Here is a 56,808-nt window from a genome sequence, read left to right as displayed (position 1 = left end):
GGGCGGCGACGAGCGCGGAGAGGTTGCCGATGGTGCCGCCCTGCACGAAGACGCCGCCGGCGCCGGCGGGCAGGCCGAACTCCGCGGCGAGCCAGGTGAGCACCTCGTTCTCGGCGTGCACCGCCCCGGAGCCCTCCATCCAGCTGCCGCCGTACAGGCTCGACGCCGAGACGACGAGGTCGAAGGCCATCGCGGCCTTCGTGGGCGCGGCGGGGATGAAGGACAGGTACTGGGGGTGGTCGATCGTGATGCAGGCCGGGGCGAGCACGTGCTCGAACACCGAGAGGGCGCGCGTCGCGCCCATGCCGTGCTCGTCGATCGTGCGGCCGGCGAGTCGGCTGAGCTCGGCCTCCGTCTCGGGCTTGTCGAGCGGGGTGTCGGTCGAGAGCAGCCGGCGGCGCGAGTAGTCGAGCACGAGGTCGACGATGGCCTGGGTCTCGGCGGTGACGGCGTGCATCCGCGTGGGGTCGACGGCCTCCGTCGGGGGCGTGGGCCCGGCGTCGGTGGTGGTGCTGCTGGGGGAGTCGGCTGCGGTGCCCATGTGTGTCCTCTCGATGGCATCGGCAAGTCTGAACCGTCGCCCGACCGCGCGCAACTTCTACGCATGAATCCCGCCGCGCACGCAATCAACGCTCGCTTGGACGGCACAAACGGGCACTCCGTTGCGTGCGGGCGGCGAAGCCCGGAGGATGCCGGATGGCTCGACGGGTCAGGCCGTCCGGGTGCGCCGTCGGCGGGATGGCGCACACTGGACTGGTGACCCCGGACGCGCGACTCGACTGGCGGGCGCCCCATCCGAGCGAGCTGCATCAGACGGTGGGCTCGCTCCGCCGGGGGCCCGGCGACCCGGCGTACCTGACCGCGCCCGATCGTTCGGTCTGGCGCGCGACCCGCATGGCCGAGGGGCCGGCGACCATGCGGCTCTCGCAGCGCGGCGCCGACGAGTTCCGCTGCGAGGCGTGGGGGCCGGGAGCGGCCGCCGCGGTGGCCTCGGCACCCGAGCTGCTGGGTGCGCGCGACGACACCGCCCGCTTCGAGCCGAGGCTCCCCGAGCTCGTCGAAGCGCACCGGCGCAACCCGGGGTTCCGGGTGCCGCGCAGCGGCCGGGTGCTCGAGGCGCTCGTGCCCGCCATCCTCGAGCAGAAGGTGATCACGCTGCAGGCGCACGACTCGTGGCGGGTGCTGCTGCGTCGCTTCGGCGAGCCGGCGCCCGGTCCGACGCCGCGGCCGATGCTGGTGCCGCCGAGCGCCGAGGGGTGGCGCATGATCCCGAGCTGGGAGTGGCACCGGGCCGGGGTCGACCCGCAGCGTTCCCGGGCGATCGTGCGGGTCGCGGCGCTCGCCGAGCGCGTCGAGGAGGCGGCGGGGATGACTTCGGCCGACGCCCTCGCCCGGCTCACCGCGCTGCCGGGCGTCGGCCCGTGGACGGCGGCCGAGGTCGCCCAGCGCGCCCTCGGCGACGCCGATGCGGTCTCGGTCGGCGACTACCACCTCGCGAACTTCGTCGGCCACGCGCTCGAGGGGCGCGACATGAGCGACGAGGAGATGCTCGCCGCCCTCGCGCCGTGGGCCGGACAGCGCTACCGGGTCATCCGCCTGCTCGGCCTCGCCGGGCACCGCGGGCGGCCGCGGCGCGGACCGCGGATGCCCTTCGTCGACCACCGCGCCCGCTGAGCGCGGAACCCAGCCCGGTCAGCCCGCCTGTCCGGCGCTGCGCTCCTCGTCGGCCTGCCACTCGACGAGCGGCTGCAGCAGCTCCATGAGCTGCAGCGCGCGCGAGCTCGGCGTGTACCGGATCGTCACGGGCGTCGTGGCGCGGACGTGCCGTTCGAGCAGTCCGTCGGCCTCGAGCTCGCGCAGGCGGGCGGCGAGCACCCGGTCGGAGATGCCGGCGACGGTGTCGCGGTACTCCGAGAAGCGGCGGGCACCGCGCACCCCGGCGAGCAGGATGGCCGCGTTCCACTTGCGCCCGGCGAACTCGATCGCGCTCGTGAAGCGGCGGCAGGCCTCGTCGTCGATGTGGCCGAGTTCGTGCAGCCGGGCCGAGCGACGGGCGTCGAGCTCGTCGGCCTGCGCCTCGGGGTTCGGGGAATACGCCATGGGCCGCGCTCCGTTCCACTCGGTGAAGGCACTTCCTTCGAGTAAGTAGCTTACCCGCCGCATGCGCGGCCCGCGGCATCCCGAGCATGATGGACGCGACCGCCCCGGAACGGAGCATGGAATGCACTACGGACGCCCACTGCAGTTCGGCACCTTCGTCACGCCCGTGAACGACCCGCCCCAGCGCGCGGTGCAGCTCGCGGAGCTCAGCGAGCAGCTCGGTTACGACCTGGTGACCTTCCAGGACCACCCGTACCAGCCCGCGTTCCACGACACGTGGACGCTGCTGAGCTGGGCGGCCGCACGCACGAGCCGCATCCACCTCGCCGGCAACGTGCTGAACCTGCCGCTGCAGCGCGAGCCCGCCGTGCTCGCCCGCGCCGCCGCGAGCCTCGACCTGCTGAGCGACGGGCGCTTCGAGCTCGGCCTGGGCGCCGGCGGCTTCTGGGACGCGATCGAGGCCATCGGCGGGCGCCGGCTCACGCCGGGCCAGGCGGTCGACGCGCTCGACGAGGCGATCCGCATCATCCGCGGCACCTGGGACGTCTCCGATCGCGGACGCTTCGCCGTCGAGGGCGACTACTACCGGGTCGACGGCGCGAAGCGCGGACCCGCCCCGGCGCACGACATCCCGATCTGGATCGGTGCGCTGAAGCCCCGCATGCTCCGCCTCATCGGCCGCGCCGGCGACGGCTGGCTGCCCTCGCTCGCCTACCTGCAACCGGGCGACTACGCCGACTCCGCCGCGCGCATCGACGAGGCGGCGACGAAGGCGGGCCGCAACCCCGCCGAGATCCGCCGCCTGCTCAACGTCGCCGGTCGCTTCACCGCCGGCCGCGGCGGCGACGTCCGCAGCCGCGGCGGCATGGTCGAGGGCGCGCCGGCCGACTGGGTCGAGCAGCTGCTGCCCTACGTCGTCGAAGACGGCGCCGACACCTTCATCCTCGCCGGCGACGACCCGGCGAGCATGCAGCGCTTCATCGAGGAGGTCGCGCCCGCGCTGCGGGAGGCGGTCGAGCAGGAGCTCGGCGCGGATGCCTCGGCCGGCGCCGTCCGCAGCACCGCCGCGCTCGCGAAGCGACGCCCCGGCATCGACTACGACGGGCTGCCCGCCTCGCTCGCCGCCACCGCCATCGAGCCCGGCGACGCGAAATTCTCCCGGGTGCGTTCGACGTACCTCCGTGGCGGCGACCCGGGCCTCGTGCTCCAGCCCGCGACGCGCGAGGAGGTCGTCGAGGCGGTCGCCGTCGCTCGTGCCCATCGCGACGTGCCGCTTAGCGTCCGCAGCGCCGGGCACGGCATCAGCGGGCGCTCGACGAACGACGGCGGCCTCGTCATCGACCTCTCCCGGATGCGTCGCATCGAGGTGCTGGACGAGGCATCCCGGCTCGTCCGCATCGAACCGGGGGCGCGCTGGGTCGACGTCGCGGCCGCCCTCGAGCCGCACGGCTGGGCGCTCAGCTCCGGCGACTCCGGCGGCGTCGGCGTCGGCGGGCTCGCGACGGCCGGCGGCATCGGCTGGCTGGTGCGCGAGCACGGCCTGACGATCGACCACCTCCGCGCGGCGGAGCTCGTGCTCCCCGACGGGCGCACCGTGCGCGTGAGCGCCGAGGAGCACCCCGAGCTGTTCTGGGCGGTCCGCGGCGCCGGCGCGAACGTCGGCATCGTGACCGCCTTCGAGTTCGAGGCCGACGAGGTCGGCGTGCTCGCGTTCGGCCAGCTCACCTTCGACGCGAGCGACACCGCCGCGTTCCTGCTCGCCTGGAGCGACTGGGTGGTCGACGCCCCGCGCGACCTCACGAGCTTCCTCATCGTGCAGCCCGGCAGCGCCAGCCGGCCACCGCTCGCGCACGTGCTCGTGGTGGTCGACTCCGACGACGCCGACACCGTGCTCGAGCGGCTGAACCCGCTCGCCGACGCGGCGCAGCTCGTCGCACAGGACGTGCGCTTCACGACGTACCGCGGCATCGTGTCGAACGCGAGCGACGCGAGCCACAGCGCCGAGGGGGAGCCGCTGTCGCGCACCGGGCTGATCGGCCGGTTCACGCCGGAGTTCGCCCGGGATGCGACGCGCTTCCTCGAGAGCGGCGCGAGCTACTTCTTCCAGGTGCGCGCGGCCGGCGGCGCCGTGCACGACGTGCCCGCCGACGCCACCGCGTACGCGCACCGCGACGCGGAGTTCTCGGTCGTCGCCTTCGGCACGCCGAACCGTCGTACGAGCGAGCGCTGGGACGAGCTGCTCGAGCCGCACATGAGCGGCGCGTACCTGAGCTTCGAGTCCGAGCTCGGGCCGGAGCGCCTGGCCGCCGCCTTCCCGCCCGCGACCCTCGAGCGGCTGCGCCGCATCAAGGCGGAGGTCGACCCGGACAACCTCTTCCGCGACAATGCGAATGTGACCCCGGCGGGCTGAGCCCGGCGCACCCTGCGCACGGGGCGGAACGGACCGCCATGGCTTGGCTCTTCCTCTCGCTCGCGATCGCCTTCGAGGTCGCCGCGACGAGCTTCATCGGCAAGACCGAGGGCTTCACGAAGCTGTGGTGGACGGTCGGCGTGCTCGCCGGCTACGGGGTGTCGTTCCTGATGCTCGCGCAGGCCGTGCGGGAGCTCGAGATCGGCATCGTCTACGCGATCTGGTCGGGCGTCGGCACGGCGGCGATCGTCGCGATCGGGGTGCTGTTCCTCGGCGAGAGCCTGACGGTGCCGAAGCTCATCGGCATCGCGCTCATCATCGCCGGGGTGATCGTGCTGAACGTCTTCGCCGGGCAGTCCGCCGCGCACGCCTGAGTGCGCCAGGGGAAGAGGGCGCTTGCGGCATCCGCTTCTCGTGATTAAACTGACTGGTCAGTACAAAGACGTGCGAACCATCCCACCGCACGAATCGAAGGAACGCACGTGCCGACCATCGCCAGGGCGAACGACCTCGCCCTCGAATCGAAGCGCGGACCCGTCTACGGCCCGCTCGACCTCCGCATCCAGGACGGCCTCACCGTGCTGCACGCGCCCTCGGGCAGCGGCCGCACCAGCCTCCTGCTCACCCTCGCCGGGCGCATGAAGCCCTCGGCCGGCACGCTCGAGACCCTCGGCCGCGAACTGCCGCGCGGCGCACGCCGCGTGCAGCGCGAGTCCGGCATCGCGGGCTTCGCGGGCATCGACGAGCTCGAGGAATCCGTCACCGTCGGCGCCGCCGTCCGCGAACGCGCCGCCTGGATCTCGCCGTGGTGGGCGTTCGTGCGCCGCCCCGACGAGGCGGCCCTGCGCGCCGTCCTCGGCCCCGTCTTCGGCGAGACGCCGCTGCCCGCCCCCGACACCGTCATTTGGGAACTCGACGAGGCGCAGACCGCACTGCTGCGCATCGCGCTCGCCATGATGAGCGAGCCGCGCCTGCTCTGCTTCGACGGTCTCGATGAGCTCGCCTCGCCGGCCGCCCGAGCGGCCGTCTGGCGCAGCCTCGACGCGATCGCCCGCACCGGCACCGCGGTCGTCGTCTCGGCCGCCGCACCCGACCCCCGCCTCTGGGCCGAGCTCGGCATCGAGCCCGCCGCCCAGTCCATCCTCCCGACGGCCGAACGGGCCGACTCGACGCCGACCGGCGCCGACGACGCCGACGACCTCGACCTCCTCCTGGAGCACGCCTGATGTTCGCCTTCCTCTCACCCGGCACCGAGCTGCGCCGCTTCCGAGCGGGCACGCTGCCGAAGATCGCCATCGCGGTCCTGCTGTTCATCCCGCTCATCTACGGGGCCCTCTACCTCTGGGCGTTCTGGGCGCCCACCGACGAGCTGAAGAACCTGCCCGTCGCCCTCGTGAACGAGGACGCCGGCGCCCGCCTCGACGGCGACCGCGTCACCGCGGGCGACGACCTCGTCGAGGAGCTCACCGACGGCGGACAGCTCGACTGGCAGGTCACGGACGCGGCGGATGCCTCGAGCGGCGTCGCCGCCGGCGACTACTACTTCGCCGTCACCATCCCGCGCGACTTCTCGGAGCGGGCCGTCTCCGTCGGCACCGACGAGCCCCGCCCCGCGAGCGTCGAGGTCGACTACAACGACGCGAACAACTTCCTCGCCTCCACCCTCGGCAAGCAGGCCATGGTGCAGCTGAAGGACGCCGTCGCCGAGCAGGTCTCCAAGCGCACCGCCGACACCCTGCTCGTCGGCATCACCGACGCGGGCGACGGCATCCGCCGGGCCGCAGACGGGGCCGATCAGCTCGCCGACGGGGTCGCCACCGCGAAGACCGGAGCCGGCGCGCTCGTCGTCGGCATCGGGGAGCTCGCCGACGGCGCCGGTCAGCTCGACGCGGGCGCCATCCGGCTCGCCGACGGCTCCGGCACGCTCGCCGACGGGCTCGCGCAGCTGCGCGACGGGGCGGGCGAACTCGCCGGCGGCGCCGCCCGGCTCGCCGACGGTTCGGCGGTGCTCGCGGGCAAGGTCGGTGACGCGGCATCCGGCTCCCAGGACCTCGCGGCGGGCGCGCACGCGCTCGCCGACGGCGCCGGGGCGCTCAGCGACGGCACCGCCGCGCTCGCCGGCGGCACCGGCACGCTCTCCGGCGGGATCGACGAGCTGCTCGCCGCGATGCAGGCGCACCCGGAGGTGCCGGCGGCCGCCTACCTCGACAGCGTGCAGCAGCTCGCCGACGGCGCGAACGAGCTGAACGGGCGGGCGCAGGCCGCGCTCCCCGGGGCGCAGGAGTACGCGGCGAAGAGCGCCGGCTTCGCCGGGAAGACCGACGAGCTGGCCGCCGCGCTCGCCGCCGGGCAGCCCGGGGCGCAGCAGCTCGCCGCGGGCGCCGCCCAGCTCCGCGACGGCACCGCCGAGCTCGCGGCGAAGTCGGGCGACGCGGCATCCGGAGCCCGAACCGTCGCCGACGGCGCCGCGACCCTCGCGGGCGGAACCGACTCGCTCGTGAACGGCACGGGCGAGCTCGCCGCCGGCGGCACGAAGCTCGCCGACGGCGCCGGAACGCTCGCCGACGGCAGCCGCACCCTCGCCGACGAGCTCGGCTCCGGGGCGGAGGCGGCGCCGCAGCTCAGCCGCGCCGGCCTCGAGGCGAAGTCCGAGGTGATGTCCGCCCCGGTCGCGCTCGACGAGCGCTGGCAGCACGAGTCCAAGAGCTTCGGCGAGGGCTTCGCGCCGTTCTTCATCGCCCTCGCCACCTTCGTCGGCGGGCTCATCACCTGGCTCATCCTGCGGGCGCTGCCGAGTCGCGCGCTCGCGGCCGGCGCCACCGGCCTCCGCGCCGTGATGACCGGGTTCCTGCCGGCCATGGCGATCGGGCTCGGCCAGGTCGTCATCATGGTGCTCGTGCTCGTCTACGGCATCGGGCTGCAGCCGCAGTACTGGCTCGGCACGGCGGCGTTCATCTACCTCGTGACGCTCGCGTTCCTCGCCCTGCAGCAGATGTTCATCGTCGTGCTCGGCAGCGCCGCGGGGCGCGTGGTGAGCCTCGTGCTGCTCATGCTGCAGCTCAGCAGCTCGGGCGGCACGTACCCGGTGGAGACGACGCCCGCGTTCTTCCAGGCGCTGCACCCGTTCATGCCCGCCACCTACGTGGTGAACGGCCTGCGCGAGCTCATCACGGGCGGGGTCGACTCTAGACTGTGGCTCGCGGTGCTCGTCATGGCCGGCATCCTCGTCGGATCGCTCGCGATCAGCGCCTGGAGCGCCGGCAAGCAGCGGGTGTGGAGCATCGGCCGGCTGCACCCCGAGCTCGTGATCTGAGCCACCGCCCGCCGCCGACCGCCCGCCGCCGACCGCCCGCCGCCGACCAGGAGATGCCCGTGGCCCGCACCACTACGACGAAGCGCCAGATCCTCGACGCCGCGCTCGAGCTGGCGGCCACGAAGGGCATCACCGGCACGACGATGGACGAGGTCGCCGAGCGCGCCGGCGTCGCCAAGGGCAGCCTCTACTACAACTTCAGCTCCAAGGACCTGCTCTTCGAGGCCCTGCTCAAGGAGCGGGTCGGCGCGCTCGCCGAGTCGCTGCGCCGGGCGAAGGGCGAGCGCCGCGGACAGGAGGCCATCGAGGCCCTGGTCGCGGAGCTGCTCGACGTGATCGCGGCGAACTCTGCGCTCGCGAAGCTGATGGCGGCGGAGATCTTCCGCACCGATCGGGCCTGGCAGGAGACGCTGTTCGCGCTGCGGCACGAGGCGCTCGCGGTGTTCGCCGAGGCGATCGCCGAGGCATCCGGACCCGCTGATGCGGGGGACGCGGATGCCTCGACGGCCGCGGCGGGCCTGCGCGCCTCGGCCGTGTTCGGCGCGGTGCTGCTGGCGGGACTCGAATGGCTCGTGTTCGAGCCCGAGCGCGACCGGGCCGAGGTCGCCGCCGCCATCCTCGCCACCCTCCGCCCCGCCTGACGGGCCCCTACCTGCCCCACGCCCCCACCTGACCCGCCCCCCGGGGGCCCCGGCCCACATCCGCGCCACCTACCCGAGCGCACCCTTGCCATGCGGTCACGATTTGCGGGTTGCGAGCCGGCGCCACCCGCAAATAGTGACGACACGGCGGTGCGGAGGCAGGCGGGGCGCCGCGCCCGCGCTACGCCGGACGCGAGGAGCGGCGGGCGATCGCGACGAGCTCGGCGGCGGCCTCGCTCGGCCGGGCGGTCGCGCGGCGCACCGCGCGCAGGCGTCGACGGAGCTCGAGCCCGTCGACGGGCACCTCGACGAGGTCGCCGCGGGCGATCCAGCCGGCGACCGCGAGCTCGCTCAGCACGGCGGGCCCCGCCCCTGCCGCGGCGCTCACCCGGACGGCGGCGTTGCTGCCGAGTTCGAGGCTGGGCGCGGCGAGCTCATGCTCGGGGATGCCGAGCCGCTCCAGCGCCGCCGCGAGCGTGGCGCGGGTGCCGGAGCCGCCCTCGCGCACGACGAGCGGGGTCGCGGCCAGCTCGGCGGGGGTGAGCAGCCGGCGGCGGGCCCACGGATGGTCGGGGGCGACGACGACCGCGAGGCGATCGTCGGCGACGGTCACGCTGCGCAGTCCGGCGGGCACGCGCGGCGTCTCGACGAAGCCGAGCTCGCACGCCCCCGAGGCGACGAGGGCGAACACCTCGGCCGAGTTCGCGACGCGCAGCTGCACCTCGAGCTCGGGCCGCGCCCGTCGCAGCCGGGCGAGCCAGGCGGGCGCGAGGTACTCGGCGACCGTAAGGCTCGCGGCCACGTCGAGGTGGGCGTCGCGGTCGGCGCGGAGGGCGGCGCTCGCCGTCATCAGCTCGCGGGCGTCGTCGAGCACGCGGCGCGCCCAGTCGGCGACGGCGGCGCCGGCCGGGGTGAGGCGCGAGCCGCGCGGATGCCTCGCCACGAGGTCGAGTCCGAGCTCGCCTTCGAGGCGGGCGATGGCGCGGCTCGCGTTCGGCTGGGCCATCCCGACCGCGCGCGCCGCGGCGCCCAGGCCGCCGTGCTCGGCCACGGCGACGAGGAGTTCGAGCACGGCCAGGTCGGGCCAGCGCTGCTGCGGCGTCGAGGGCATATCACGATGATATGACTCGATGCCGGATCGGCGGCTACTGCGAACCGTCCGCGGCGCCCAGAGTGAACTGGTGAGCAGTCCCGCACGTCCGAGCCCCGCCCCGAACCCCGTCCCGAGCACCGCCTCCCGATCCGCGCGGCCGCGCGCCCTCGCCCCCGGACTCGCCCTCGCCCTCGCGGCGGCCGGCGTCTCGCTCGCGCTCACGCTCGTGCTGCCGACCGTGAGCGCGCTCCTCGTCGCGATCGTGCTCGGCGTCGCCTGCCGCAACCTGCTGCCCCTGCCCGCCTCGCTCGACCCCGGCCTCGCGCTCGCGGCGAAGCGGCTGCTCCGGATCGGCATCGTGCTGCTCGGCCTGCAGCTCGTGCTCGGCGACATCCTCGCGCTCGGGCCGGGCATGATCGCGGTCGTCGTCGCGATCGTCGCCGTCGGCATCCTCGCGACCCTCGGGATCGGCCGGGCGTTGGGCGTCTCGCCGACGCAGCGTCTGCTCATCGCCTGCGGCTTCTCCATCTGCGGGGCGGCCGCCGTCGCCGCCGTGGACGGCGTCATCGAGACCGAGGACGAGGAGGAGGTCGTCACGGCCCTCGCCCTCGTCGTGCTGTTCGGCACACTGATGATCCCGCTGATCCCGCTGCTCGGCGCCGCGCTCGGGCTCGGCGAGTTGCGCACCGGGCTGTGGGCCGGCGGCTCGATCCACGAGGTCGCGCAGGTCGTCGCCGCCGGTTCCGCGATCGGCGGGGCGGGGCTCGCCGCGGCCGTCGTCGTGAAGCTCGCGCGGGTGCTGCTGCTCGCTCCGGTGCTCGCGGTCGTCTCCGTGCAGCGGCGCCGCGCGATGCGTCGCGAGCAGGCCGACGGCGCGGTGCCCACCGGCAGGCGCCCGCCGATCGTGCCGCTCTTCGTCGTGGGCTTCCTCGCCATGGTGCTCGTGCGCTGGACGGGCGTGCTGCCCCCGGGCGTGCTCGCCGGTGCGGGCGTCGTGCAGACGGTCCTGCTCGCCATGGCGATGTTCGCGCTCGGCACGGGCGTGCGGTTCTCGATGTTCCGCCGGGTCGGGTTCCGCCCCGTCGCGCTCGCGGGCGCCTCGACGCTCGTCGTCGCGGGCGTCGCGCTCGGCGGCGTGCTCGTCGCCGGCTGACGCTGCGAGACGGGAGGTCGGTCGAGCGCGTCCAACGAACCTGAGCGCGTCCGACGAACCTGAGCGCGTCCGACGAACCTGCGCGCGTCCGACGAAGCCTGCGCGCGGGCCGGGCCGCGCCCGGACGCACGCACGCACCGGATGGCGTGCAGCCGCATCCGGTGCGTGCGCGGGGCGCCGTGCCGGGCAGCCCCCAATGCTGCCCGGCACGCGCCCTCAGCCGGCCGTCGGCGACGGCAGGCCCGGTCCGGGAACCCCCGTGCCCGGTCCGGAACCCGGTCCGTCGTCCGTCAGGCCGCCGTCCTTCGACCCGCCGTCGGCGGAGCCGGTGCCCGAGCCGCCGTCGCGGCGCGCGGCACGGCGCTCGCGGCGCTGGGCGCGCCGGGCCATCCGCCGATCGCGTCCCCGCTCGAACAGCAGGTACAGGATCGGCACCAGCACGAGCGTCAGCAGCGTCGAGGAGATGAGCCCGCCGATGACGACGATCGCGAGCGGGCGCGAGATGAACACGCCGCCGCCGGTCAGCCCGAAGGCCATCGGCAGGAGGGCGAAGATCGTCGCGGCCGCGGTCATGAGGATCGGGCGGAGCCGCAGCCGGGTGCCGTGGCGCACCGCGTCCTCGAGCGTCGCACCGCCCTCGCGCAGCTTGTTGACCAGGTCGATCAGCACGATCGCGTTCGTCACGACGATGCCGATGAGCATCAGCAGGCCGATGAGGGCGGGCAGGCCGAGCGGCGTCCCGGTGAGGAACAGGCCGAGCAGCGCGCCGGTCGCCGCGAACGGCACCGAGACGAGCAGGATCATCGGCTGCCGCAGGTTGCGGAACGTGCCGATCATGACGAACAGCACGAGCACGATCGCGGCGAGCATCGCGAGCCCGAGCTGGCCGAACGCCTCGTCCTGCTCAGCCGCGACGCCGTGGACCTCGTAGTGCACGCCGCTCGGCAGGGTCACCTCGGCCATCGCCGCGGTGACGGCCGCGTTCGCCGCGTCGAGCGCCCCGCTCTTCGGGGTGACCGTGATGGCGACCTCGCGCTCGCCGCCGATGCGGGTCACCGACGGGGCGGTGCGCTCCTCGGTGACGCTGGCGACGTCCGCGACGCGCACGGCGGTGCCGCGGAGCTCGCCGGCGGCGGTCTGCTCCTGCTCCATGCGCTCGGCCTCGGCGCGCTGCTCGTCGGCCTCGCGCTGCGCCTTGCGGAGCTGGTCCACCTGCTCGTCGCTCGCGGTGATGCCCTGCTCGGTCTGCGCGATCGCGGACTCGAGGCCGGCGAGCTGCTCCTGGCGCTCCCGGATGGCGGCGGCGACGGCCTCCTCCTCGGGCGAGCCCGGCACCGCGGGCACGATGGGCGCGGCCTGGAGCGCGGCGAGCTGCTCGCGCAGGGTGCCGAGCTGACCGCGCAGCTCGCTCCGGGCCGACTGCGCCTCGGAGATCTGCCGATCGAGCGCGTTCGCGGCATCCGCCTGCGCGCTCTCCGCCTGCTGCTCCTGCTCGGCCTTCAGCTTGTCGAACGCGGCCTTCTGGGCGGCGGCGGTCTGCTTCGGGGTCACGGGCAGCAGCAGCTCGGCGACGCCCGCGGCGCCACCGGTGACCGTGCTCGTGCGGATCACGATGTTGCGTTCGCGGCCCTCGAGCATGAGGGTGCCGGCGGGCGTGCCGCTCAGCGCCGCGTCGATCGCCTGCGCGATCTGCTGCTGGTCGAAGCCGAGGGCCGCGGCCTTCGCCGGGTCGACGACGACGCGCACGACGGGCTGATCGCCGGACAGGCTGCTCGTGGCCTTCTCCACGCCCGGCTCGCCCTCGAGGGCCTTCACGAGCGAGTCGCTCGCCTCGCGCAGGGCGACGGGGTCGTTGCCGAGCACGCGCAGCTCGATGCCGCCGCCGCCGAACCCGCTGGTGTCGACCGCGGTGAGCTCGAACTGCTCCGGGTCGCCGAGCGGTTCGAGCGCGCGCTCGACCGCGCCGCGGACGGTGTCGGCCTTCGCGCCGTCGGCGAGCAGGATGTCGTAGCTGATCTTGGCGGGCTCGCCGGCCGTGCTCGACTGGGCCGGGATGGCGGCGACGACGTCGCGCACGCCCTCGACCTTGCTGAGCGCGCGCTCCACGGGCTCGGCCGCCTTCGCCCGCGACTCGAGGTCGACGGCATCCTTCGGGGTCTGCTGCAGCGAGAGGCTCTGCTGCCCGGACTCGCCGAGGAAGTCGGTGGGGATGACGACGCTCAGGGCGAGCGTAGCGACGAGGATGACGATCGAGGCGCCGAGGGTGATGAAGGGATGCCGGCGGGTCGCGCCGAGCGCGGGCATGATGCTGCGCTGCAGCCGGTCCTCGGGGCTCTGCATCTCCGCCCGGGCGACCGCGGCGGCGTCGAGCGGGGCGTCGTGCTCGGCGTCGTGCGCGGCCGCGCCGGCCGCGCCGGCCGCGCCGGCCGCGCCGGCCGCCACGGACTCCGCCGAGGCATCCGCCGCCGTGAGCTGCTTCGCCGCGCGGTTCTTCAGGAACCAGTAGGCGAGCACGGGCACGATCGTGAGCGCCACGACGAGCGAGGCGAGCAGGGCGATCGTCACGGTGATCGCGAAGGGCCGGAACAGCTGGCCCGTCAGACCCGAGACGAAGGCGATCGGCAGGAACACCGCGACCGTCGTCAGCGTCGACGCCGTGATCGCGCCGGCGACCTGCTTCACCGAGGTGACGATGTCGGCGGGGGTCGGCGCGCGTCGTTCCGCGTGTCTCGTGATGTTCTCGATGACCACGATCGAGTCGTCCACCACGCGGCCGATCGCGATCGTGAGGGCGCCGAGCGTGAGGATGTTCAGCGTGTTGTCGCTCCACCAGAGCCCGATCATCGTGATCAGCAGCGACAGCGGGATCGACACCGCGGCGATCACGGTCGAGCGCCACGAGCGCAGGAACGCGAAGATCACGATGACGGCGAAGAGCAGGCCGAGCGCGCCCTCGACGGAGAGGTCGTGGATGGACTGCTCGATGTACGGCGCCTGGTCGAAGAGGGTGACGAACTCGGCGTCGAGCGACTCGGTGAAGCCGTCGAGCTGCGCCTGGACGCCGTGCGAGATGTCGACGACGTTCGCACCCGAGCCGGGGATGATCTGGATGGTGAGCGCGGGCTTGCCGTTCACGCGGGAGATGCTCGTCGCGGCCACGGACTGCAGCGAGACGTCGGCGACGTCGCCGACGCGCACCGAGCCCTCCTGCACCTGCACGGGCAGCGCCTGGATCGCCTCGATGCTCTCGAGGCCGGGGCCCACCGTCACCGAGACGGCGCCCTCGGCGCCCTCGACCTGGCCGGCGGGCTGCACGGCGGCGTTCGCCTGGAGCGCCTGCAGCACCGAGGCGGCCTCGACCTTCAGCCGATCGAGGTCGGCCGGCCGGATCGCGACCTCGACGCGCTGCTCCTCGCGCCCCGACAGCGTCGCCTCGCGCACCCCGTCGACCGAGCGCAGCGCCGGCAGCACGGTCTGCTCGAGCGAGTCGGCGAAGGCGACCGGGTCGCCGGAGGAGCCGGCGGTGAACATCATCGCGGGCATGTCGCTGCTGGAGCCCGACATGACGTCGACGCGCGCACCCTGCGGCAGTGCGGCCTTCGCACCGTCGACGGCGGAGCGGATGGCCCGCTCGGTCTCCTCGGCGTCGAGCTCGAAGGGCCACGTCACGGAGATCTGCGACGAGCCGGTGCTGGACACCGAGCTCACCTCGGTGATGCCGGCGACCGAGCGCAGCGACTGCTCGACCGGCTCGGTCGCGACCTCCGCCATCTGCTCGGGCGCGAGGCCCGCGGCCTGGACGGAGATGAACGCGCCCGGGTACTTCACCGGTGGCATCAGCTCCTGGCGGAGCGAGCCCATCGCCACGAGCCCGAGCAGGGCGATGGCGATGGTGATGAGGCCGACGATGGCGCGATTGGCGAGACTGGCTCGGGTGAGGAAGGTCATGGCGATCTCCGGTCGGGGGCACGGCCGGATGGAGCGGGCATCGGTGCACGAGCGCGCCGGGCAGGGGCCGCGCCGGGCGATGGTTCCAGTTCACCCGTCGGGGCGGGGGTGGGGCATCAGCCGGGCGAGGGAGATGCGTGGTACCTCGGGACGACTCCCGCGGGATGACGGGCGCTGGGCGGGCTCAGGCGGCGTGCCTGGGCTGCTCGGAGAGCTCGAAGCTGAAGCGGCGGCGGTGGCCACGACGGCGGGCGCGCAGCCGCTCCGCGCGGGCGAGCGACTCGGGGTCGAGCGCGCCGACGCGGTCGACGGAGGTGGGGCGCAGATGGTTGCCGTCCCTGGCGCACGCGCAGGGCAGACGGGTCTCCTCGCCGAGCGGGCCGAAGACGAACTCGAGGTGGCGGGCCATCCGGTCTCCCTCCGTTCGCGATGCGCCTACTGGAGGGATGCGGATGCGGCGCGATCATGACGCGGATCGCGCCACGGATTATTCGATCGCCTTCAACTCGATGCTGATCTGCTCGGCGTCGAGATCCTCGAGGGCCGCGCTCAGGGAGGCCGCGCTGAACCGGCCCTCGTCGCGCGCGTCGAGCAGGGCGTCGCGCTGGGCGCGGATCATCCGCAGCCGCAGCTGGCGCACCCGCTCGGGATCGACGAGGCGGCGCTGGCCGGGCTCGGGCCCGGGCTGGCTCTCGGGCTCGGGCTGGCTCTCGGCCGGCGGGGCGGCCCCCGCCGAGGCATCCGCCCCCTCGACCTCGGCGAGCTCCTCGTCGGAGTCCTCGCCGACGCCCTCCTGGTTCGAGAGCTGCCAGGCGGCGCGCATGCGCTCGGCCATGGCGCGGATGGCGGGATCCTCCGAGCCGGAGAGCTCGGTCATCGCGGCCGACTGCAGCACGTGCCGGAGTTCGCGGCGCTCGGCGGCGCCGTCCTCGGGGTCGCGGGCGGGCATCACCCAGCGCACCAGCCACGGCAGGGTGCCGCCCTGGATCAGCAGCGAGCCGATCGCGACGAGGAAGGCGATGAAGACGAGCAGCGAGCGGTTGGGCGTGTCCGAGGGGAGGGTCTGCGCCGCCGCGAGCGTCACGACGCCGCGCATGCCCGCCCAGACGACCACGGTGCCCTCGCGCCAGCCGAGCCGCTCGTCGAGGTAGTAGTCGATGTCGGCGACGCGGCGGCGGAACATGGAGCGCATCCGGTCGGCCTGCGCGGGGGAGGCCTTCGGGTGCACCGGGATCGCGGCGCCCGGGTTCGTCTGTTGCTTCGTGCGGATGAACTCGCGGATGCCCTCGGCGCGCTTCGCCCGGCGGGCGAGCCCGGCGAACAGCGGGGCGACGTACGCGGCGCGGATCAGGATCGTGGCCGCGAGGGCGATCGCGGCGAGCCCTGCCGCGTGCCAGGCGCCCGAGTGCGCGGTCTCGACATCGTCGACGATCGCGGTGAGCTCGAGCCCCATGATGAGGAACACGGCGCCCTCGAGCACGAGCTCCACCGTGCGCCAGTTCTGCGCATCGGACAGGCGATGCTGCGGACTCAGGAACTTCGCCGCGCCGCGCCCCGTGACGAGCCCCGCGACGACGGCCGCGACGAGCCCGGAGGCGCCGAAGTGCTCGGCGGGGATCGAGGCGAGGAACGGCATCGTGAAGGAGATGACGGTGTTCACGGTCGGGTTCATCACGCGCGCCCGAACCCGCAGGTTGACCCAGCCGATGACGACGCCGATCACGGCTGCGAGCACGACGGAGTAGACGAAGGAGCCCGCGACGCTCCAGAGCGAGACCGTCGCCGCCATGCCCGCGATCGCCGAGCGCAGCAGCACGAGCGCGCTCGCGTCGTTGAGCAGGCTCTCGCCGTCGAGCATCGCCACGACGCGCGGCGAGACGCCGAGCCGCTTCACGATCGAGGTCGCCACCGCGTCGGTCGGGCTCACGATCGCGCCGAGCGCGATGCCGGCGGCGATGCCGAGGTCGGGGATGAGCCACGCGAAGAGCAGCCCGAGCAGCACCGAGGTGACCACGACCAGCACCACCGAGAGACCGCTGATCGCGCCGAAGTCGCGGCGGAACTCCATCGCCGGCATCGAGACGGCGGCCGAGTAGAGCAGCGGCGGCAGCACGCCCGCGATGATCCACTCCGGGTCGACCTCGAAGGCCGGCACGATCGGCAGGAGGCCGACGCCGAGCCCGACCAGCACGAGCAGGAGCGGCGCGGCGACGCCGAGCTTCGGCGCGAACGCCGTCGCCGCGGCGATGGCGAGGAGCGCGAGCACGGCGGCCAGCAGCAGATCCATGGGGACATTCTGCCGTGCCCCGCCCGGCCGGCGCACGGGCGTCGGCGGGGTGTGCTGGGCTGGGGGCATGGGGTACGAGACGGACTTCCTCGGGGGCGAGCTGCCCATGCCGGTGCCGCTGCCCATGCCGCTCGACGCGGCCGAGCCCGACACGGTGCTGCTGGACTACGTGCACTTCTCGGTGCGGCTCGACCAGTTGCGGCGGCTGGCCCGGGTGACGGGCGTCAACCTCGACGGGGCGCAGCTCGTCGAGCGCGAACGCTCGGGCGACCGCTGGCGGCTCGACCCGCGCATCCCCGCCGACTGGCAGGCCGGCCCCGGCGTCTACGCCGACAACCCGCTCGACCGCGGCCACCTCGTGCGCCGCCGCGATCCGGTCTGGGGCGATCCGGCCGTCGCCGCCCGGGCGGAGTCCGACACCTTCCACTACCCGAACGCCGCGCCGCAGGCCGCGGGCTTCAACCAGTCCAAGCAGCTGTGGCTCGGCCTCGAGGATCACGTGCTCGCCTTCGGCGAGACCGAGGGGCTGCGGCTCAGCGTCTTCACCGCGCCCGTGCTCGCCGCGGACGACCCGCCGTATCGGGGCATCCGGCTGCCGCGCCGCTTCTTCAAGGTCGTCGCCTGGCTGCGCGGCGAGCGGCTCGCCGCGGCGGGCTTCGTGCTCGACCAGTCCGCGCTCATCGCCTCGATCGTCGAGCGCGAGGCGACGCCGGGCCGCTCGGCATCCGGCGCACTGCCCGAGCTCGGCGGCTTCCGCACCTTCCAGGCGCCGATCGCTGAGATCGCCGAACTCGCCCGGCTCGCGATGCCGCAGCTCGTCGCCGCCGACCGGATGCCCCGGGCCGTCGCCGCGAGCGGCTGGCGCGAGCTCTCCGGGCCCGAGGAGCTGATGCTGTAGCGCCGCGGCGGGGCAGGCGTACCGTGGGGAGTGAGCACATCGACACCGGGGTCGAGGAGGTCGTCATGTCGGTCATCGCCTGGATCGGGCTGGGGCACATGGGTGCGCCGATGGCGGGGAACCTCGTCGCGGCGGGTCACGAGGTGCGCGGCTTCGACGTCGCCGCCGAGGCCGCGGCGGATGCCTCGGCCAGGGGCGTGCGCGTCACGGCCTCCATCGCCGAGGCCGTCGCCGGAGCCGAGGCGGTCTTCACCTCGCTGCCGCGCAGCGAGCACGTGCGCGCCGTCTACGAGGGCCCGGGCGGCGTGTGGGAGACCGCGCCCGCCTCGGCGCTGCTGCTCGACACCTCCACCGTCGACGTCGAGACCTCGCGCTGGTGCCACGAGCAGTCGGGGGCCCGAGGCATCCGCTTCGTCGACGCGCCCGTCTCGGGCGGCATCGCCGGCGCCGCCGCCGGCACGCTCACCGTCATGCTCGGCGGCGAGGCCGAGGCGACGGCGCTCGCCCGCGGCTTCGTCGAACCCTTCGCCGGGCACGTCTTCGAGCTCGGCGGGGCGACGAGCGGCATCGCCGCCAAGCTCGCGAACAACCTCATGCTCTTCGTCTCACTGCTGGGCGTCGCCGAGGGGGCGGCGCTCGCCGCGTCGCTGGGCCTCGATCCCGAGCGCTTCTTCGAGGTGGCGGCCGTCTCGTCGGGGGAGTCCTGGCCGCTGCGCACCTGGTACCCCGCGCCGGGCGTCGTGCCGACGAGTCCGGCGAACCGCAACTTCGACGCGACGTTCACGGCCGCGCTCGCCGAGAAGGATCTGTCCTTCGCGGTCGAGGCCGCCGGGGCGGCCGGGGTGCGCACGCCGGCGGCCCGGATCGCGCTCGATCAGTTCGAGCGGCTGATCGGCGAGGGCTACGGCGCGAAGGACTGCAGCCTCATCGCGAAGTTCGCCTCGCCCGACGGGCGCATCGCGGGGTTCGATCCGCAGGCCTGAGGAGGCGCGCCGCCCGGTGCTCGCGGTGCCGAGCCTCTGGCCGGCTCAGCGCTCGCCGCGCTGCACCGCGTCGATGACCTCGCCGAGCCGGTCGCGCAGCGAGCCGAGCTCCTCCAGGGTCATGCCGAGCCGGTCGACGACCTGCGGCGGGATGCCGAGCGCCTGCTCGCGCAGCGCCCGGCCCGAGGGGGTGAGCTCGACGTCGAGGGCGCGCTCGTCCTTCGTGCTGCGCTGCCGGGTCAGATAGCCCTGCGCCTCGAGGCGCTTCAGGAGCGGCGAGAGGGTGGCGGGCTCGAGCTGGAGGGCGGCGCCGAGGTCGCGGACCGTGCGGGGGCTGCGCTGCCACAGCGCGAGCATGACGAGGTACTGCGGGTGGGTGAGGCCGAGCGGCTCGAGGATGGGACGGTAGACCCCGATCACGCCGCGGGCGGCGACGGCGAGGGCGAAGCACACCTGATTCTCGAGGGCCAGAAGGTCGATGGGCTCGCCGTCGATCTCGACGATCGAGGCATCCGTGCGGTCGTCGCTCGCGCGCTGCTCCTGCATGGTCACTCCTCCAGTATTGCGCATGAGCTAATAATTAGTACACTAATGATTGTGACACGAAGAGAACACCCCGCAGGCGACTCGCCCCGACGGGGGTACGCGGGCCTCATCGACAAGCTCAACGCGAAGCTCCTGCCGTACATCGGGCCCCCGCCCCTCGGCCCCTACGACGAGGAGCCCGTCGCCGAGCGCCCGCCGGCCTGCCCGCTCTGCGGCAAACCGATGTCGGAGCACGACATCGACCGCTCGGGCGAGCGCACGCAGCTGCACTGCCCGAGCTGATCGCCGCGGCCGCCGCCCCCTCCCATCGTCCGGGCTCCCGCCGCTAGGCTCGAAGGCGGGCATCGGAGTCGGAAGGGAGCCCGCATGCGCTGGTTCCGTCGGAGGCGTCCGAAGTTCAAGCCGTTCGACCGCGCCGCCCTGCCGGAGGTCCAGCCGCCCAGCGTCGAGGAGATGATCGACGAGGGCGTGATGCTCGCCGAATCGGCGGGCCGGATGACGCTCCGCAACCGCTTCGTGGTCGAGGCGCTGCGCGGAGAGGAGCGCTACGACGACGACCGTGCCGCCGCGGCCGCGCGCGAGGTGCTGTACGAACTCGTGCAGCAGGCCGACGCGACCGCCGAGCTCTCCGCCGAGGATCGCGAGACCGCCGCGAAGCGCGAGGGCAAGGCGAAGCACCAGCACGACTACCGCCGCGCCGACACCGGCAACCTGCGCCGCCGCGAGAAGGTCTACACCTCGGTCGCGAAGCGGCTCTGGGAGCTGCGCGAAGACCCCGAGTACCTGCGCGAGTTCGCCACCCGCGCGCGCGACGAGGCGTGGAACGACGTCGCCGGTGCGATCGAGGCCAGGCTCGACCGTGAGTGGCCGCAGATCGAGGTGGATGCCGAGTACGAGCTCGCCCGCCCACAGCGCATGCGCGAGCTCTTCGAGGACCTCGAGCGCGCCGTCGAGACGGCCGAGCTGAAGCGCGCCGAGCGCGAAGATCCCTTCCACGGGTACGTGGGCTGACGATGCGCGTCCCCTGGAGCGACGGCCGCTGGACCCGCGAGCCCGCCTCGACCGAGCAGCGCGGCGACGCGCTCGTCGTGCGGGCGCTGGAGGGCAGCGACTACTGGCGCGAGACGCTGTACGGCTTCGTGCACGACGACGGGCACGCCCTGCTCGGTGCGTGGCCGGCGGATGCCGCGATCGAGGTCTCCTTCGACAGCGCCTCGCTCAGCGAGCTCTACGACCAGGCGGGGCTCATGCTCGTCGCCGGCCCGGAGCGCTGGGTCAAAGCGGGCATCGAGCTGAGCGACGGCGTGCCCCAGCTCGGGGCGGTCGTGACCGACGGCCGCTCGGACTGGTCGATGGCGCCCGTGCCCGAGTGGGCGGGGTGCATCGTGACCATCCGCGCGAGCCGGATCGCCGATGCCGTCGTGCTGCGCGCTCGGGCCGACGACGGGCCGTGGCGTACGTTCCGGGTGACGCCGTTCCCGTCGGACGCGTCGGCCGGGCCGATGGTCTGCGCGCCCTCGCGCGACGGCCTCGAGGTGACCTTCACCGCCTGGCGGCACGTGGCGGCCGACACCGAGCTGCACGCCGACCCGCCGGTCATGGTTCGCTGAGCTCGTCGAAGCGGCTGGTTCGCTGAGCTTGTCGAAGCGGCTGGTTCGCTGAGCCCGTCGAAGCGTCGGTTGGTTCGCTGAGCCCGTCGAAGCGGCTGGTTCGCTGAGCTTGTCGAAGCGCTCGGACGGGCTCGCTTCGACAAGCTCAGCGAACCAAGCTCAGCGAACCAAGCTCGGCGAACCAAGCTCGGCGAACGGCTACGCCGGCGCGATCGCGTGCCCGTGCCGGAACAGCTGCTGCGGGTCGACTTCGGCCTTGATCCGGCGCAGCCGGGCGAGCGTCTCGGGCGGGTACATGGCGCGGATGACGTGCTCACCGCGCTCCTCGGAGAAGTTGCCGTAGACGCCGCTGAGTCGGCCGAGCACGCCCTCGTGCAGCGCACGGAGCTCGGCGACCTGCTGCTCGGGGGCGTCCTGCGGCAGCACCGCGTTGACCACGACGAAGGTCTCGGCGTCGCGGAAGGCGATCGGCGTCGCCTCGGCGGGCACCCGTCCGAAGGCGCCGCCCAGGGTGCGGAGCAGCAGCATCGTGGGCGCCGGACCGGCCAGTGCCGCGAGGCAGGCCTCGAGCAGCGCGTCGTCGAGCTCGGGCGCGAAGCCGTTGCCGCCGACGAAACGGAACGGCGGCTTGCCCGGCGGGGCGTCCTCGAGCAGCTCGGAGTAGGCGACCGGCCCGAGCACCGTCTCCTCGAGCGAGTCGAGCGCGAGCAGCGGCGCGAGCGTCTCGCGCAGCTCGGCCTCGCTGCCGCGCCGGGCGACGGCGACCATGGGGCCCGCCGGCACCTCGGGGGCGAACGGCGGGAAGACCAGCAGCGTCGAGTTCAGCGCCTCGTCGGCGCGCACGACCTCGCGCCAGGCTCGGAGCACCGCCGGGGCATCCGCCTGTGCGAAGCGCAGATGACCGCCCGCGAGCCCGTCGGCGGGCACGGCCTCGAAGGTGAAGGAGGTGACGACGCCGAAGTTGCCGCCGCCGCCGCGGATCGCCCAGAACAGCTCGGGGTGCTGCTCGGCGTCGACCCGCAGCACCTCGCCCGCCGCCGTCACGAGCTCCGCGGAGCGCAGCGCGTCGACCGTGAGCCCCTGTTGGCGGACGAGCCAGCCGATGCCGCCGCCGAGCGTGAGGCCGCCGACGCCGACGTCGCGGGTGTCGCCCGAGCTCACGCCGAGGCCCGCGGGCTCGAGTGCGGCGGCCACATCGCCCCAGCGCGCACCGCCGCCCACCGTGACGAGTCGCCCCTCGCCGAGGGAGACGCCGTCGAGCTCGGCGAGGTCGATGACCAGGCCGCCGTCGACGGGCTCGCTGCCGTGCCCGCCGGAGCGCACCGCGATCGGCGCGCCATGCTCGGCGGCGACGCGCACGGCGGCCGCGACGTGCTCCGCGCTCGCCGGGCGGACCACCGCCTCGGGGGAGCCGACGCCGGCGAAGACCGCGCGCCCGGCGTCGTACTCGGAGTCGCTGGGCCCGAAGGCGCGGCCGGGAAGGACCTGCTGCAACGCTGCGAGGATCGGCATGCGCGCCAGTGTGCCACCCGCCGCCGACGTCCGCACGTTCGCTGAGCCGGAGTGGTTCGCTGAGCCGGTCGAAGCGCGCTGTGGTTCGCTGAGCCTGTCGAAGCGCTGCGGTGGGCTCGCTTCGACGAGCTCAGCGAACCAGGCGCTGCGGCGGGCTCAGCGAACCAGGCGCTGCGGCGGGCTCAGCGAACCAGGCGCTTCGACGAGCTCAGCGAGCCAAGCTCAGCGAACCAGTCACTCTCCGCTCGGGTGCGCCTTCGCCCGGTCGATCACCCAGGCGTAGGCGAACGCCCGCTCCCGCCAGGAGGCGTAGCGCCCGGAGACGCCGCCGTGCCCGGCCGCCATCTCGATCCGCAGCAGCGGCTCGGCGCCGGCGTCGCGCAGCCGGGCCACCCACTTCGCGGGTTCGACGTAGAGCACTCGGGTGTCGTTCAGCGAGGTGACCGCGAGGATCGGCGGGTAGTGCCGCCCGCCGTGCTCGCCGTCGCGCACGTTCTCGTAGGGCGAGTACGACTTCATGTACGCGTACACCTCGGGGTCGTGCAGCGGGTCGCCCCACTCGTCCCACTCGATGACGGTGAGCGGCAGCGAGGGGTCGAGGATCGAGGTCAGCGGGTCGACGAAGGGCACCTCGGCGAGGATGCCGCTGAACGCCCCGGGGGCGAGGTTCGCGACGGCGCCCATCAGCAGGCCGCCGGCGGAGCCGCCCTGGGCGACAAGCCGGTCGGGTGCGGTCCAGCCCTCGTCGCTCAGGTGCCGGGCGACGGCGACGAAGTCGCTGAAGGTGTGCTTCTTGCGGAGCTTCTTGCCGTCCTCGTACCAGTGCCGGCCGAGCTCGCCGCCGCCGCGCACGTGGGCGACGGCGAAGATCATGCCGCGGTCGAGCAGCGAGAGCCGGGCGACGCCGAAGCCGGGGTCGATCGAGTGCTCGTAGGAGCCGTAGCCGTAGAGCAGGGTCGGCGCGGGGGTGCCGGGCGTCACGAGGTCGTGCCGGTAGACGAGCGAGATCGGCACGCGGGTGCCGTCCTCGGCCGTCGCCCATTCGCGGCGCTGCACGTAGCGGGCGGGGTCGTAGTCGCCGAGCACGGGCTGGCGCTTGCGCAGCCGGCGCTCGCCGGTGGCGACGACGACGTCGAACACGGTCGAGGGCGTGACGAAGCTCGTGTAGCCGATGCGCAGCTGCGGCTGCACCCAGTCCGGGTTGCCGCGCACGCCCACGGCGAAGAGCTCCTCGTCGAAGGCGAGCTCGTGCAGCGTGTCGTCGGCGGTGGCCCCCTCGGGGATGCCGGCGGCGGGAACCTTCGCGATCGCGACCCTGGGCAGCCCGCCGCGGCGGTACTCGACGGCGACGAAGTCGCGGAAGGCATCCACGCCCTCCAGCCGCACCGCCGGGTCGTGCGGCAGCAGCATGCGCCGCGGGCCCTCGGGGTCGTCGGCGGCCACCGAGACGAGCTCGAAGTTCGGGGCGCCGTCGTTGTGCGTGATGAGCAGCCGGTCGCGCCCGCCCGCGACGAGGTGCTCCACGTCGTACTCGACGCCCTCGCGGCGCGGCCACACGACGCGGAACTCGCCGGTCGGGTCGTCGGCGTCGAGCAGGCGGGTCTCGCTCGTGATGTTCGAGCCCGCCTCGATGACGAGGAAGCGGCGGCTCCGGGTCATCCCGACGCCGAGCCAGTAGCGCTCGTCCGGCTCGGAGAAGACGCGGACGTCGGCGGATGCCTCGGTGCCGACCTCGTGCCGCCAGATCGTGTCGGGCCGCCAGGACTCGTCGACCGTCGCGTAGAAGACGAAGCGTCCGCTGGGGTCGAACAGGGCGCCGCCGGAGGTGCCGGGGATGACGTCGTCGAAGGTGCGGCCGGAGCCGTCGATCGCCCGGATGCGCAGCTCGTATCGCTCGTCGCCCTCGACGTCGACGCCGGTGAGCAGCAGCGTTCCGTCGGCGGAGACGTCGAAGCTGCCGAGCGCGAAGAACTCGTGCCCCTCGGCCTCGGCGTTCTCGTCGAACAGCAGCTGTTCGCCCGGCAGCGCCTCGCCGCCGGACTCGGGCAGCACGGGCGGCTCCCAGTCGTCGGGGCCGGCCGCGGGCACGCGGCAGTGGATGCCGTACTCGGCGCCCTCGCGGGTGCGGGTGAAGTACCACCACTCGCCCTCGCGCGTCGGCACGGAGAGGTCGGTCTCCTTCGTGCGCGCCCGGATCTCCTCGAACACCTGCTCGGTGAGGAGGGAGAGGTGCTCGGTCTTCGCCTTGGTGTACGCGTTCTCGGCGTGGAGGTGCGCGAGCACCTCGGGGTCGTCCTTCTCGCGCAGCCACTCGTAGTCGTCGGTCACCACGTCGCCGTGGTGCTCTCGCTGGATCGGTCGCTTGGGGGTCACGGGCGGAGTGAGCACGTCCCCACGCTACCCCCGGCCGGCCTCCGGGGACCGGGCGCATCCGAAGCTGAGAATCCGTTTCGCCGCGGGAGCGCGCTTAGGTTAGCCTTAGCTGCTCTCATCAGAGCCATCCTCCGTCCACACCCAGGAGACGCCCGTGCTCGCCAACTATCTGATCGGCCTCCGCGAAGGCCTCGAGGCCGGCCTCATCGTCGGCATCCTGGTGGCGTACCTCGGCAAGACCGGCCGCCGCGACCTGCTCGGGCGGCTCTGGATCGGCATCGGCATCGCCGTCGCGATCTCCCTCGGCGTCGGCGCGCTGCTCACCTGGGGCCCGTACGCGATGACGTTCCAGGCGCAGGAGATCCTCGGCGGCGTGCTCTCGCTCCTCGCCGTCGCGATGGTCACCTGGATGATCTTCTGGATGGGCACCCACGGCCGCACGCTCTCGAGCGAGCTGCGGGGGCAGGTGGATGCCGCGATCGAGCGCTCCGCCTGGGCGATCGTGCTGCTGGGCGCCCTCTCGGTCGGCCGCGAGGGCGTCGAGACCGCGCTCTTCGTGTGGGCGAACGTCGCCGGCGGCAGCGACCCCGTGCTCGGCACCGTCGGCGCGCTCGCCGGCATCGCCACCGCGATCGTGATCGCCTGGGGCATCTCGAAGGGCCTCGTGCGCTTCAACCTCGGCGCGTTCTTCACCTGGACCGGCCTCTTCCTGATCCTCGTCGCTGCCGGGGTGCTCGCCTACGGCATCGGCGACCTCCAGGAGGCCTCGGTGATCCCGGGCTGGGGCACGCCGGCCTACAGCCTCACCCAGCTCATCCCCGCCGGCGGCTGGCTCGACACCCTCCTCGGCGGCATCTTCAACTTCACCCCAGAGCCCACCTGGGCGCAGGTCATCGGCTGGACCGCGTACGTCGCCGTCACGATGGCGCTCTACCTCGTGATGCTGCGTCGCCGGCACACCGCCGCCGCGGCACCCCCTGCCCCGGCCGCCGCTGCCGCGGCCGGCTGAACCGCGACCCCGTCGGCCAGCCGACCCCCGCCGCCAGCAGTGCCCAGATCCGTCCACCGACCCTTGGAGCATCCATGACCCGCCGTGCCCTGCCCGTCGCCGTCGCCGCGACCGCGCTCACCGCGCTCGCCCTGAGCGGTTGCGTCGCGAAGTCCGAGCTCGCTCAGGCGATCGCCGTCGAGATCAGCGACGACGCCTGCGCCGTGGCCACCGGCACCGCCCCGGCGGGAGCCGTCACGTTCTCGCTCACGAACTCCGGCAGCGACGTGAACGAGTTCGAGATCCTCGCCGAGGACCAGCTCCGCATCGTCGGCGAGAAGGAGAACGTGACCCCGGGCCAGACGGTTGACTTCACCGCGCAGCTCGAGCCCGGCACGTACTACACCGCGTGCAAGTTCCAGCAGGTCGGAGCCCCCGTCGGTCTCGCCGAGTTCACCGTGACCGGCGAGGCATCCGCCGTCTCGGCCGACGAGCAGGCGCTCAGCGACCAGGCCGTCACCGAGTACCTCGCCTACGTGCGCTCGCAGACCTCCGAGCTGCTGCCGCTCGTGCAGCAGCTCGCCGACGCCTACGCAGCGGGCGACGACGAGGCGGCGCGCGCCCTGTTCGCGACGGCGCGCGTGCCCTACGAGCGCATCGAGCCCACCGCCGAGGCGTTCGGCGACCTCGACCCGAAGATCGACTTCCGCGAGGTCGACGCCGTCGCCGACGGCCTCGACTGGACCGGCTTCCACCGCATCGAGAAGGACCTGTGGGCGCCGAAGCCCGGCGAGCTCAACTCCGACGGGCAGGACGCGCTGAAGGACTGGGCGCCCTCGACCCCCGAGGAGCGGAAGGCCTACGCCGACGGCCTCGTCGCCGACGTCACCCAGCTGCACGAGCTCGTCACGGACTCCGCGTTCGCGGTGTCGCTCGCCGACATCTCGAACGGCGCCATCGCTCTCCTCGACGAGGTCGCCGCCGGCAAGATCACCGGCGAGGAGGACTGGTGGAGCGGCACCGACCTCTCCGACGTCGCCGCCAACGTGCAGGGCGCCGGCGTGGCGTTCGGCGCGGTGCGCGCGCTCGCCGAGTCGAAGGGCGACGAGGGCACGGCGCTCGCGGACGAGATCGACGGGCGCTTCACCGCGCTCGAGGACGAGCTCGCGAAGTACGGCTCGCTCGACGCGGGCTTCGTCGACTACGCGACGCTGACGGATGCCGACCGGAAGGCGCTGAGCGACCGCGTGAACGCGCTCGCCGAGCCGCTGTCGCAGCTCACCGCCACGGTGCTCGGAGTCTGACCACGATGACCGAGCCGGGCGTCCCCGCCGAAGCCGAACGGGTCGAGCCCGGACGGGCCGAGCCCGAGTCCCGCGGCGTCTCCCGCCGCGGGCTGCTCGGCCTGCTCGGCGCGGGGGCGGCCGGTGCCGCGGCGGGCTTCGCGGGCGGCGCGGCGACCGCGGGCGTCGCCCTCACGGCGGGCGCCCACGGCGGCGGCGCGGCCGGGGCATCCGTGTTCCCCTTCTACGGGGCGCACCAGGCCGGCATCACCACGCCGGCGCAGGACCGGCTGCACTTCGCCGTCTTCGACCCCGACCCCGGCCTCGACCGCGAGGGCCTCATCGGGCTGCTCAGCGACTGGACGGCCGCGGCGGCCCGGCTCAGCCAGGGCCTCGAGGTCGCCGAGGGCGGCGCGGTCGGCGGCTCCGACTACGCGCCGCCGGCCGACACCGGGGAGGCGCTCGGCCTGCCCGCGTCCGGCCTCACGATCACCTTCGGCTTCGGCCCGGAGGTCTTCGAGACCGCCGATGGCGGGGACCCGTTCGGGCTCGCGGCCCGTCGCCCGCCCGAGCTCGTGGCGCTGCCGAGGTTCCAGGGCGACGCCCTCGAGCCGGCGCGCACGGGCGGCGCGCTCTGCATCCAGGCCTGCGCCGACGACCCGCAGGTGGCCGTGCACGCCATCCGCAACCTCAGCAGGATCGCCTTCGGGCGCGCGACGCTGCGCTGGTCGCAGCTCGGCTTCGGCCGCACCTCCTCGACGTCGACGGCGCAGGCGACGCCGCGCAACCTCTTCGGCTTCAAGGACGGCACCGCGAACATCAAGGCCGAGGAGCCCGGCGTCGCCGACGAGCACGTCTGGGTGCAGCCCGGCGACGAGCCGGCCTGGCTCGCCGGCGGCTCGTACCTCGTGGCGCGGCGCATCCGCATGGTCATCGAGAACTGGGACCGGGTGCAGCTCGGCGAGCAGGAGCAGCTCGTCGGCCGCTCGAAGGGCGAGGGAGCGCCGCTCTCCGGCGGCACCGAGTTCACCGAGCCGGACTTCGAGGCCGCCGGGCCGACGGGCGCGCCGCTCATCGATCCGGCCTCGCACGTGCGGCTCGCGCATCCGAGCGTGAACGGCGGAGCGCGGCTGCTGCGGCGCGGCTACAACTTCGTCGACGGCAACGACGCGCTCGGGCGGCTGGACGCCGGGCTGTTCTTCCTGTCGTTCCAGCGCTCGCCGGAGCAGTTCGTGCGGGTGCAGACTTCGCTCGCGGCCGACGGGCTGAACGAGTATCTGAAGCACGTCGGCTCGGCGATCTTCGCCGTGCCCGGCGGGGTCGCCGTGGGAGAGTTCGTGGGGCAGCGGCTGTTCGACTGAGCCGCCCGCGCGCCTACTCCTGCGTGGAGCGCGCGCCCTCGACGACGGCCCAGCGGTCGCCGCCGAGCGGCTGCAGCTGGCCGGAGACGTCCTCGCCGTCGCGGACGGCCGTGAAGTCGATCGCGCCGGGCGTGCCGCCGACGATGCCTTCGCCGCCCGAGAAGAGCGGCTGTTCGTAGCCGATCGCGATCATCGCGTCGCGGCGCTGGCCCTGGTCCCAGTTGCCCGAGAGGAAGCCGAGCAGCGCGACGCCGGAGAGCGGCCCCGCGACGACGAGCACGTAGCCGAGGTCGCGCATCCAGCGGTGCTCGCGGCCCGCGATCGCGAAGACTGCGCCGGTGAGCAGGACGAGCCCGGAGAAGACGAGCGGCCACGGGCTCCACGGCTCGAGGACGACGACGGGGGAGTCGAGGGCGAGGGCGGGCGGCACCCGGTCAGGCTACCGGAGGGCGCTGCGCGCGGCCTGCGTCGCGCTCGCGGGAGCCGTGCGCTCAGCCGAGGCCGGTCTTCGTCCAGTCGAGGTTGAGCTCGTCGCCGATGTAGACCGCCTCGCCGAAGTCGTGGATCTGCGGGTTCATGCGCAGCAGCTGCTGCTGGGGCAGGTCGAAGCGTTGCGCGATGTCGAAGAAGCTGTCGCCCGAGACGACGGTGTAGCGGACGGGCATGCCGTCGCCGTCGAGGACCGGGGTGCCGGTGGCGCCCGGAATCGAGCCGAGGTCGACGGCGGGCCCCGGCTCGACGACGGGCGCGGGGTCGTTCGGCACGGGCTCGGGCGCGGGCGGCGGCTCGGGCGCCGCCACCGGGGCGGTGGGCGTCGGGGTGGGCGTGGGCGTCGGCGTGGCCGTGACGGTGACGAGGACAGTCTCGGCCGGCGGCGGCGAGGTCGGGGTGCACGCGGCGAATCCGACGATCGCGAGCGGGACGAGCGCGGCGGCGCCGAGCGCGCGGCGGTGCCGCGCGATGCTGGGGACTGGCCTCACGAGGGCTCCTCATCGATCCGGTGGGCTCGGCCAGCCTAGTCGCGGATGCCGCCGCCGGACCGGTTTTCGGCGGGGATGTGGAACACACCCTCCGGCCGGGTTCAGGGCCCGACCGCCGTGCGGATCCGCTCGAGGGCCGCCGCCAGCGCGAGATCCCCGACGCCGGCGTAGCCGAGCACGATGCCGGCCGGGCCGGCCGGTCGGCCGGCGGCATCCGGCCCGGCCCCGTCCTCGTGCACGGCGTACTGCGCGAGCGGGGCGACGATCACGCCCTGCTCGCCCAGGCGTGCGACGAGCTCGCGTTCCGCCGCGCGGTCCGGGAGCTCGAGCACCGCGTGCAGTCCGCCGTCGATCGCGGTGAGCCGGGCCCGCTCGGGGTCGAGGTCGCCGAGCGCGTCCTGCACGAGCCGACGCCGGTGCGCGTACTCGCGGCGGGTCGCCGCGATGTGCCGCCGCAGCGCGCCGCGCCCGAGATAGTCGGCGACGGCGAGCTGCACCGGCCCGGCCACGGGGGTATCGAGCTCGGCGCGGGCGGTCGCGACGGCCGCGCGCAGGCCGGCGTGCGCGGGCAGCACGAGGTAGCCGAGCCGCAGCCAGGGGGTCAGCACCTTCGAGAAGCTGCCGACGAGCACGACCCGTTCGCCGCCGTCGAGCGAGGCGAGGGCGGGCAGCGGTGCGCCGGTGTGCCGGAACTCGCTGTCGTAGTCGTCCTCGACGACGAAGGCGTCGGCTCGGGCCGCGAGCTCGAGGAGCGCGAGTCGATCGGCGACCGGCAGTCGCCCGCCGAGCGGGTACTGGTGGCTGGGGGTGACCATCACCGCGTCGAGCCGAGCGCGGCCGCGCCGCTGCAGGGCGCGTTCGAGCGCGCCGAGCTCGAGGCCGCCGTCGGCGAGGGGCAGCGGCACTGGTGCGGCCCCGTGCCGCTCGAGCGCCCGGCGTCCGGCGGGGTATCCGGGGTCCTCGACGCCGACGCGCACCCCCGCGCCGCGGAGGGCGACGAGCGCCCGCGCGACGAGGGCCAGAGCCTCGCTCGTGCCGGCGGCCACGACGACGTCCTCGGGTGCGCAGTGCACCCCGCGGGCGCTCCGCAGGTGCTCGGCGATCGCGGTGCGCAGGGCGGGCACGCCGAGCGGCGGCGGCGACCATGAGGGCGGATGGGCGGCGGCGGCCCGCCAGGCGGCGCGCCACGCCCGCTCGTCGAGGCGCACCGTGGAGGGGACGCCGGGCGAGAGGTCGGCGACGAGCCCCCTGGCGGGGGAGTCGCCGGCCGGGGAGGCCGGGGCATCCGGGGCATCCGACCGGCCGCCGTCGGCGGGTCCCTGCGCCTGACGCGGCCCGAGCTCGGCGACCCGCGTCGCCGCGCCCTGCCGGAGCTCGAGGTAGCCCTCGCCCGCGAGCTGCTCGTAGGCGGCCACGACGGTGCTGCGGGCGACCGCGAGCTCGCGCGCGAGGCCGCGCGTGGATGGCATCGCGTCGCCGGCGCGCAGACGGCCGTCGAGGATGTCGCGCCGGAGCGCCGCGACGAGCTGGGCGACGAGGCCGGCGCCCGGACGGCGGTCGAGGAGGATGAGCGGCTCGGCCATGGCTCCCAACTGGTCTGTATGAACGTCTCTGAACTGGACTGCACACAGTACCAGTGCGCGAGCGAGACTGCGTGCATGACTTCCTCCCCCCGCCGTGTCCGCCGTATGCCCGAGCGTGAGCGCCACGAGCGCGCCGAGCTCGACGCCCTGCTCGACCAGGAGCTCGTCGGCCACCTCGCGGTCGTCGCCGACGGCCAGCCCCTCGTGATCCCGATGGCCTATGCCCGGGTCGGGGACGAGCTGCTGCTGCACGGCTCCACCGGAGGCGGCTTCGCACTGCGCGCGGCGGCCGAGCGCGCGACCGTCGCCTTCGCGGTCACCTCGCTCGACGGGCTCGTCTACGCCCGCTCGCTCTTCGACAGCTCCATGAACTACCGCAGCGCCGTCGTCTACGGCGTGCTCGAGGAGGTGCCCGCGGCCGAGGAGCACGACGCGCTCGTGGCGCTCTCGGCCCACCTCATGCCCGGCCGCCCGGCCGAGGTGCGCGACACCACCAAGAAGGAGTACGCGGCGACGCGGGCGCTGCGGCTGCCCATCGCGGAGTTCGTGATGAAGGCCCGCGCCGCCGGCGTCGGCGAGGCCCCCGACGACGGCGAGGACCACGCCGCCTGGGCGGGCGTGGTGCCGCTCGGCCGCGCCTGGGGCGAGCCCGAGCCCTCGCCGCTCACCCCGGCGGGCACTCCGCTCCCCGAGTCGGTGCGCCGCCTCACGGGCGTCTGAGGTGCCCCGGCCGCAGGAATAGGGCGATCGCCGGATGCCCCGTCGGTACCTCAGTCGCGAGGCTCGGAGTACCGAACAGGGGAGAAGACCATGGAATTCGCAGACGCCGTGCTCGCCACGAGCACCTACGCCGCCGATCTGCGACGCGCCGAGCTGGTGCTCGAACTGCGCCGCGCCGCCGAGGAGCGCGCCGCCGGTCGCACTGCGTGACGATCGCCGATCCGCTGACGGCGGAGCCGGGACGCGCCGTCGGTGGTGCGTGGCAGCATAAAGAGGTGACCACCTCCGCCAGCGCCATGATCGGCCGCGACGCCGAGCTCGCCTGGCTCGACGGGCTGCTCGGCGAGGCCGAGGCCGGCATGCCCCGCACGGTCGTGGTCGGGGGCGAGGCGGGCATCGGCAAGAGCCGGCTCATCCGCGAGTTCGCGGCCCGCGTGGGCGCGAACGGCGCGGCGCCCGGCCCGAGCGGCATCGCCCGGGTCGTCGTCGGCCAGTGCGTCGACCTCGGCACCGTGGCCGCGCCCTACGCGCCCATCAAGGCGGCGCTGCGCAGCCTCGTCTCCGAGATCGGCGCCGAGCGCGCCCTCGACACCGTCGGCCCGGGGCGCGCGGCGTTCGTCGCGCTTCTGCCCGAGCTGGCCGAGTCCGGCGCGGCGGGCGAGCCGGTGCCGGCCGTGGCCGGCGGCCCCGGGGCGAGCGGGCAGCTGCACGAGGCCGTCGCGGTGCTCCTCGAGACGGTGTCCCGCGAGCGGCCGCTCGTGCTCGTGGTCGAAGACCTGCACTGGATCGACCCGGCGAGCCTCGGCCTGCTGCGTTTCCTGGTGCGCGCGCTCACCGCCAGCCGGGTGATGCTGCTGCTCAGCTACCGCAGCGAGGACGTCACGCGCGGGCATCCGCTGCGGCCCTTCCTCGCCGAACTCGAGCGCGACCGCTGGGTCGACCGTCGCGAGCTGTCCCGACTGTCGCGCGACGAGGTGCGCGAGCTCGCCGCCTCCCTGGCCGGCAGCTCGCCCGACGAGGCGCTGCTCGACACCCTCTTCCGCCGCAGCGACGGCGTGCCGTTCTTCGTCGAAGAGGTCGTCGGGCTCGACGGCTGCAGCGACGAGGGGCAGCTGCCCGACACGCTGCGCGACCTGCTGCTCGCCCGCTACGAACGGCTGAGCGACGAGGCGCAGCAGCTGCTCCGGCTCATCGCGACCGGCGGGGTGCGGGTCGCGCACCCCCTGCTCACCCGCGTCTTCCGCGGCGGCGACGACGAGCTCGACGAGGCCGCGCGAGAGGCGGTGCTCGGCGGCGTGCTCGTCGTCGACGGCGAGGAGTACGGCTTCCGGCACGCCCTCGTGCGCGAGGCGATCCTCGCCGACATCCTGCCGGGCGAGCGGGCCAGGTTCCACGCCCGCTACGCGGAGGCCTACGAGGCGCTCGCGGCGGCGGGCAGCCGTCGGCTCGCGGCCGAGATCTCCTACCACTGGCTCGGCGCGAACGACGCGATGCGGGCGTTCCCCGCCACGGTGCAGGCCATGCGCGAGGCCAGGGCGGCCTCCGCCTTCGCCTCTGCGGCGCAGCTCGGCGAGCGGGCGCTCGCCCTGTGGGACGTGGTAGACGGCGCCACGGCCGGTGGGTCGGCCGGCGGCACCGGCGGCACAGACGACGCGGATGGCGCGGACGGCGGGTCCGCCGGCGGCGGCGCGGCGAAGATCGCGGGCATGAGCCGCACCGAGCTGATGGGGCGCACCGCATCCCACCTCCGCAATGCGGGCGAGAACGACCGCAGCCTCGCCGTGCTCAAGGCGGCGCTCGCCGAGTGCCCGCGCGACGACCCGAACTATCCGAGGCTGCTGCGCGACCGGGCGCTCACGCTCGGCAGCGACGGCCGACCGGGCTCCATCCCGCTGCTGCTCGAGGCGCTCGACGTGCTCGGGCCCGACGGCCCGGCCGAGCTGCGCGCCTCCGTGCGCACCTCGCTCGCCGGACGCTACATGATCGACGGGCGGCTGCCCGAGGCGGCCGAGATGGCGCAGAGCGCGCTCGAGCTCGCCGAGACGATCCACGCCCCGCGGCTCGCATCCGTCGCGTTGAACATCGCCGCGGTCAGCCGCGCCCACCTCGAAGACCCGCTCGGCGCGGCCGAGCAGCTCGAGCGGGCGAAGCAGCTCGCCGAGGGCGACGGTTCCGCGCTCCTCCGCTACTGGGTCAACGCCTCCGACCTCTACAACCTGCTCGGCGACTACGAGCTCGCGATCGAGCTGGCCGAAGAGGGGCTCGGCCGGGCCCGGGCGACCGGGCTCGAACGCAGCAGCGGGGTCATCCTCGCCTCGAACGCCGTCGATCCGCTGTTCGCCCTCGGTCGCTGGCAGCGCGGGCTCGAGCTCATCGAACGGGCGCTGGCGCTCGATCCGCCCGAGCCGTTCAAGATCTACCTGTGGCGCGCCGAGGCCTGGGCCGAGCTCTGGCGCGGCGACCTCGCGAGCGCCGACCACGTGCTGCGCACGAACCGCGCCGCGATGAACGCCGTCGGCGAGGTCGAGCTGCAGACCCGGCAGAGCGTGGGTCGTGTCGCGACCGAGATCGCACTGGCCCACGGCGACGTCGTGACCGCGTGGCGCGAGGCCGCGCCGTTGCTCGACGAGCACGAGGGGGCCATCGCCGGCTACGGACTGCCCTACGCCTGGGCGCTCGCGCGCACGATCGCCGCCGCACGTTCCGGGCACGCCGCCGCGAACGCCGAGCAGGCCGAGCTGCTCGCCACCGCCGATGCGGCCGAGCCCCGCTTGCGGGCGCTGCTCGATCGCTTCGCGCACTGGCCGATGCACTCGCTCTGGCTCGCCCTGATCGATGCGGAGCTCGAGGCCGACCACGAGCGCGCCGTCGAGGCGTGGCGCCGGGCCGTCGACGCGGTCGACGACCCGCGGGCGCTGCGGCTGCTCCGGCCCTACGCCCGGCTCCGGCTCGGCGAGGCCGAGCTCGAGGCGGGAGCGCGGCAGGCGGCGAAGGCGACGCTGCAGCTCGCGCACGACGAGGCGGAGCGGTACGGCATCGGCGCGGTGCTCGCCTCGGTGGTGCGCGTCGCGAGCGCCGCGGGGCTCGCGCTCGAGGGGGCCGGGGCGGGTCGTGCGGTCGGCGTCACCGACGCGGTCGACGCCGTCGCGGATGCCACGGCCGAGCTGACCGCCCGCGAGCGCCAGGTGCTCGCGCTCATCGCCGAGGGGCTCAGCAACCGGCAGATCGGTGAACGGCTGTTCATCAGCGGCAAGACGGCGAGCGTGCACGTCTCCGCCATCCTGCGCAAGCTCGGTGCGGCCACCCGCACCGAGGCGGTCTACCGGGCCGGGCTGGCGACGACGCCGCCGGCGTAGCGCCGGCGGCACTCCGGCACGGCTGGGAGTCTGCCGACCCCCGGCGGTTCGCCGTTCGAGCGGGCGTAGGCTGAGCGAGGAGGTACGACGTGACCGCTCTGGACGACATCCCCTTCTCCACTATGGACGGCGAGCAGCGCTCGCTCGCGGACTACGCGGGCCAGACGGTGCTCGTGGTGAACGTGGCCTCGCGCTGCGGCCTCACCCCGCAGTACGCGAAGCTCGAGGAGCTGCAGCGGCGCTACGCCGACCGCGGCTTCACGGTGCTCGGCTTCCCGAGCAACCAGTTCCTGCAGGAGCTGGGCAGCAACGAGGCGATCAGCGAGTTCTGCTCGACGACGTACGGCATCTCCTTCCCGGTGCTCGACCGGGTGCGGGTCAACGGCCGCAACGCCCACCCGCTCTACCAGGAGCTGAAGCAGACGCCGGATGCCTCGGGCAAGGCCGGCCGCGTCACCTGGAACTTCGAGAAGTTCCTCGTCTCGCCCGCTCGCGAGGTCACGCGCTTCCGGCCGACGACGGAGCCCGACGCCCCCGAGGTGGTCGAGGCGATCGAAGCGTCGCTCGCCGCCTCCTGAGCCGGGAGCGTGGCCTCCTGAACCGGTAGCGTGGTGGGTCGAGCACCAAGGAGCCCCACCCGCATGAAACCCGGACCCCGGCGCAGCATCAGCCAGGCCGACATCGTCGACGCCGCGTTCGAGATCCTCGAGGAGAAGGGCTTCGCCGCCGTCTCCGTGCGCGCGGTGGCGGCCGCGCTCGGGCTCACCCCGACGGCGCTCTACACGTACTTCCCCTCCAAGGGCGCGCTGCAGGCCGCGATGATCGAGCAGCTGCTCGCCGGCGTCGCCGAGGCTGACGCCGGGTCCGAGCCCGCCGAGCCGGCCTGGCGCGAGCGCATCCACGCGGTCGCCGCCGCGCTGCGCGCCCGCATCGCGGGCCACGCCGGCTCGATCGCCCTGCTCACGAGCGGCCCGCTCGACGGCGAGCGGTCGCGGGACGTCGCCGAGGCGCTCATCGCCGCATTCGCCGAGGCGGGCCTGGGCGCCGACGAGGCGGCGCGCGCCGGGCACGCGGTGCGGGCGCAGGTCATCGGTGCGGCGGCGCTGGATGCCGCGGCCGCGGCCACCCCGGAGCAGACCCCGGCCCCGCAGACCCTCTGGAAGGAGCCGAGCCGGCATCCCCGGCTCGAGGCATCCGCCCATCTCGGGCTCGACACGGGCGAGGCCGACGAGGCATCCCGGCGCTGGGCCCTCGACCGCCTCATCGACGGCCTGCTCGCCTCGGCGTAACCAGTCGATCCGGTCGCGCGGGGCCGGACGGCGGGAACGCCGCGCGCGCCTCGCCCGCCGCTCGGCGCTCCGGCGCGACACTGAGCGCATGCTGCACTTCCGGATGATCGTGCCGAGCGGGCTCGCGACCGCCGTCGACCGGGTGCTCGACGCGCACCGCGAACACGTCTCCAACGTCATCCGGCTGCCCGGTGCCGGAGCCGAGCCGGCCGGCGACGTCGTGCTCTGCGACGTCGACCGGGTCGCCGCGAGCGAGCTCCTCGGCGAGCTGCACGCCGCCGGCCTCGACCGCTCGGGCTCGATCGCGATCGAGACCGTCGAGCTCACGCTCTCGCCGAGCGCCAAGCGCAGCGCGGCGAGCGTGTTCGGCGGCGAGGACGACGCCGTCGTCTGGCAGGAGGTCGAGGCGCGCGCGGGCGACGAGGTGCGGCTCACGGCGACCTTCCTCGTCTTCATGGCCGTCGCGACGATGATCGCGGCGGTCGGGGTCGTCAGCGACCAGCCGATCCTCATCGTCGGGGCGATGGTGGTGGGGCCGGACTTCGGCCCCCTCGCCGCGATGGCCGTGGGGATCGTCCGGCGCAGGTGGCGCGTCGTCGGGCGCTCGGCGGTGGCCATCCTCGTCGGCTACGCCTCGGCCATCGTCGTCGCGATGCTGTTCAGCCTCGTGATGGTGAGCTGGGGCGTGTTCCCGGCGGACCCGTTCGCGTTCTCGCATCCGGCCACCGAGTTCATCTGGACGCCGAACGTGCTGAGCTACATCGTCGGCTTCCTCGCGGGCATCGCCGGGGTGCTCTCGCTCACCTCGGCGAAGTCGGGGGCGCTCATCGGCGTGCTCATCTCGGTGACGACGGTGCCGGCGGCCGGGGCTGCGGCGCTCGCGCTCGCGGCGGGCGAGTGGCACACGCTCGGCACCTCGCTGCTGCAGCTCGTCGTGAACCTCGCCGCGATCGTCACCGGCGGCGTCGTGACCCTGTTCGTGCAGATCCGGGTGGTCCGCAGCGGGGTGCGCCGCGGCGAGCGGATCGGCAGCCGGGGCTGACACGGCCGAGCGCCGGCCCTCACGAGGAGAGCCGGCGCCCGGGTGTGCGGCGGTGCCGCGCGGTGCAGCGGGTCAGTCCGCCTTCGGCGGCGTGATCTGGATCAGCGCCGTCGTGTTGTCCTTCATCGGCTTCTTCAGCTTGATGACGGTGCCGTAGCCCACGCCGTCGTCGGCCGGGTTGCCCGAGCCGAACGGCCCGACCCCGGCGTCGACGCCGTCGTAGCCCGGCAGGCGGTTGCCCTCGAGGTCGTACAGCGGGGTGCTGTACTGCGCGTTGCCCACCGAGGGCACCACGGTCGAGGCGTCCCGGTCGCGGTAGAACAGCGCGCCGTCCGACTCGCGCAGCGCGAAGCCCGGCACCCAGCCCTGGTCGTCGGTGAAGGTGCTCACCGGGTCGAGGGCGGGGATGTCCGTGCAGTACTCGGCGAACGCGTCATCGACGATGCACTCCGTGAAGGGGTAGGTCTTCTGCACGCCGAAGGCGGCGTTCGAGGACTGCGCCCGCGAGGGCATCACGTTCAGCGTCGACGGGTCGAGGTCGGCGGCCGCTCCGGTCCGCTGCAGCGGATTGAAGTGGCTGTCGACGATGAGCAGGCCGCCCTTGGCGCCGTAGCTGGGCAGCGCCGCCTCGTTGGCCGTGATCATGTTCGAGTCGCCGTACGTCGTGTCCCGGTACCAGACGAGCATGCCGGGCGCGTTGTAGGCGAGCTTCTCGACCTTCCAGGCGCCCTCCTGGTACACGCTGTTGTACGCGTACTTCAGGCCCTGGTCGAAGCCGTCCATGTTCCGCCACTCGACGAGGTAGTACTGCGCCTTGACCGAGGTGCCGGTGTCCTGCCGCCAGCCGGGGCCGGTCGTCGTGGTGAACGAGGCCACCTCGGCGGTCCAGCCGTTGTCGCCCTGCTCGACGTCGTCGCTCCAGACGGTGTCGGCGCCGCTCGTGACCGAGAAGTCGTCGGCGAACCATCCGCGCTCCTGGAAGGCGGCGTCCGTCGCGAGCCGGAGGCGCAGCTGCACCGTCTGCCCGGCGTACGAGCTCAGGTCGACGTAGTCGTGGCGCCAGCCGCCGGTCGAACCGGTCAGGCCGTACTTCTTCGGCGTGCCCGCCCCGAAGTCGCTCAGCCGGCCGTTCGGGTCGGCGTAGCCGTCGGGCGTGGTGACCTCGGCGCCGGCCTCGTCGAAGACCTTCTGCTCGGTCCACGTCGCGCCGCCGTCGGTCGAGACCTCGACGAAGCCGAAGTCCCAGTCCTCCTCGATCACGAAGTCGTTCCACATCCAGAACTTCGGGTCGGTCGCGGGGACGTCGATCGTGCGGCCGAGGCGGAGGTCCGCCCAGTCCTGATCGGAGCCGGTGTACCACATGTTCTCGCCGCTGTGCGGGGTCGCGAGGGTCACCACCTTGTCGGGCAGGTTGACCTTCACGCCATCCTCGGAGCCCTTCAGCGGACGCGAGTTCTGGCCCACCTTGAACGTGTCGGGGTCGTCACCGGGGTTCATCTCGGCCGGGTCGACCCAGCCGAGCACGTACTTGTCCCAGAGGCCCATGTGCGTCGGCATCGACTGGAAGATGGGGCCCGCGTGCGAGCCGGAGCTCATCAGGTCCCAGAAGTCGACGTCGGAGTCGCCGGCGTTCGAGGTGTCGTACAGGTCGGGCAGGCCGAGGTCGTGGCCGTACTCGTGCGCGAACACGCCGACGCCCGAGTCCTCGGGCTGCACGATGTAGTTCGACAGCTTGAGGTCGGTGCCGGGGATCGGAGCGCCGCCCGCGACGGCGGAGGAGTGCGCCCAGATCGCGTACGTGCCCTCGGCACCGCCGCCGCCCGACTTGTCCTCACCCGCGTGCACGAGCACGACGTGGTCGATGACGCCGTCCGGCTCGAAGAGGTCGCCGTCGCCGTCGCGGTCGCCCTGGTCCTCGATGTCGTAGTCGGCCCAGGGGAAGTCGGGCTGCGCCGCGGACAGGGCCGCGACCGCGTCGATGGGCAGCTGGCCGGGGCCGAGCGGGTTGTCCGGGTGGCCCTGCATGTCCTGCATGGGGCCGGCCTCGTACACGCCCTCGTCGTTCTGGTGGCAGACCGTCGCGCCGTAGTAGGCCTCGGAGTGCGGCACCGTCACCCAGGCAGTCGCCTCACCCGTCACGGTGTAGGCGCCCTGCGACATCTCCTCGTACATGTTCTTCATCGTGTAGCCGGAGATGTCGATGCCCTTGCGACCGTCGGGCCCGCGGAGGTCCTTGCGGACGCGCTCCGTGATGCCCTTGTCGCTGAACAGCATCTTGTTGTAGTGCTCGCTCGAGAAGTCGGGCACCCACATCGAGTTGTTGTCCTCGAGCTCGTAATCGGCGGGGTTCGGGATGTTGTTGTGCAGCGGGCCGCTCTGCGGGGCGCCCGGCTTGCACTCGGTCGCGCCGAACTCGGTCGGCACGTACACGTCGCTGAAGTCGTCGACCACCGTGTCGTCGAACTCCACGAGGATCGTGAGGAGCTTCGCCTCCTGCGTCTCGTCGGCCTGCTTGTAGTTGGGCTTCTTGTGCTTGTTGCCCTTCCAGCCGTGGCCGTGTCCCTGTCCGCCGCGGTCCCACTTCAGTTCCTTCGGGCTCTTGCCGGTCTTGTTGGACTGGTCTTCGAGCTTGGCGAGGCCCTGCGCCGCGACCGGGTTGCCGGCCGCGTACTTCTCGTCGACGACCTTGGCCTGTTCGAGCGCGGACATGCCGCGGGCCGTGTCGTTCTTCGCCCCGTTCACGTCGACGACCACTTCGTCGTCGCCGAAGGCGACTTCCGCTCGCGGTGCGACGTAGTTCATGTAGTACTCGTCGTCACCGATCACCGGCGCGGACACGGGCGATGGCGACGCATTCGCTGGCGCGATGCTCAGGGTCGCCAACCCGGCGGCCGTGAGCGCGAGCACAGAGGTCGTCGCCACCACGCGCCGCGCGCGAGTGGAGTTTCCAGACATGCTTCTCCCTCCGAGCACCGACGCGTGGGTTCGTCGCGCCGGTGCGACTGGCACGCGTCGATCAGACGCGCGTACTCGGCATCATGCACCGTGTACCCCGTTTGGGGGAAGAGGGGAATTCCGATCCGGTGGCGGATCGCCGCCGTCGGGCCCGTGGCGAGGGGGCGATCGCGAGGATCTGCGATCTCGAGCGCCGCCGTTGCGGGATCTGCGTCGCGCGCTACGCTGACCGTGGCGCGGAGCCGCGCCGGATCGGGGGGATCAGGATGACTCGACCGCGAACGATGCGTTTCGACGTCCTCGCTTCGACGGGCTCAGCGAACCATTCGACGGGCTCAGCGAACCAGGGGCTTCGACGGGCTCAGCCGACCAGGCGGTTCGGGGCGCTGCTCGCCGCCGCCGCGCTCGCCGCGACGCTCGCCGGCTGCGCCGCGGGCGGCGGCACGGCGACGCCGAGCGCGAGCCCGCCCGCGAGCAGCGGCGCCTCGGTGCTGCCGCCCGTGATCGTCGACCTCGGCGCCGTCGACGGCACCGAGGTGGAGGTGCCCGTCGGCGGCACCGTCGACCTGGTCGGCGACGACGAGCACTTCCTCGCCTGGACGGCGGAGCTCTCCGACCCGGAGGTCGCCGAGTTCGTGCCGGGCAAAGACGACGGCTCGGCGCAGTTCAACCCGGGGCTCACCGCGCTCGCCGAGGGCGACACCGAGGTGACGCTGACGAACGACGAGTCGGGCGAGAAGCTCGAGTTCACGCTCGTGGTGGTGCCGGCGTCGTAGTCGCGCGGGTGCCTGCGCCAGCGCCCGTGCCCGTGCAAGCTCAGCCCAGCAGCAGCTTGCCGAGCTGGTCGCTCGAGTGCACGATCGCGAGGGCGTCGGCGGCCTCGGCGGGCGAGCCGTAGCCCCACTCGACGACGATCGTGGGCACGTCGTGCGCGGCGGCGCCGAGGATGTCGTAGCCGCGGTCGCCGACCATGACCGCGTGCGAGGCATCCACTCCGGCGTCGCCGAGCCGGCGCAGCGCCTCGGCGACGACGTCGGCCTTCGTGGTGCGCGACTCGTCCTCGCTCGCGCCGGTGATCGTCGTGAAGTAGTCGCTGAGCCCCGCGTGCTCGAGCACGGCGCGGGCGACCGCCTCGGGCTTCGAGGTGGCGAGGGCGACGGGGATGCCGGCGGCGTGCAGCCGCTCGAGCAGGCCGGCGATGCCGGGGAAGACGGGGGAGCGGATGGCCCGCTGGTTGTAGTGCGCGCGGTAGATGCCGAGCGCGTGCCTGGCCTGCTCGTCGTCGAGCCCCGCCGAGAGGCGGAGACTGTCGAGCAGCGGCGGGCCGACGTAGTCGCGCAGGGTCGCCTCGTCGGGCACGGGCAGTCCGACCGTGTCGAAGGCGTGGGCGAGGGAGCGGGTGATGTCTCCGGCGGAGTCGATGATCGTGCCGTCGAGGTCGAACAGCACGGCCGACCAGGTTCGGGTGGCGACGACGGGTGCCGGGGGGAGCAGCGTGTCAGAGGTCACCGTGACATCCTATGGGCGCGCACCTCGGCGAAAGCCGAGTGTCGCTCGGGTCCGGGCGGCGCCGCTCAGAACAGCCGCGCGTGCCCGCTGTCGACGCCGCGCATCTCGTCGTAGTCGAGCACGACGCAGCGGATGCCGCGGTCCTCGGCGAGGGTGCGCGCCTGCGGCTTGATCTCCTGGGCGGCGAAGACGCCGCGCACGGGGGCGAGCCGGGGATCGCGGTTCATCAGCTCGAGGTAGCGGGTGAGCTGCTCGACGCCGTCGATGTCGCCGCGGCGCTTGAGTTCGACGGCGACGCTCGCGCCCGCCTCGTCGGTGGCGAGGATGTCGACCGGGCCGATCGCGGTCATGTACTCGCGGCGGATCAGCGTGTAGCCGTCGCCGAGCCGTTCGATCTGCTCGGCGAGCAGCTGCTGCAGGTGGGCCTCGACGCCGTCCTTCTGCAGCCCGGGGTCGATGCCGAGCTCGTGCGCCGAGTCGTGCAGCACCTCGTGGATCTTCACGATGAGCCGGTCGGCGGTCTTCTTGTGCGTCACCGTCCAGACCTGGGTGATGCCGCCGGCGGCCTGCTCCTCGTCGGGCTCCGACTCGGCGAGCGTGCAGGGCGGGCTCATCCAGTTCAGCGGCTTGTAGCTGCCGCCGTCGGAGTGCACGAGCAGGCTGCCGTCGCCCTTGACCATGAGCAGGCGGGTCGCGAGCGGCAGATGGGCGGAGAGCCGGCCGGCGTAGTCGACGGAGCAGCGGGCGATGACGAGACGCACCGTTCGAGTGTACGCGGCCGTCGCGGCGGGCTCGCCGCTCGGCGCCGGGTCACGCGCGCAGGTACGTCACCACCACGACCCCGTTGTCGAAGCGCCGGGTGTCGACGAGCCGGAGCTGCTGGCGCACGCCGTCGGGCAGCGCCTTCGCGCCGCCGCCGAGCAGGCACGGCGCGACGTAGAGCGAGAGCTCGTCGACGATCCCCGCGCGCAGCGCCTCGGCCGCGAGCATCGCGCCGCCGACGAGCACGTCGGCCTCCGCGGTGCGGGCGAACTCCCGCACCGTCTGGGGGTCGAAGCTGCGCTCGAGCGTCGTGCGCGGGGTCGGCACCTCGTCGAGCGTCGCCGAGTAGACGACCTTGTCGGTCGCCCGCCAGATCTCCTGGAAGTCGGCTTCGACGGGGGAGAGCTCGGCGGGGTCGAAGTCCTCCCACACGCGCATGACCTCGTAGAGCCTGCGGCCGTAGAGGTGCGTGCCGACCGTGCGCATCCGGTCGTTGATGAACTGGTGCTGATCGGGACTCGGATCGCTGAAGTCGAAGCTGCCCTGCTCGTCGGTGATGTAGCCGTCGAGCGAGCAGTTCGTGGAGTAGAGCAGTGCGGCCATGGCGGTACCTCCTGCCGCACATGGTGCACCCCTCGGGCGGATGCCGCCAGAGCATACAGAGCCGATGCACCCGGAGCCGCGGTCGCCCGCTCATGGAATCCTGGAGCGATGCGCATCCTCGTCACCGGCTTCGAACCGTTCGGCTCGGATTCCGAGAACGCGAGCGGCGAGACCGTCGCACGGCTGCGCGAGCGCTGGAGCGACCCGGCGATCGAGCTCGTCACCGCGATCCTGCCGGTCTCGTTCGCGGGCGCGCCCGCGCGCCTCGTCGAGCTCCTGGCCGAGCACCGCCCCGATGCCGTGCTCGCGCTCGGCGAGGCCGGGCGGCGCGCAGCGGTCACCCCTGAGCGGGGCGCGCGGAACCTGATCGACGCGCGCATCCCCGACAACGACGGCGCGCAGCCGCGCGGGGTCCCGATCGACGACGGCCCCGAGCGCCGGGCGGCGCGCTTCGACGTCGACGCGATGGTCGACGCGATCCGTGCGGTCGGCGTCCGCGCCGAGGCATCCGACGACGCCGGCGGCTTCGTCTGCAACCGGATCGCCTACGAGCTCGCGCGCTCGGAGCTGCCGGGCGGGTTCCTGCACGTGCCGGCTGCGCGGAGCCGCGGCGTCGCCACGGTCGGCGCGGAGACCGGCGGTGCGGCCGGCGCTGCCGGCGCGACCGGCGCGAGGGCCCGTGCTGCCGCCGCCGCGCTCGGCTTCGACGAGCTCGCGCGCGCCGCGGAGGCGGCCGTGCGCTCGCTCGCCGAGGGCGTCGCGGCCCGCTAGCTGCGCGAGCGCTCGCGCGCCGCGGGAGCGAGGATGCCGGCGACGGCGGTGAGCGCCAGGATGACGAGCAGCGCGTTCAGCAGCCCGAAGTGCTCGCCGAGGAAGCCGATGAGCGGCGGCCCCGCGAGGAACGCGAAGTAGCCGATGATCGCGACCGCGCTCACCCGGGCGGCGGAGTTCACCGGGTCGTCGGCCGCGGCGGACATGCCGACCGGGAAGCCGAGCGAGCAGCCGACCGCCCAGAGCGCGGTGCCGACGACGATGACCCACGGCTCGGTGCCGAAGATGAACATCGAGATGCCGACGACCGCGGTCACCGAGAGCACGCGCAGCACGGGCACCCGTCCGAAGCGGTCGAGCAGCGGGCCGCCGAGCACGCGGGAGACCGTCATCGACACGGTGAAGACGCTGAACACGAGGGCGCCGGTCGTCGCGTCGAAGCCGTGGCCGTCGACGGCGGCGAGGGTGATCCAGTCGTTCGCGGAGCCCTCGGCGAAGGACATGCTGAGCATGATCGCGCCGATGAGGAGCAGGCGGGCGTCGGCCCAGACGGAGAGGCTCGCGCGCAGGCGCTCCCGCCACGGCGGCTTGGGGGCGCCGTGCTCCTTGGGGTCGCCGAGCTCGGCGCGGCGCGGCACGAAGCGCACGGCGATGACGACGGCGATCGCGATGAGCCCCGCGATGATGCCGAGGTGCGCGAGCACGGGCAGGCCGAGCCCGGCGGCCCCGGCGGCGAGCACGGCGCCGGCGACCGTGCCGAAGCTGAAGAAGGCGTGCATGAGCGGCATCAGCGTCTTGCCGATCTCGCGCTCGGCCTCGGCGCCCTCGACGTTCATCATGACGTCGACCGCGCCGTTGCCGAAGCCGAAGAAGGCGAGACCGACGACGATCGTGGCGACGGAGGGCACGAGCGAGCCGCCGATGCCGATGAGCACGAGGCCGACGGAGACGAGCAGCAGCATCGCGATCATGCCGGCGCGCGCGCCGAGGCGGGCGAGGAAGATCGGCGCGACGACGAGGCCGATGATCGAGCCGACCGACATGCCGAGGATGACGAGGCCGACGCCCTGCGTCGACAGCTCGGTGAAGTCGCGCACCGCGGGCAGCCGGGCGACCCAGCTCGCCATGCTGAGGCCGGACAGGAAGAAGATGGCGAAGACCGCGTTGCGCCAGGCCGCGAGGCCGCGGGGCGTGCGCCCGCGCTTGGGGGTGCGGGCGGAGGTTCCGCTCTCGTCTGGGGTGTCGGTCATCTCAAGCGCTTCGTCGTGGGTCGGCTGGGTCATCCGGTCGTCCTCGCGGTCGTCGTCGGCCCGAACGGCCGGGATGCCGCTCCCAGTCTGGCCGATGCGGGATGGTGGTGCGGAGGGGCGGGAGCACGGCGGGTCGGGGTCCAGTCCGACCCGCCGCGTCCCTCGAATCGATTCGACTCGAATCGATTCGACCACGATAGCGAGCGCGTCGTCCTCGTGCAAGGGCTCTGCCGCGCCCCGAGGCATCCGCGCTGCCGGCGCAGCGGACCGCGTCTCCTGAAACATCCGGCGCCACGTCGATACGATGGCTGAGGCATCCGGCGCACCCACCGGACCGACTCGCACGGACCGCCGCACCCAGCGGTTCCGTGCCCTGAACCACGATGGAGTTCCACATGAAGGCCCTGTTCAAAGCCGCGCCCGGTGCCGGATTCGAGTTCGTGGATCGGCCGGAGCCCGAGGTGGGACCGGCCGACGTGAAGATCCGGGTGCTGCGCACGGGCATCTGCGGCACGGACCTGCACATCGAGAAGTGGGACGACTGGGCCGCGTCGACCATCGCGACGCCGCTGATCCCCGGGCACGAGTTCTCGGGCGAGGTCGTCGAGGTCGGGCCGCTGGTGCACGACGTCGCCGTCGGCGATCTGGTCTCGGGCGAGGGGCACGTGGTGTGCGGCATGTGCCGCAACTGCCGTGCCGGCCGCCGGCAGATGTGCATCCGCACGCAGGGCGTGGGCCTGCACCGCGACGGCGCGTTCGCGGAGTACATCGTGATCCCCGGGCAGAACGTGTGGGTGCACCATTCCCCGGTCGACCCCGAGCTGGGCGCGATCTTCGACCCCTTCGGCAATGCGGTGCACACGGCGCTCGCCTTCGGCGTGGTCGGCGAGGACGTGCTCGTGACGGGCTGCGGGCCGATCGGGCTGATGTCGATCGCGGTCGCCCGGCACGTGGGCGCGCGCTTCGTGGTCGCGACGGATGTCTCGCCGGCGCGCCTCGAGCTCGCGCGCCGCATGGGCGCGGACGACGTGGTGGATGTGTCGAGGGAGCGGGTGCGCGAGGCGCAGGAGCGGCTCGGCATGCGCGAGGGCTTCGACGTCGGCTTCGAGATGAGCGGCTCGCCGAAGGCGCTGCCGGAGCTGCTCGAGAACATGAACCACGGCGGCCGGATCGCGATGCTGGGCCTGCCCGCCGAGCCGTACGCGATCGACTGGGGCAAGGTCGTGACGCACATGCTCACGCTGAAGGGCATCTACGGGCGCGAGATGTTCGAGACCTGGAACTCGATGTCCGCGATGCTGCAGACGAGCGAGCCGCTGCGCGAGGCCGTCGCGAGCGTGATCTCCGACCGCTTCCCCGCGCGCGAGTGGCGGGCGGCGTTCGACGTCGCCGCGTCCGCGGGCGCGGGCAAGGTCATCCTCGACTGGACCGAAGTATAGGAACGGGTGGAACGCACATGTACGGAGACGTGAAGGCGCAGCTGCGCGCCGAGCTCGACGAGATCGACGCCGCGGGGCTCACGAAGCGCGAGCGCGGCATCGTCGGACCCCAGTCGTCCGAGGTGGACATCGCCTCCGGCGGTGCCGACGGCATCGGGCTGCAGCGGGTGCTGAATTTCTGCGCGAACAACTACCTCGGCCTCGCCGACGACCCGCGCATCGTGGCGGCCGCGCACCGCGGCCTCGACGAGTGGGGCTACGGGATGGCGAGCGTGCGCTTCATCTGCGGCACGCAGACGCAGCACCTCGAGCTCGAGGCCCGGGTGAGCGAGTTCCTCGGCTACGACGACACCATCCTCTTCTCCTCCTGCTTCGACGCGAACGGCGGCGTCTTCGAGACGCTGTTCGGCCCGGACGACGCGATCATCTCCGACGCGCTGAACCACGCGTCGATCATCGACGGCATCCGCCTGTCCAAGGCCCGGCGCTACCGCTACGCGAACCGCGACCTCGCCGAGCTCGAACAGCGCCTCGTCGAGGCATCCGACGCGCGGCGCAAGGTGATCGTCACCGACGGCGTCTTCTCGATGGACGGCTTCATCGCGCCGCTCCGGGAGATCTGCGACCTCGCCGACCGCTACGGCGCGCTCGTCTTCGTCGACGACTCGCACGCCGTCGGCTTCGTCGGCGCGAACGGCCGCGGCACCCCCGAGCTGTGCGGCGTCGAGGGGCGGGTCGACATCACGACCGGCACCTTCGGCAAGGCGCTCGGCGGCGCCTCCGGCGGCTACGTCGCGGCCCGGCAGGAGATCGTCGATCTCCTGCGCCAGCGCGCCCGTCCGTACCTCTTCTCGAACACGCTCGCCCCGGCGATCGTCGCGGGCACGCTCGAGGCGCTCGCGCTGCTGTCGTCGTCGGGCGAGCTGCGCGAGCAGCTGCAGGCGAACGCGGCCCTGTTCCGTTCGCTGATGACCGAGGCGGGCTTCGAACTGCTGCCCGGCGAGCACCCGATCGTGCCGGTGATGTTCGGCGACGCGGCCCTCACCGCCCGCATCGCCGACGCGCTGCAGGCCCGGGGCGTGTACGTCACCGCGTTCTCCTACCCCGTGGTGCCGAAGGGCGAGGCGCGCATCCGCGTGCAGCTCTCGGCCGCGCACTCCGAGGACGAGATCCGCGCCTGCGTCGAGGCCTTCACCGCCGCGCGCGACGAGGTCGCCGCCGCCTGAGCCCGGGCACCCGCACTGACCGCGCCCGTCGCGAGTTGCACGACGAAACCGCCGCAGTGCCACCTCGGCTGGCGCCCCCGCGTTCTTGTCGTGCAACTCGCGGGGGTCGGGCGCAGGCGGGGTGGTGAGTGCACCGGGCGCGGCCGCTCGAATCGATTCGGGCGGCTCGCAGCCCCGGCCCCTAGACTCGGGGCATGACCGCCCGACCGACCCTCGCCGACGTGGCCGCCCGCGCCGGCGTCTCGGCGTCGACCGCGTCGCTCGCCTTCTCCGGTTCGGGCCCCGTGTCGGATGCCACGAAGGAGCGGGTGCTCGCCGCGGCCGCCGAGCTCGGCTACGCCGGACCCGACCCGAGGGCGCGCTCGCTGCGCCGCGGCCGCTCCGGCATCGTGGGGGTCGTGCTCGAGGAGCGGGTGCGCAGCGCCTTCCTCGACCCGGTGAAGATCCGCACCCTCGACGGCATCGCCGACGGCATCGCCCCGCTCGGCGCGGCGCTCCTGCTGCTGCCGTTCATCGGCGGCGAGTCTGAGGGCGCCACCATCGAGGACGCCCCGGTCGACGCCGTCGTGCTCATCGGCTGCAGCCCCCGGGTCGGGCACTCGCTCGAGATCCTGCGCCGCCGCGGCATCCCCACCGTGGCGATCGAGGGCGGTCCCACCGGCGACGATGTGCCCGACATCTCCATCGACAACCGCGACGCGACCCGGCGCGGGGCGGAGCACCTCGCGGAGCTCGGCCACCGCGACGTGGGCGTCGTGACGCTGGCCTTCGACGCGGAGCGCACGAGCGGTCCCGTCGACGCGGCCCTCGAGGCGCGGGCGACGACGCAGGTCACGATCGAACGTCTGCAGGGCGCGCGCGACGTGTTCCCCGAGGCGCCCGCGGTCGCCGCGGCGACGAGCTCGGTCGAGGATGGCCGCCTCGCCGCGCGCCTGCTGCTGGCGGATGCCTCGGGTCGGGTGCTCCCCGCCGAGCGCCGTCCGACGGCGATCATCGCGCAGAGCGACCTGCTCGCCGCCGGGGTGATCCTCGCTGCCGAGGAGCTCGGCCTCACGGTGCCGGGCGAGCTCAGCGTCGTCGGCTTCGACGGCATCCGCGTCGACGGCCTGCGGCACGACCTGACGACGCTCGACCAGCCCTCGACCGACAAGGGGCGCGCGGCCGGCGAGGCGGTGGTGCGGCTGCTCGCGGGCGAGCCCGCGGCCTCGCTCGCGTTCACGAGCACGCTGCACATCGGCGACACGACGGCGCCGCCGGCGCGCTGATCGCGCCGGTCCGCCCGGGCGCTACGCCACCCCGGTGACCATCCAGCGGCTGCCCCGCGCGCGCAGCGAGAGCGTGATCGCGCGCGCGGCGAGGTAGCCGAGGGCGAACGCCGCCATGAGCCACGCGAGCGCGGCGGCGCCGGGGGTGCCCGAGGCATCCGCCCACCAGACGGCGCCGAGCGCGAGCGGCGCGTAGGCCGCGAGGTTCACGAGGCCGGTCCAGGCGAGGTAGCGGGCGTCGCCCGCGCCGATGAGCACGCCGTCGAGCACGAAGACCAGTCCGCCGAGCGGCGCCGAGATGCCGAGTACGACGAGTGCGGGCGGCAGCAGCGCGGCGACCTCGGCCGAGGAGGTGAACAGCTGCGGCAGCACCCAGGCGGTCGAGACGACGAGCGCGCCGATGGCGACGCCCGAGCCGATGCCCCACTGCAGGCAGCGGCGCAGCACGAGCCGCACCTCGGCGACGTCGCCCGCGCCGAGCCCGCGGCCGACGAGCGCCTGCGCGGCGATCGCCAGGGCGTCGAGCGCGAAGCCGAGGGTGAAGTAGATCGAGATCGCCACCTGGTAGGCCGCGAGCTCGTCGGGCCCCAGGGCCGTCGCCGACCAGGTCGAGAGCAGCAGCGCCGCCCGCAGGCTCAGCGTGCGCAGGAACAGCCAACCGCTCGACGAGGCGCCGCCGAGGAGGCCGGCCCGGTGCGGACGCCAGCCCGCGCCCGCGCGCCGCGCGTGGCGGGAGACGACGATCAGGTAGACGGCGACCATGCCCCACTGCGCGACGACGGTGCCGACGGCCGAACCGGCGATGCCCCAGCCGGCCAGGTAGATGAAGACGAAGTTCAGCGCGATGTTCGCGGCGAAGCCGATGCCGGCGACCCAGAGCGGGGTGCGGGTGTCCTGCAGGCCACGGAGGAGGCCCGTCGCGGCGAACACGAGCAGCATCGCGGGCAGGCCCGCCATCGAGATGCCGAGGTAGCTGCGGGCGGCCTCGGCGACGGCCGCGTCGGCCCCGAACGCGCCGACGAGAGCGGGTGTCGCGGCCCAACCGGCGAGCCCGAGCAGGGCGCCGAGCCCGAGTGCGAGCCAGAGCCCGTCGATGCCCGCCTGCACCGCGCCGCGCTCGTCGCCCGCGCCGAGCCGTCGGGCGACGGCGGGGGTCGTCGCGTAGGCGAGGAAGATCATCAGCCCGATGATCGTCTGCAGCACCGCGCTGGCCAGGCCGAGGCCGGCGAGCGGGGTGGCGCCGAGGTGGCCGACCATGGCGGTGTCGGCGAGCAGGAACGCGGGCTCGGCGATGAGCGCGCCGAGCGCGGGCAGCGCGAGGCGCAGGATGTCGCGGTCGACGGAACGGCGTTGGGGCGTGGTGCTCATGTGCCCGTCGAGCCTACGGCCTGCCGCCGACGGGCCCGCCCCGGCTCGGCTCGGCTCGGCTCAGCCGCGCGACCTCACGCCTTGTCGACGATCTCCTTGCCGAGCGGGGCGAGCGAGATCGGGATCATCTTGAAGTCGGCGAGCCCGAGCGGGATGCCGATGATCGTGATGCAGAGCGCCACCCCGGACAGCACGTGCCCGATCGCGAGCCAGAGCCCGGCGAGCAGGAACCAGATCACGTTGCCGATGAACGCCCACGCGCCCGAGGTCGGCTTCGGCACGACCTCGCGGCCGAACGGCCAGAGCGCGTACCGCGCGATGCGGAACGAGGCGATGCCCCACGGGATCGTCACGATGAGCACGCACATGATCACCCCGGCCACGAGGTAGCCGAGGAACAGCCAGAACCCGGAGAGCACGAGCCAGATGACGTTGAGCACGGTGTTCATAGGGCCTCCATCTTCGCACCGGATCCGGCGACGAGTCTGGCGGGTGGCCGTCCCCGGCGACATGGATCCACGTCGCATCTTTCACGCGAATCGCGGGCCACCGTTCAGGCTTCGCCGCCTAGGCTGGAGCGCATGACCGACGACGGCACCCTCAGCTCCGGCATCGCGCTCGACGAACTCGACCCGGGCGTGCGCCCGCAGGACGATCTGTTCCGCCACGTCAACGGCAAGTGGATCGATCGCACCGAGATCCCGGCCGACAAGGCCCGCTTCGGCTCGTTCATCGAGTTGCACGAGGAGGCCGAGCGGGCGGTCCGCGAGATCATCGTCGAGGCGCAGGGGGCCGATCCCGGCACCGAGGAGCGCAAGGTCGGCGACCTCTTCGCGAGCTTCATGGACGAGCAGCACGCCGAGCTCCTCGGCGCCACGCCGATCGCCGGCCAGCTCGTCGAGGTGTCGCTCATCGGCGACGTGCCGAGCTTCCTCGAGACCCTCGGCCGCCTCGAGCGCCAGGGCGTCGCGGGCTTCGCGCAGCTCTTCGTCGACAACGACCCGGGCGACCCCGAGCGCTACCTCGTCTTCGTCGAGCAGGGCGGCATCGGCCTGCCCGACGAGAGCTACTTCCGCGAGGAGCGCTTCGCCGAGGTGCGCGAGGCGTACCGCTCGCACCTCGAGCGGATGTTCCGGCTCGCGAAGCTCGACGACGCGGCGGAGCGCGCGGCGCGGGTGTTCGAGCTCGAGACCGCGATCGCCGCGGTGCACTGGAGCAACGTCGACTCCCGCGACAGCGAGAAGACCTACAACCTGAAGAGCTGGGCGGATGCCGCGGCGCTCGCCTTCCCCGGCGCCGACCCGGCCTCGGCCGGGCTCGCCGTCTGGCGCGACGCGATGGGCGCCCCGGAGGCGGCCTTCGCCGAGCTCGTCGTCCGCCAGCCGAGCTTCGTCGAGGGGCTGGGCGCGCTGCTCACCGAGGAGCGCGTGCCGGCGTGGCGCGACTGGCTCGCGTGGCAGGTCGTGCGCGGGGCATCCCCCTACCTGTCGAAGGACTTCGTCGAGGCGAACTTCGACTTCTACGGCCGCACCCTCACCGGTACGCCGCAGCTCCGCGAGCGCTGGAAGCGCGGCGTCTCCCTCGTCGAGGGCGCGATGGGCGAGGCCGTCGGCCGCATCTACGTGGAGCGGCACTTCCCGCCTGCCGCGAAGGAGCAGATGGACGAGCTCGTCGGCTACCTCGTCGAGGCCTACCGCGAGTCCATCGTCGGCCTCGACTGGATGGGCGAGGAGACGAAGCGCAAGGCGCTCGACAAGCTCGCGAAGTTCACGCCGAAGATCGGCTTCCCCGTGAAGTGGCGCGACTACTCGAGCCTCGGCATCGAGCCCGGCGACCTCGTCGCGAACGTGCGGGCGACGGCGGAGTTCGAGTTCCGCCGCGAGCTCGGCAAGATCGGCAAGCCCATCGATCGCGACGAGTGGTTCATGACCCCGCAGACGATCAATGCGTACTACAACCCGGGCTTCAACGAGATCGTGTTCCCCGCGGCCATCCTGCAGTACCCCTTCTTCACGCCGGAGCGCGACGCGGCCGCCAACTACGGTGCGATCGGCGCGGTGATCGGGCACGAGATCGGCCACGGCTTCGACGACCAGGGCTCGAAGTACGACGGCGACGGGCGGCTCACCGACTGGTGGACGGCCGACGACCGCGCCGCCTTCGAGGAGCGCACCAGAGCGCTCATCGCCCAGTACGACGCGCTGGTCCCGGCGCAGCTCGCCGACGGCGGCGACGGCGGGGCGGATGCCTCGGGCGGGGCGGAGGCCGCCGAGGCGTCCGAGCTCCCGCACGTCAACGGCGCGCTCACCATCGGTGAGAACATCGGCGACCTCGGCGGCCTCGCGATCGCCTGGAAGGCGTACCTGCTCTCCCTCGGCGGCGCGGAGCCGCTGGTGATCGACGGGCTGAGCGGCGCCGAGCGCTTCTTCCTCTCCTGGGCGCAGGCCTGGCAGATGAAGGCGCGCGACGCGGAGGTGGTGCGGCTGCTCGCGATCGACCCGCACTCGCCGAACGAGTTCCGCTGCAACCAGATCGTCAGGAACATCGATGAGTTCTACACTGGCTTCGGAGTGACCCCCGACGACGCCCTCTGGCTCGACCCGGCCGAGCGGGTGACGATCTGGTAGTCCGCTCCACGGTCCCGGAAACCCGTGACCGGAACCCGCCCCACCAGATACCGTTGACCTCGAGCGTGCCGCGCCCCGCGGCGGGGGAGCGCCGAGCTCGTGAGCAGGAGTGTGCAAGCACCGTGGTGACCCCCTCGCAAGGCTCAGAGCGCAGAGCGCGCCATGCCGATGTCCGGCGAGGGAAGCACCGTACCGACGAGGCGAGCGAGGACTTCAGCCGGGGCTTCGACGCGCTCGGGGAGCTCGCGCTCGCCGGGGTGCAGGTGTCGGCGCGGGCGACCGACCTCGCCACCGGCCGGGTGCTCTTCTCGGTCGACGACCACGTCGTGATGCCGACCGCCTCGATCGGCAAGGTGCTGCTGCTCGTCGAGGTCGCCGCCCGGCTCGCCGAGAGCGAGACCGAGGCGCTCACCGTGCTCGACCGCGACGCGCGCGACGCCGTCGGCGATGCGGGCATCTGGCAGCACCTGCAGTCGCCCTCGCTGCCGATCGCCGATCTCGCCGCACTCATCGGCGCGACGAGCGACAACCTCGCCACGAACGTGCTGCTGCGCTACGTCGGGCTCGAGGCCGTGCGCGCCCGCACCGAGGCGCTCGGCCTCACGCGCACCGCGCTGCTCGATCTCGTGCGCGACCACCGCGGCCCCGACGACGCCCCGCAGCTCTCGATCGGCTCCGCGAAGGAGCTCACCTGGCTGTTCGCCTCGCTCGCGCGGGGCGAGATCGTCTCGCCCGAGGTGTCGCAGCGCGTCGTGGGCTGGCTGACGCTGAACACCGATCTGTCGATGGTGTCCGCGGCGTTCGGGCTCGATCCGCTCGCGCACCGGCGCCCCGATCACAGTGTGCTCCTGATGAACAAGACCGGCACCGACGGCGGCGTGCGCAGCGAGGTCGGCGTGCTGCGCGGCCCGCGTGCGAGCGTCGCGTTCGCCGTGTCGATGTACTACGCCGACACGCAGCTCTCGAGCCGCCTCGCGGTGCTCGACGGCATGCGGCAGGTCGGGCTCGACCTGCTGGAGTTCGTGCACTAAGGCGCCGCCGCCGCGGCATCCTCGCTTGCGTCGCCTGCTTCGGGGGTGTCCGCGACGCGCGCCCCTTCCCGCGCTGCCAGCCCAGTGATCCCGTGGAGCACGGCGCGCGCCGTCTCCGGGGCGCCGAGCACGCGGAAGTGGCCGGCGACCGGCACCTCGATGTTGCGCGCGCCGGGCAGCTCGCTGCCGTCGGGGATGTGCGGATCCCAGCGGCCGAAGACCGAGACGATGCGGGCGTCGACCTCGCGCGCCTCGCCGAGCGCGTGGATCGTGGCGTCGCCGGGGAGCAGTGCGAGGAGGCTGCGGTCGGCGAAGAAGAAGCGGGCGCGGCTGGAACCGCCGAACGGCGTGCTGATCGCGACGACGCCGAGCAGGCCGAGCTCGGCACCCGGGGTCGAACCGGTGGCGTCCGCTCGCTGCAGCTCGTCGACGAGGAGCTGCTTGCCGACGAGGCCGCCCTTGGAGTGCCCCACGATCACCCGGCCCGCCGGCGGCGCCGGCCGTCGGGCGAGCGCGCGGCCGAGGAGCTCGGCGGTCTCGGCGATGGCACGGCGGTTCGCCCCGAGGCCGTGCACGACGCGGACGCGGTGGCCCGCCCGGTGCAGGCGTTCGGCGAGCGGGCGCAGGAAGGTCCAGTGCTCGTAGATGCCCGGCAGCAGCACGACCTCGGGCAGGGCGGCATCCCCGCGCTGCCAGTGCCGCGCGTCCCGGCGATCGAACGGCGCCGCGAGGTGGCGCCACCCGGCGTAGAGGTAGTCGGCGGCCCACCAGCCCGCGGTGCGCCACCAGGGGACGTCCGCGTTCGTGTTCGTGTTCGCGTTCGCCTTCGCCCTCGGGCGAGTGTCGGGGCGCTGCCGGCGCCCGGTCGGCACGGGCTGGGCGACCGGATGCCCGACCGGTTCGCCGGCGGCGTGCGCCGCGACGAGCCGGGCGACCTCGGCGCCCGCGGTGATCATGGTCTCGTGGCCGCGTCCCGCGACCTCGACGAGGCGACCGTCGGGCAGGAGGGTGGTGACCAGCTCGGCCCAATCTCGCGGGGCGACCTGGTCGTGCTCGCCGCGGATGACGAGGGTGCGCGCCCGGATGCGTGGCAGCACGAGTTCGATGCGGTGGGCGAGCATGTCGGCGAGCTTCGCGAAGTACCAGCGGGGCCCGGCCTGGAAGTAGTAGCGGATGCCGAGCGCGAGCACCTTGAGGTGGCTGAAGGCGAGATCCTGGACGAGGCGGAGCGCCTGCATCGCGGCGGTGCGCTCCCGGCGATTGATCGTCGGCGCGATGAGCACGACGGCGGCGACGAGCTCGGGGCGCTGCGCCGCGGTCTCGGCGACGATCTGCGTGCCCATCGAGTGCCCGACGAGCACGACCGGCTCGCCCGGTGACTCGGCCGCGACCAGCTCCCCGAGGTAGGCGCCCGACGACGCCATGTCGAGCGACTCCTCGGGCTCCGGGGCGTCGCCGAAGCCGGGGAGGTCGAGCGCGAGCACCCGGCCGGAGCGCGCGAGCGTCTCGGCGAGGTCCGACCAGGTGCGGTGGCCCATGCCGACGCCGTGCACGAGCACGTACGTCGGGCCGCCGTCGATGCCGGTCTCGGTGATGACGGTTTCGTGGTCGCCCCGCCGGAAGCGTCGAATCGTCATGGTCGAAGTCTAGGCAGGCGAGTGCGGCGGGGAGGGGAGGGTGACGAGCGACGGGTGGATGGGGTAAGCGGGGTCGACAGCGCCGAGCTGGGCGTGGTTGGGCCGGCGCGGCTGGGCGGGCGTGGCCGGGCTGGGCGACGGGTGGGCTGGGCGTGGCGAAGCGGGGCGCGGCTGGGCTGGGCGTGGCGAAGCGGGGCGCGGCTGGGCTGGGCGTGGCGTGGCTCAGCGGGGCGGGTGCTCAGAAAGGTGCGGGCTCGGGGTAGCGCTCGGGCTCGGGTGAGCGCCGGCGCTCGGTGAAGTGTTGTGGCGGGGATTCGTGGGTGCTGCTCGGGTGCGAGGGCGACGCCTGGTGTGGAGATCGTGGAGGCGCCGGGTGTTGGGGTGGGTGCAGGTGTTGGGGTGTGGTGGTGGCGGTGTGGCCGGTGGGGGTGTGCCAGGTGATGGTGCCGTCGGGGGCGCGGGTGACCTGGAAGCGGGTGTGGTGTTTGAGGGTGTGGTCGGTGCGGCAGGTGGGGGCGAGGTTGGTGGTGTTGGTGGGGCCGCCTGCGGTCCAGGGGGTGAGGTGGTCGAGGTCGGTGTGGTGGGCGGGGCGGGTGCAGCCGGGTCTGGTGCAGGTGCCGTAGTGGTGGGTGAGCCAGCGGCGTTGTGCGGTGGTGGTGCGGTAGCGGGTGCGGTCCAGGGCGAGTGGGGCGGCGGTGATGGGGTCGGTGATCATGCGGAGGAAGGTGGGGGCGTGGGCGAAGAGGTGGCGGGCGGTGTCGTCGTCGATGGGGCCGACACCGTCGAGTTCGGCCGGCACGTACCCGGTGCCCGGGGTGCCGCTGGTGGTGTTGCGGGTGAGGGTGAGGGCGGGGATGGTGATGAGGATCTCGGTGCGTACGGCGGTGGGGGTTCCG

The 56,808-nt window shown here is 73.7% G+C and carries 48 protein-coding genes (1 of these 48 only partly in view); 27 read left to right on the top strand and 21 right to left on the bottom strand.

The genetic code is table 11. The annotated features are described in order from the left end of the window. Positions 1-457, bottom strand: the 5' portion of a protein-coding gene (locus tag IEY71_RS17915) for a pyridoxal phosphate-dependent decarboxylase family protein (RefSeq protein WP_229781854.1). It extends 902 nt beyond the left edge of the window; 457 of the gene's 1,359 nt are visible here — the first part of the coding sequence; the start codon lies at positions 455-457; its stop codon lies beyond the left edge, outside the window. Between the two features lie 299 nt (positions 458-756). Here IEY71_RS17915 and IEY71_RS17910 point away from each other — a divergent pair, with 299 nt between their 5' ends. Continuing rightward, on the top strand, positions 757-1,674 hold the full coding sequence (locus IEY71_RS17910; RefSeq protein ID WP_229781852.1) for a DNA-3-methyladenine glycosylase family protein: 918 nt from the start codon (positions 757-759) through the stop codon (positions 1,672-1,674). 18 nt (positions 1,675-1,692) lie between these two features. Here the strand turns inward: IEY71_RS17910 and IEY71_RS17905 are convergent, their stop codons facing one another. After that, positions 1,693-2,100, bottom strand: coding sequence for a winged helix-turn-helix transcriptional regulator (locus IEY71_RS17905; protein ID WP_189086748.1), 408 nt, complete (start codon positions 2,098-2,100; stop codon positions 1,693-1,695). 121 nt (positions 2,101-2,221) lie between these two features. Between IEY71_RS17905 and IEY71_RS17900 the strand changes: the two genes are divergently transcribed. The 5 genes from IEY71_RS17900 (at position 2,222) to IEY71_RS17880 (ending at position 8,464) form a co-directional block, all read left to right on the top strand. After that, entirely contained in the window at positions 2,222-4,510 is a 2,289-nt protein-coding gene (locus IEY71_RS17900; protein WP_189086747.1) for an LLM class flavin-dependent oxidoreductase, read from the top strand. Positions 4,511-4,548: 38 nt separating this feature from the next. Then, on the top strand, positions 4,549-4,884 hold the full coding sequence (locus tag IEY71_RS17895) for a DMT family transporter (protein ID WP_189086746.1): 336 nt from the start codon (positions 4,549-4,551) through the stop codon (positions 4,882-4,884). 108 nt (positions 4,885-4,992) lie between these two features. Then, positions 4,993-5,736: an ATP-binding cassette domain-containing protein gene (locus IEY71_RS17890; protein WP_189086745.1), complete on the top strand. Its 744-nt coding sequence runs from the start codon at positions 4,993-4,995 to the stop codon at positions 5,734-5,736. After that, the gene (locus tag IEY71_RS17885) at positions 5,736-7,823 is read left to right on the top strand and encodes a YhgE/Pip domain-containing protein (protein ID WP_189086744.1); all 2,088 of its coding nucleotides are present in this window, start codon (positions 5,736-5,738) and stop codon (positions 7,821-7,823) included. Before IEY71_RS17890 ends, IEY71_RS17885 begins: the two co-directional genes overlap by 1 nt. Before the next feature lie 59 nt (positions 7,824-7,882). Further along, entirely contained in the window at positions 7,883-8,464 is a 582-nt protein-coding gene (locus tag IEY71_RS17880) for a TetR/AcrR family transcriptional regulator (RefSeq protein WP_189086743.1), read from the top strand. 181 nt (positions 8,465-8,645) lie between these two features. On the opposite strand, the gene IEY71_RS17875 is transcribed toward IEY71_RS17880, so the two are convergent. Then, positions 8,646-9,575 (bottom strand): LysR family transcriptional regulator, encoded by a 930-nt coding sequence (locus IEY71_RS17875; RefSeq protein ID WP_189086742.1) that lies wholly within the window; start codon positions 9,573-9,575, stop codon positions 8,646-8,648. A gap of 70 nt (positions 9,576-9,645) precedes the next feature. Between IEY71_RS17875 and IEY71_RS17870 the strand changes: the two genes are divergently transcribed. Beyond that, positions 9,646-10,710, top strand: a complete 1,065-nt coding sequence (locus IEY71_RS17870) for a YeiH family protein (protein ID WP_229781851.1) — start codon at positions 9,646-9,648, stop codon at positions 10,708-10,710. Positions 10,711-10,926: 216 nt separating this feature from the next. On the opposite strand, the gene IEY71_RS17865 is transcribed toward IEY71_RS17870, so the two are convergent. The 3 genes from IEY71_RS17865 to IEY71_RS17855 all read right to left on the bottom strand — a co-directional run bounded on the left by IEY71_RS17865 (position 10,927) and on the right by IEY71_RS17855 (position 16,945). Then, complete coding sequence (locus tag IEY71_RS17865) at positions 10,927-14,658, bottom strand: efflux RND transporter permease subunit (RefSeq protein WP_189086740.1); 3,732 nt, start codon at positions 14,656-14,658, stop codon at positions 10,927-10,929. A 184-nt stretch (positions 14,659-14,842) separates the two neighbouring features. Further along, complete coding sequence (locus IEY71_RS17860) at positions 14,843-15,067, bottom strand: hypothetical protein (RefSeq protein ID WP_189086739.1); 225 nt, start codon at positions 15,065-15,067, stop codon at positions 14,843-14,845. 78 nt (positions 15,068-15,145) lie between these two features. Beyond that, positions 15,146-16,945 (bottom strand): cation:proton antiporter, encoded by a 1,800-nt coding sequence (locus IEY71_RS17855; protein ID WP_189086738.1) that lies wholly within the window; start codon positions 16,943-16,945, stop codon positions 15,146-15,148. Positions 16,946-17,012: 67 nt separating this feature from the next. Between IEY71_RS17855 and IEY71_RS17850 the strand changes: the two genes are divergently transcribed. Together IEY71_RS17850 and IEY71_RS17845 are read left to right on the top strand one after the other, a co-directional pair. Beyond that, positions 17,013-17,843, top strand: coding sequence for a DNA/RNA non-specific endonuclease (locus IEY71_RS17850; RefSeq protein WP_229781850.1), 831 nt, complete (start codon positions 17,013-17,015; stop codon positions 17,841-17,843). Positions 17,844-17,866: 23 nt separating this feature from the next. Then, the gene (locus tag IEY71_RS17845; RefSeq protein WP_308426169.1) at positions 17,867-18,826 is read left to right on the top strand and encodes an NAD(P)-dependent oxidoreductase; all 960 of its coding nucleotides are present in this window, start codon (positions 17,867-17,869) and stop codon (positions 18,824-18,826) included. 45 nt (positions 18,827-18,871) lie between these two features. On the opposite strand, the gene IEY71_RS17840 is transcribed toward IEY71_RS17845, so the two are convergent. Further along, entirely contained in the window at positions 18,872-19,372 is a 501-nt protein-coding gene (locus IEY71_RS17840; protein WP_189086736.1) for a MarR family winged helix-turn-helix transcriptional regulator, read from the bottom strand. A gap of 51 nt (positions 19,373-19,423) precedes the next feature. Between IEY71_RS17840 and IEY71_RS17835 the strand changes: the two genes are divergently transcribed. The 3 genes from IEY71_RS17835 (at position 19,424) to IEY71_RS17825 (ending at position 20,982) form a co-directional block, all read left to right on the top strand. Continuing rightward, positions 19,424-19,654 (top strand): hypothetical protein, encoded by a 231-nt coding sequence (locus tag IEY71_RS17835; protein ID WP_229781849.1) that lies wholly within the window; start codon positions 19,424-19,426, stop codon positions 19,652-19,654. An 84-nt stretch (positions 19,655-19,738) separates the two neighbouring features. Beyond that, positions 19,739-20,383 carry a hypothetical protein gene (locus IEY71_RS17830; RefSeq protein ID WP_189086734.1) on the top strand — a complete coding sequence of 215 codons (645 nt, stop codon included), beginning with the start codon at positions 19,739-19,741 and terminating at the stop codon, positions 20,381-20,383. 2 nt (positions 20,384-20,385) lie between these two features. Continuing rightward, on the top strand, positions 20,386-20,982 hold the full coding sequence (locus tag IEY71_RS17825) for a DUF1349 domain-containing protein (protein WP_189086733.1): 597 nt from the start codon (positions 20,386-20,388) through the stop codon (positions 20,980-20,982). A gap of 198 nt (positions 20,983-21,180) precedes the next feature. Here the strand turns inward: IEY71_RS17825 and IEY71_RS17820 are convergent, their stop codons facing one another. Beyond that, complete coding sequence (locus tag IEY71_RS17820; RefSeq protein WP_189086757.1) at positions 21,181-22,494, bottom strand: FAD-binding oxidoreductase; 1,314 nt, start codon at positions 22,492-22,494, stop codon at positions 21,181-21,183. Positions 22,495-22,728: 234 nt separating this feature from the next. After that, positions 22,729-24,882 carry a S9 family peptidase gene (locus IEY71_RS17815; RefSeq protein ID WP_189086732.1) on the bottom strand — a complete coding sequence of 718 codons (2,154 nt, stop codon included), beginning with the start codon at positions 24,880-24,882 and terminating at the stop codon, positions 22,729-22,731. Positions 24,883-25,021: 139 nt separating this feature from the next. Between IEY71_RS17815 and efeU the strand changes: the two genes are divergently transcribed. The 3 genes from efeU to efeB all read left to right on the top strand — a co-directional run bounded on the left by efeU (position 25,022) and on the right by efeB (position 28,499). Next, positions 25,022-25,876, top strand: coding sequence for an iron uptake transporter permease EfeU (gene efeU, locus IEY71_RS17810; RefSeq protein ID WP_189086731.1), 855 nt, complete (start codon positions 25,022-25,024; stop codon positions 25,874-25,876). Between the two features lie 74 nt (positions 25,877-25,950). Continuing rightward, positions 25,951-27,159: an iron uptake system protein EfeO gene (gene efeO, locus IEY71_RS17805; protein ID WP_189086730.1), complete on the top strand. Its 1,209-nt coding sequence runs from the start codon at positions 25,951-25,953 to the stop codon at positions 27,157-27,159. Positions 27,160-27,164: 5 nt separating this feature from the next. Continuing rightward, on the top strand, positions 27,165-28,499 hold the full coding sequence (gene efeB, locus IEY71_RS17800) for an iron uptake transporter deferrochelatase/peroxidase subunit (protein ID WP_189086729.1): 1,335 nt from the start codon (positions 27,165-27,167) through the stop codon (positions 28,497-28,499). A gap of 13 nt (positions 28,500-28,512) precedes the next feature. Here efeB and IEY71_RS17795 read toward each other — a convergent pair whose 3' ends face one another. The 3 genes from IEY71_RS17795 to pdxR all read right to left on the bottom strand — a co-directional run bounded on the left by IEY71_RS17795 (position 28,513) and on the right by pdxR (position 31,062). Continuing rightward, entirely contained in the window at positions 28,513-28,929 is a 417-nt protein-coding gene (locus IEY71_RS17795; RefSeq protein ID WP_189086728.1) for a hypothetical protein, read from the bottom strand. A 61-nt stretch (positions 28,930-28,990) separates the two neighbouring features. Further along, positions 28,991-29,479, bottom strand: a complete 489-nt coding sequence (locus tag IEY71_RS17790) for a LysM peptidoglycan-binding domain-containing protein (protein WP_189086727.1) — start codon at positions 29,477-29,479, stop codon at positions 28,991-28,993. 101 nt (positions 29,480-29,580) lie between these two features. Continuing rightward, positions 29,581-31,062, bottom strand: coding sequence for a MocR-like pyridoxine biosynthesis transcription factor PdxR (gene pdxR, locus IEY71_RS17785; RefSeq protein ID WP_189086726.1), 1,482 nt, complete (start codon positions 31,060-31,062; stop codon positions 29,581-29,583). Positions 31,063-31,137: 75 nt separating this feature from the next. Between pdxR and IEY71_RS17780 the strand changes: the two genes are divergently transcribed. The 5 genes from IEY71_RS17780 (at position 31,138) to IEY71_RS17760 (ending at position 37,469) form a co-directional block, all read left to right on the top strand. Next, positions 31,138-31,782: a pyridoxamine 5'-phosphate oxidase family protein gene (locus IEY71_RS17780; protein ID WP_229781848.1), complete on the top strand. Its 645-nt coding sequence runs from the start codon at positions 31,138-31,140 to the stop codon at positions 31,780-31,782. Between the two features lie 275 nt (positions 31,783-32,057). Continuing rightward, positions 32,058-35,138 carry a helix-turn-helix transcriptional regulator gene (locus tag IEY71_RS18590; RefSeq protein ID WP_189086725.1) on the top strand — a complete coding sequence of 1,027 codons (3,081 nt, stop codon included), beginning with the start codon at positions 32,058-32,060 and terminating at the stop codon, positions 35,136-35,138. Positions 35,139-35,260: 122 nt separating this feature from the next. Further along, positions 35,261-35,716 (top strand): glutathione peroxidase, encoded by a 456-nt coding sequence (locus IEY71_RS17770; protein WP_189086755.1) that lies wholly within the window; start codon positions 35,261-35,263, stop codon positions 35,714-35,716. Between the two features lie 63 nt (positions 35,717-35,779). Next, on the top strand, positions 35,780-36,427 hold the full coding sequence (locus tag IEY71_RS17765; protein ID WP_189086724.1) for a TetR/AcrR family transcriptional regulator: 648 nt from the start codon (positions 35,780-35,782) through the stop codon (positions 36,425-36,427). An 88-nt stretch (positions 36,428-36,515) separates the two neighbouring features. Beyond that, a complete protein-coding gene (locus IEY71_RS17760) occupies positions 36,516-37,469 on the top strand; it encodes a DUF389 domain-containing protein (RefSeq protein ID WP_189086723.1) in 954 nt (317 codons plus the stop codon). A 72-nt stretch (positions 37,470-37,541) separates the two neighbouring features. Here the strand turns inward: IEY71_RS17760 and IEY71_RS17755 are convergent, their stop codons facing one another. Beyond that, positions 37,542-40,307, bottom strand: a complete 2,766-nt coding sequence (locus IEY71_RS17755; RefSeq protein ID WP_229781847.1) for an immune inhibitor A domain-containing protein — start codon at positions 40,305-40,307, stop codon at positions 37,542-37,544. Between the two features lie 401 nt (positions 40,308-40,708). On the opposite strand from IEY71_RS17755, the gene IEY71_RS17750 reads away from it, so the two are divergent. After that, entirely contained in the window at positions 40,709-41,200 is a 492-nt protein-coding gene (locus tag IEY71_RS17750) for a hypothetical protein (RefSeq protein ID WP_189086721.1), read from the top strand. 40 nt (positions 41,201-41,240) lie between these two features. On the opposite strand, the gene IEY71_RS17745 is transcribed toward IEY71_RS17750, so the two are convergent. The 3 genes from IEY71_RS17745 to IEY71_RS17735 all read right to left on the bottom strand — a co-directional run bounded on the left by IEY71_RS17745 (position 41,241) and on the right by IEY71_RS17735 (position 43,298). Further along, the gene (locus tag IEY71_RS17745; RefSeq protein ID WP_229781846.1) at positions 41,241-41,933 is read right to left on the bottom strand and encodes an HAD hydrolase-like protein; all 693 of its coding nucleotides are present in this window, start codon (positions 41,931-41,933) and stop codon (positions 41,241-41,243) included. A 65-nt stretch (positions 41,934-41,998) separates the two neighbouring features. Then, positions 41,999-42,694 (bottom strand): endonuclease NucS, encoded by a 696-nt coding sequence (gene nucS, locus IEY71_RS17740; protein ID WP_189086720.1) that lies wholly within the window; start codon positions 42,692-42,694, stop codon positions 41,999-42,001. 49 nt (positions 42,695-42,743) lie between these two features. Next, the gene (locus IEY71_RS17735; RefSeq protein WP_189086719.1) at positions 42,744-43,298 is read right to left on the bottom strand and encodes a dihydrofolate reductase family protein; all 555 of its coding nucleotides are present in this window, start codon (positions 43,296-43,298) and stop codon (positions 42,744-42,746) included. A 108-nt stretch (positions 43,299-43,406) separates the two neighbouring features. Here IEY71_RS17735 and IEY71_RS17730 point away from each other — a divergent pair, with 108 nt between their 5' ends. Continuing rightward, positions 43,407-44,069 (top strand): pyroglutamyl-peptidase I, encoded by a 663-nt coding sequence (locus tag IEY71_RS17730; protein ID WP_189086718.1) that lies wholly within the window; start codon positions 43,407-43,409, stop codon positions 44,067-44,069. On the opposite strand, the gene IEY71_RS17725 is transcribed toward IEY71_RS17730, so the two are convergent. Next, positions 44,066-45,319, bottom strand: a complete 1,254-nt coding sequence (locus IEY71_RS17725; protein WP_189086717.1) for an MFS transporter — start codon at positions 45,317-45,319, stop codon at positions 44,066-44,068. The two genes, IEY71_RS17730 and IEY71_RS17725, sit on opposite strands and share 4 nt — an antisense overlap. A 395-nt stretch (positions 45,320-45,714) precedes the next feature. Here IEY71_RS17725 and tdh point away from each other — a divergent pair, with 395 nt between their 5' ends. From tdh to IEY71_RS17710, 3 genes are all read left to right on the top strand, one after another. Further along, a complete protein-coding gene (gene tdh / locus IEY71_RS17720; RefSeq protein WP_189086716.1) occupies positions 45,715-46,758 on the top strand; it encodes an L-threonine 3-dehydrogenase in 1,044 nt (347 codons plus the stop codon). A gap of 17 nt (positions 46,759-46,775) precedes the next feature. After that, entirely contained in the window at positions 46,776-47,984 is a 1,209-nt protein-coding gene (locus IEY71_RS17715) for a glycine C-acetyltransferase (RefSeq protein WP_189086715.1), read from the top strand. 194 nt (positions 47,985-48,178) lie between these two features. Then, positions 48,179-49,249: a LacI family DNA-binding transcriptional regulator gene (locus tag IEY71_RS17710; RefSeq protein WP_189086714.1), complete on the top strand. Its 1,071-nt coding sequence runs from the start codon at positions 48,179-48,181 to the stop codon at positions 49,247-49,249. 21 nt (positions 49,250-49,270) lie between these two features. Here the strand turns inward: IEY71_RS17710 and IEY71_RS17705 are convergent, their stop codons facing one another. Together IEY71_RS17705 and IEY71_RS17700 are read right to left on the bottom strand one after the other, a co-directional pair. Further along, positions 49,271-50,617: an MATE family efflux transporter gene (locus tag IEY71_RS17705; RefSeq protein WP_189086713.1), complete on the bottom strand. Its 1,347-nt coding sequence runs from the start codon at positions 50,615-50,617 to the stop codon at positions 49,271-49,273. Between the two features lie 74 nt (positions 50,618-50,691). Beyond that, positions 50,692-51,066, bottom strand: coding sequence for a YccF domain-containing protein (locus IEY71_RS17700; protein WP_189086712.1), 375 nt, complete (start codon positions 51,064-51,066; stop codon positions 50,692-50,694). Between the two features lie 132 nt (positions 51,067-51,198). Here IEY71_RS17700 and IEY71_RS17695 point away from each other — a divergent pair, with 132 nt between their 5' ends. Both IEY71_RS17695 and IEY71_RS17690 read left to right on the top strand, forming a co-directional pair. Next, the gene (locus IEY71_RS17695) at positions 51,199-53,244 is read left to right on the top strand and encodes a M13 family metallopeptidase (RefSeq protein ID WP_189086711.1); all 2,046 of its coding nucleotides are present in this window, start codon (positions 51,199-51,201) and stop codon (positions 53,242-53,244) included. A gap of 125 nt (positions 53,245-53,369) precedes the next feature. After that, positions 53,370-54,275 carry a serine hydrolase gene (locus IEY71_RS17690; protein WP_229781845.1) on the top strand — a complete coding sequence of 302 codons (906 nt, stop codon included), beginning with the start codon at positions 53,370-53,372 and terminating at the stop codon, positions 54,273-54,275. Here IEY71_RS17690 and IEY71_RS18480 read toward each other — a convergent pair. Continuing rightward, the gene (locus IEY71_RS18480) at positions 54,272-55,912 is read right to left on the bottom strand and encodes an alpha/beta fold hydrolase (protein ID WP_229781844.1); all 1,641 of its coding nucleotides are present in this window, start codon (positions 55,910-55,912) and stop codon (positions 54,272-54,274) included. The genes IEY71_RS17690 and IEY71_RS18480 overlap by 4 nt on opposite strands. A 238-nt stretch (positions 55,913-56,150) precedes the next feature. Further along, positions 56,151-56,808 (bottom strand): HNH endonuclease signature motif containing protein (locus IEY71_RS17680; protein WP_189086709.1); only part of this gene is annotated, 658 nt, incomplete at its 5' end.

Source organism: Agromyces mediolanus (assembly GCF_014648575.1).
GTDB classification, from domain to species: Bacteria; Actinomycetota; Actinomycetes; order Actinomycetales; family Microbacteriaceae; genus Agromyces; species Agromyces mediolanus.
This window is presented reverse-complemented; position numbering and strand designations above follow the sequence as displayed.

Excerpts from the sequence above, each read along its gene's own strand:
- pdxR (WP_189086726.1), bottom strand. The coding sequence starts at position 31,062 with ATGGCCGAGCCGCTCATCCTCCTCGACCGCCGTCCGGGCGCCGGCCTC.
- IEY71_RS17840 (WP_189086736.1), bottom strand. The coding sequence starts at position 19,372 with ATGCAGGAGCAGCGCGCGAGCGACGACCGCACGGATGCCTCGATCGTC.
- IEY71_RS17820 (WP_189086757.1), bottom strand. The coding sequence starts at position 22,494 with ATGCCGATCCTCGCAGCGTTGCAGCAGGTCCTTCCCGGCCGCGCCTTC.
- IEY71_RS17900 (WP_189086747.1), top strand. The coding sequence starts at position 2,222 with ATGCACTACGGACGCCCACTGCAGTTCGGCACCTTCGTCACGCCCGTG.
- IEY71_RS17765 (WP_189086724.1), top strand. The coding sequence starts at position 35,780 with ATGAAACCCGGACCCCGGCGCAGCATCAGCCAGGCCGACATCGTCGAC.
- IEY71_RS17705 (WP_189086713.1), bottom strand. The coding sequence starts at position 50,617 with ATGAGCACCACGCCCCAACGCCGTTCCGTCGACCGCGACATCCTGCGC.
- efeO (WP_189086730.1), top strand. The coding sequence starts at position 25,951 with ATGACCCGCCGTGCCCTGCCCGTCGCCGTCGCCGCGACCGCGCTCACC.
- IEY71_RS17725 (WP_189086717.1), bottom strand. The coding sequence starts at position 45,319 with ATGACCGACACCCCAGACGAGAGCGGAACCTCCGCCCGCACCCCCAAG.
- IEY71_RS18480 (WP_229781844.1), bottom strand. The coding sequence starts at position 55,912 with ATGACGATTCGACGCTTCCGGCGGGGCGACCACGAAACCGTCATCACC.
- IEY71_RS17895 (WP_189086746.1), top strand. The coding sequence starts at position 4,549 with ATGGCTTGGCTCTTCCTCTCGCTCGCGATCGCCTTCGAGGTCGCCGCG.
- IEY71_RS17695 (WP_189086711.1), top strand. The coding sequence starts at position 51,199 with ATGACCGACGACGGCACCCTCAGCTCCGGCATCGCGCTCGACGAACTC.
- IEY71_RS17760 (WP_189086723.1), top strand. The coding sequence starts at position 36,516 with ATGCTGCACTTCCGGATGATCGTGCCGAGCGGGCTCGCGACCGCCGTC.
- IEY71_RS17825 (WP_189086733.1), top strand. The coding sequence starts at position 20,386 with ATGCGCGTCCCCTGGAGCGACGGCCGCTGGACCCGCGAGCCCGCCTCG.
- IEY71_RS17875 (WP_189086742.1), bottom strand. The coding sequence starts at position 9,575 with ATGCCCTCGACGCCGCAGCAGCGCTGGCCCGACCTGGCCGTGCTCGAA.
- IEY71_RS17905 (WP_189086748.1), bottom strand. The coding sequence starts at position 2,100 with ATGGCGTATTCCCCGAACCCCGAGGCGCAGGCCGACGAGCTCGACGCC.
- IEY71_RS17715 (WP_189086715.1), top strand. The coding sequence starts at position 46,776 with ATGTACGGAGACGTGAAGGCGCAGCTGCGCGCCGAGCTCGACGAGATC.
- IEY71_RS17865 (WP_189086740.1), bottom strand. The coding sequence starts at position 14,658 with ATGACCTTCCTCACCCGAGCCAGTCTCGCCAATCGCGCCATCGTCGGC.
- IEY71_RS17735 (WP_189086719.1), bottom strand. The coding sequence starts at position 43,298 with ATGGCCGCACTGCTCTACTCCACGAACTGCTCGCTCGACGGCTACATC.
- efeB (WP_189086729.1), top strand. The coding sequence starts at position 27,165 with ATGACCGAGCCGGGCGTCCCCGCCGAAGCCGAACGGGTCGAGCCCGGA.
- tdh (WP_189086716.1), top strand. The coding sequence starts at position 45,715 with ATGAAGGCCCTGTTCAAAGCCGCGCCCGGTGCCGGATTCGAGTTCGTG.
- IEY71_RS17730 (WP_189086718.1), top strand. The coding sequence starts at position 43,407 with ATGCGCATCCTCGTCACCGGCTTCGAACCGTTCGGCTCGGATTCCGAG.
- IEY71_RS17885 (WP_189086744.1), top strand. The coding sequence starts at position 5,736 with ATGTTCGCCTTCCTCTCACCCGGCACCGAGCTGCGCCGCTTCCGAGCG.
- IEY71_RS17750 (WP_189086721.1), top strand. The coding sequence starts at position 40,709 with ATGCGTTTCGACGTCCTCGCTTCGACGGGCTCAGCGAACCATTCGACG.
- IEY71_RS17710 (WP_189086714.1), top strand. The coding sequence starts at position 48,179 with ATGACCGCCCGACCGACCCTCGCCGACGTGGCCGCCCGCGCCGGCGTC.
- IEY71_RS17780 (WP_229781848.1), top strand. The coding sequence starts at position 31,138 with ATGACTTCCTCCCCCCGCCGTGTCCGCCGTATGCCCGAGCGTGAGCGC.
- IEY71_RS17855 (WP_189086738.1), bottom strand. The coding sequence starts at position 16,945 with ATGGATCTGCTGCTGGCCGCCGTGCTCGCGCTCCTCGCCATCGCCGCG.
- IEY71_RS17700 (WP_189086712.1), bottom strand. The coding sequence starts at position 51,066 with ATGAACACCGTGCTCAACGTCATCTGGCTCGTGCTCTCCGGGTTCTGG.
- IEY71_RS17860 (WP_189086739.1), bottom strand. The coding sequence starts at position 15,067 with ATGGCCCGCCACCTCGAGTTCGTCTTCGGCCCGCTCGGCGAGGAGACC.
- IEY71_RS17850 (WP_229781850.1), top strand. The coding sequence starts at position 17,013 with ATGGGGTACGAGACGGACTTCCTCGGGGGCGAGCTGCCCATGCCGGTG.
- IEY71_RS17830 (WP_189086734.1), top strand. The coding sequence starts at position 19,739 with ATGCGCTGGTTCCGTCGGAGGCGTCCGAAGTTCAAGCCGTTCGACCGC.
- IEY71_RS17770 (WP_189086755.1), top strand. The coding sequence starts at position 35,261 with ATGGACGGCGAGCAGCGCTCGCTCGCGGACTACGCGGGCCAGACGGTG.